Here is a 57507-nt window from a genome sequence, read left to right on the forward strand (position 1 = left end):
TTCGACTAAATTCTAGTGGTTTTTTCAAATCTCTCGATTCTATTACTCTTATTCTTTTGTTCCGATTTGCATCGGAACGGCTGTCAATTCAATATGTCTAGGAACGTGTTCTTATCTATTTTTCCCTTCGTTCGATTCACATTGTGTCTCTCCAGAAGCGGGTGCAAAAGTACAACTTTCTTTTTAACTGGCAAGAAAATTTTAAAGTTTTTTTTGAAATAATTTTTATCTCGTTTTCTTCTCTTTTCTCATCAATCTATCAAGGAACTTTGACCGTTTTGCGGGGTGCAAATGTAACTTCCGTTTTCTAATCTCACAAGCTTTTTTAATCTTTTTTTTCAAAATAAATTTTCTACTTTGATTAACTTTACTTGTCAGTATTTAAAAAAACATCTGCGCCATTGCGGGTGCAAAACTACATCCTTTATACCGTTATTCAAGCTTTTTTAAACTCTTTTTTTGTCCTTTTCTTAACTTAAACTTTAAATAGCTGAAAACGTGAATTTTGAAAGTAAATTATTTTACTCTCCTCTGCCCTCTCCAAAGGAAAGAGCGGCTTTTTCTCCTAAAATAGCGGTAGACTTTATACATAAGCAACCTTATCGCAACTTTCTCCACCTATTGAATACCTAATAAAGACTGGAGTTATTACTATTTTAAACGAATTGCGCATTATAAAACTACTCTCCCAGCCCCGATAGCAGTGAAAATCCTTTTCTCTCGTTTCTTTCACGAGAGAAAAGATTAAAACGAATAGCGGGAAACAGCTCCTAATGGAACCTTTTGCCCTTCCCCTATATATAATGAGTGCCGATTTTGTTTTTAAACTTATGAAGCAACAAACCTCACATATATATTGTATGTATTTTTGTAATGGTCTATATTTGCATTCTTAAAATAACAAACGATGATTAAGATTACTTTGCCCGACGGGTCAATTAAAGAGTTTGCTCCTGGGATTACTCCTATGGATGTTGCCAAGAGCATTAGTGAAGGATTTGCCAGAAATGTTATTTCGGCTTCTTTTGATGGTACAACTGTGGAAACCACAACTCCTTTGACGACGGACGGCAGTCTTATATTATATACCTGGAATGACGAAGGCGGAAAAAAAGCTTTTTGGCATTCGACTTCACATGTAATGGCACAGGTTCTTGAGGAAATGTTTCCTGGAATCAAACTAACACTTGGACCAGCAATATCCAATGGATTTTATTATGATGTGGACTTTGAAGATCAGAAAATCACTGATGCTGATTTTAAAAAAATTGAAGATCGTGTTCTTGAAATATCAAGAGGAAAGCATGAGTTTAAACTGCGCCCTGTTTCTAAAGCTGAAGCTCTAGAACTATATAAGGACAACGTTTACAAAACCGAATTGATTACCAATCTTGAGGACGGAACCATTACGTTTTGTGATCATGATACCTTTACTGATTTATGTCGTGGTGGTCATATTCCCAATACAGGAATAATAAAAGCCATGAAAATCATGAGCGTTGCCGGTGCTTACTGGCGTGGTGATGAAAAAAACAAACAATTGACTCGTGTTTACGGAACTTCTTTCCCAAAACAAAAGGATTTAACTGAATATTTAGAACTACTGGAAGAAGCGAAACGTCGTGACCACAGAAAACTAGGAAAAGAACTAGAATTGTTTGCTTTCTCACAAAAAGTAGGTGCGGGTTTACCATTATGGCTACCTAAAGGGGCTGCCTTAAGAGACAGACTAGAGCAGTTCTTGAAAAAAGCACAGAAAAAAGGTGGTTACGAGCAAGTAGTGACTCCGCATATTGGTCAAAAAGAATTGTATGTAACTTCAGGACATTATGCAAAATATGGTGCCGATAGTTTTCAACCTATAAGTACTCCAGCCGAAGGAGAAGAGTTTCTATTAAAACCAATGAACTGTCCTCATCACTGCGAAATATACAATGTACGTCCTTGGTCATACAAAGATTTACCAAAACGTTATGCTGAATTTGGTACTGTTTACAGATACGAACAAAGTGGTGAACTACATGGTTTAACTCGTGTAAGAGGGTTTACTCAGGATGATGCGCATATCTTTTGTACTCCTGAACAACTGGATGAAGAGTTTAAGAAAGTAATTGACTTGGTACTTTATGTATTTGGTTCGTTAGGATTCGAAAACTTTACTGCTCAGATTTCATTGAGAGACAAAGAAAACAGAGATAAGTATATAGGTACAGACGAAAACTGGGAAAAAGCAGAAAATGCTATTATCAATGCTGCTGCAGATAAAGGTTTGAATACTGTAGTTGAATATGGCGAAGCCGCTTTCTATGGCCCAAAATTGGATTTCATGGTAAAAGATGCCCTTGGAAGACAGTGGCAATTAGGTACGATTCAGGTGGATTACAACTTACCTGAACGTTTTGATTTGACATATAAAGGATCTGATAACGAATTACATAGACCTGTAATGATTCACAGAGCTCCTTTTGGCTCAATGGAACGATTTATTGCGATTTTATTAGAACATACCGCAGGAAATTTCCCTCTTTGGCTAATGCCTGAACAGGCTATAATATTGTCTTTGAGTGAGAAATATGAAATATATGCGAAAAAAGTTTTAAATCTCCTAGAAAATCACGAAATTCGCGCCCTCATAGACAATAGAAACGAGACAATCGGGAAGAAAATTAGAGATGCCGAAATGCAAAAAACCCCGTTTATGCTGATTGTAGGCGAGGAAGAAGAGAAAAATGGGACTATTTCTATACGTCGTCACGGACAAGAAGGAAAAGGAAATATCACCGTAACAATAGAAGAATTTGTAACTATTGTAAACGAAGAAATCAACAAAACATTAAAAGTATTTACAGTTTAACTTAAATTATAAAGTCATAGCAATAAGAAGCAACAGAGGTTACCAACCTCGCGTAGAAAAAAAAGATGCACACAGAATAAATAATCTTATTCGTGGTATACAAGAAGTAAGACTTGTAGGTGAAAATATTGAGCCTGGAGTTTTTAAACTTTCGGAAGCTCTAAGACTAGCTGACCAATTTGAATTGGATTTAGTAGAGATTTCACCTAATGCTGATCCACCGGTTTGTAAAATCATGGATTATAAGAAATTTGTTTACGAGCAAAAGAAACGAGATAAAATCCTTAAAGCGAAATCTACACAAGTAGTCGTTAAGGAAATTCGTTTTGGACCTCAAACAGATGAGCATGATTACGAATTTAAGAGAAAGAATGCTGAAAAGTTCTTGAAAGAAGGTGCTAAATTAAAAGCATTTGTTTTCTTTAAAGGACGTTCGATTATCTATAAAGATCAAGGTCAAATCTTATTATTAAGATTAGCTACAGATCTTGAAGAATTTGGTAAAGTGGAAGCGATGCCAGTTTTAGAAGGGAAGAGAATGATTATGTTCATTGCTCCTAAGAAAAAGAAATAAGTCTTAAAGTCAAAAGTCTTAAAGTCAAAAGTATTCAACTTTTGACTTTAAGACTTTAAAAACTTTCTGACTAAAAAAGATAAGTAAGTAAGAATAAATTAAAACACTAGGAAAAAATGCCTAAAATGAAAACCAAATCTAGCGCCAAGAAACGTTTTAAAGTTACTGGTTCTGGAAAGATTAAAAGAAAGCATGCTTTTAAAAGTCACATCTTGACTAAAAAGTCTAAAAAACGTAAATTAGCTTTGACTCACTCAGCGCTAGTTCACAAAACAGATATGAAAAGCATCAAACAACAATTAAGAATTATTTAATTAAGTCTTAAAGTTGTAAAGCCAAAAGTCTTAAAAACTTTCGACATTCCACTTTAAAATTTTCAACTAAATAATCTTTAGGTTAAAACAATTTAAAATAACCTTGGAGTATGGCCATTAAGTGCTTTTGATTAAATTCAAGCCGCCTGCTACAAAAAAACAGTAAAATTATGCCAAGATCGGTAAATTCAGTTGCTAAAAGAGCAAGAAGAAAAAAAATAATGAAGCAAGCCAAAGGTTTCTTTGGTAGACGTAAAAACGTTTGGACAGTTGCTAAGAATGCGGTAGAGAAAGCAATGTGCTACGCTTACCGTGATAGAAAAGTGAATAAAAGAAATTTCCGTGCTTTATGGATTCAACGTATCAACGCTGGAGCTAGATTGGAAGGAATGTCTTATTCACAATTCATGGGTAAAGTAAAAGCTAATGGAATCGAATTGAACCGTAAAGTTCTTGCCGATTTAGCTATGAACCACCCAGAAGCTTTCAAAGCAGTACTTAATAAAGTAAAATAAACGTTTTATCAACTAAATTTAGATTACTTACTTATATAGAAACCTCAATCGAAAGATTGGGGTTTTTTTGTTTTCTGTGAGGTGCATGCTATGCTGAATTGTCAATCCATAGTCTTTTGATTAAAAGCAATTCAGAATTCCTTTTTCACCCTCCGGCTAAAGCTAAAAGTAATTCAAGCTTTATGTAAATAAGGAGAAGATGCAAAGATTGGATTAATCTACATCTCCAAATGGCATACTTATTCCTTCAAATTGTATTTCTTAATCATATACTTAGTTATTGGTTTTAATGGTTTCTTGGATACAGGATGAAATCCGGGAGCGTAGAAAAGTTCTACAACCCCATCATGTTTAAAATACCAAACAACCGGTTTCTCGTTATTAAAGAAACTCAACTTCACATTAGAGTCTAATTTCTTTAACTTCATCCCATTTTCTTCAATAGGGATAACCATCCCTAATGCTCCATTTTTATCCAGACAATCTACAGCAACGTAATGATCCACTTTCCAAATCATACAATCCTTTTCCGGAAAAAACACCCCTTTTATTGTATATCCAATAAAAAAAGGGGATAATAATACGGCTAAAAAGAAGACTGTTTTTTTTCCAAATTCTTTGTTTACGCCTACTGTTTCCCCTTCCTTTTTTTTATCATCAGAATTACGCTCTACAAATTCCTTAACTTCAACTAATGCAGAAGCTTCTGAATTTTCTATCGCATCAATTTTTCCATTAAGCAAATATTTATTATAAGGTCTTGGATTAAAATCAATAAGAATGGCTGCCAATTCAATCCTTAATGTATTCTCCGAATCTTTTTCCCCTTTTAGAAAGGAAATTATAGGTCTAAATCTTGCAATATCATAATTTGCTATACACCTCCTTATACTTTGTTCTTCTTTTAAATTAAAAAATAATTTAAATATATTTTCATCTGATTTAGACAACGAATTATCTAAAATCATCAGGCACAGATTTCGCAATTGAGCAGGTGTAGGATTTAATAAAATACCCGAAACATCTACACTTTTCTTTACTTCATATTGGCTTTTAATAGCACTCTTATACTCTTCAAAAGTAATTTTATTCATAAGCATTTACTGGTAATAACAAGCATTAAACGGAATCAATCGGAATTACTGGAATTACCAGAATTCCTTCTAATTTAATCAACAAAGACCACATTCCTTTGCTGCAGAATTAGTTCATGTCTTGAATTGCAATAAGGACAAATGTACAAAACTAGTTCTAAAAAAAGTGTCGCTAAACAGTATAGCAAGTTTATTCGGGAAGTATAACCAAACTATTCTGTTTCAGCACACTTCACTTCCCAAAAAGCAAAACCGCAGTTCATTGATTTCACAATGATTGCTACAAGCATGATTCGATTTAAATATCGAACAGGCCAAACTATGTCTAATTTTTAAAATGAAAAAATGAAAAGAATAATTTTAGTATCGTGTTATATCATCGCAAGCGTTTTCATGGTTTCCTGTACCAACGATGAAATGGAAACAACCCCAAACAATAATGAACAACAAATAGTTGCAGAAGTCCAAGCTGATGATATCGGTGGGCAAAATGGGCAAACTCCCATTCCTCCTCCAAAACCATAATATAAATTGTTTGATTAGATCATTTTCATATTCTAATTAAATTCTGTATTTTCGGGAAATGCTACAAAAAAAGTTACATTTCCCGATTATTATTCTTTTACTGGCAATGTTTTTTGCTTTGTACTCCTGTAAAAAGAAACAACCAAATAATAGCAAAACTAAAGCCAATACCAATTATTCTGCCTATTTTACTCTTGCAGAAAAACATCTGGTAAATCAAGAAAATGATAGTGCCTTTTATTATTACAACAAATCAAAATTAGCTTGTAATTTAAAAACGGATAGTGAAAAGATAATTTATTCATTATTGAAAATGTCCATTATTCAACAAAATGAAGGCGATTATTCAAGTAGTGAAACTACGGCTACTGAAGCCATTTCTTTTTTTCAAAAAACCACAAATCCCTATTACAAGTGTGCTGTTTATAATATATTGGGGATAAATTATGAGAACCTATTGGACTTTGACAATGCTATTATTAATTACAACCTAGCTTATCAACAAGCTACAGATGAATTACAAAAAGCAATTCTTCAAAACAATGTCGCAGTTGTATATATGGACAAGCACGATTATCAGCGCGCCATACAAACCCTAATGCCTCTGACTCTAAAAAAAGAAATTCTTAATAACTCCGAAAACTATGCCCGAGTACTCGATAATTTAGGCTATTCCTATTATAAAATAGGTAATTCAAAAAGTCTTGACCATTTAAATCAATCTTTAAAAATAAGAAAACAGATAAAAGATGACTTTGGTATGATCTCGAGTTATATGCATCTTTCAGAATTTTATAAAAAAAACAAACCCAAGCTATCCAATGATTATGCCCATTTAGCCTATGAGAAAGCAACCAAAATAAACAGTGTTGATGATCGCTTAAAATCATTAGCATTATTAATAGAGAATATCTCGGGCAATGAATCGAAAGAATTCTCCATATTACACCTGCGCATCAATGACAGCATCAATAAGGTCAGACAAAAGGCCAAGAATCAATTTGCCAAAATCAAATACGATTCCAAGAAAGAGAGAGAAGAGAATCTAAATCTAAAAACACAAAAGGCCGAAAATGCACTTCTGTTAGAACAACAAAAAAACAGAAATTTATTATTATACTTAGCCGTTGGAATTATAATTATGATAAGTGTTTTTGTATATAATTATCTGGTAGCCAAAAACAAAAGAGAAAAAATAAAAACCTCTTACAATACTGAAACTCGAATTGCTAAGAAACTTCATGATGAATTAGCGAATGATGTCTATCATACTATGGCTTTTGCTGAAACACAAGATTTATCTACCAGCCAGAATAAAGAAATATTACTTACTAATCTGGATACTATTTATTCCCGAACACGAAATATATCCCGTGAAAACAGCACAATAGAAACAGGAACATTATTTGTGTCTCAATTAAAAGAAATGATGTCTGGATTCAATACTGATAATGTGAATGTTTTAACCAATGGTATAGATTTGGTTGATTGGTTGGCTATAGAGAGTACTAAAAAGATAATTGTCTATCGGATACTTCAAGAATTGCTTGTCAACATGAAAAAACATAGTCAATGCAGTTTAGTTGTACTGACTTTCAAACACAATGAAAAAAAATTACAGATAGATTATACCGATAACGGAGTTGGAGCAACAATAGAACAATTAAATTCAAAAAATGGGCTTCAAAATATTGAAAACCGTATGAGGACTATAAAAGGAATAATAACTTTTGATACTAAATCCGATAAAGGTTTTAAAGTACATTTTACTCTCCCAATATAATTTCTAATGTTTATTAAATTTAACTACCAAAATTAAAACAATTCAATCATCTAAAATACTGAGCTTAATTTAATTGGTCCTTAGAACCGTTCTTCTTCTAAATCCATACTATAAATTGCTTAGAAGATAGTCTGAATATTTTAATTAATTTCTGTATTTTCGATGAATGATTCTAAAAAAGTTACACCCCATAGTTTATTTTTTATCATTGTCATTCTTTTTAATCCTTCATTCCTGTGAAGAAAAGGCATTAAACAATCCCAATAAAAAAAACAATACTGCTGAAATTGACCGACTGATTGACCTAGGAGACAAATATTTTGAGAAATCAGAATATGATAGTTCCTATTATTATTTCAACAAAGCTAAAGCTACTTGTGATGAAAAAAAAGATGTATCGAAAATCATCTATTCATTATCAAATTTAGCAACCATACAACAAAATCAAGGAGATTATTGTGGTAGTGAAACTACAGCTATGGAGGCGATTCCATTTTTAGAAAAAACTAAAAATCCCAAATATAAATGGAATATTTACACTATAATTGGTATCAACTATTTATATGGATATGATTATGATAATGCACTTTATTACTACAAAAAAGCATTAAATTTAAAAACTGATGAACTTCGAAAATCAGATATAAAAAACAATATCGCCGTAACATATATGGAAATGGGAAATCATATGCGTGCTATTCAAATTCTCTATCCATTAACTTTCAAAAAAGAAGTTTTAAACAATGCCGAATCATTTTCTAGAATAATTGATAATCTAGGATATTCCTATTTTAAAGTAGGAAATTCAAAAGCTTTTAATTATTTAAATCAATCCTTAAAAATAAGAACGCAAAGAAAGGATGACTGGGGACTGATTTCAAGTTATTACCATCTTTCTGAGTTTCATAAAAAAAGTAATGTCAATTTAGGTAATAATTATGCCCAGCTAGCATATGAAAAAGCAACAAAGCTTAATAGCGTTGATTCAAAGTTGGAATCTCTAAAGTTATTAATAAAGAACAGTTCAGCAAATAAATCCAAAGAATACACTTTAAAATACCTCCATATTAATGATAGTATTACTAAAGTTAGACAAAAAGCTAAGAATCAATTTGCTAAAATCAAATATGATTTCAAGAAAGAGCAAGATGAAAATCATAAACTAAAAGCCCTAAAAATACTTCAATTAGAACATCAAAAAAAGAAAAATTTGATGTTATATTTAGTTGTGGGAATCATTACTGTAATAAGTATTTTTTTAACCAATATGCTATTAGCCAGAAACAAAAGGGAAAAGATTAAAGCTTCTTATAATACCGAAATTCGAATAGCTAAAAAACTTCACGATGAATTAGCAAACGATGTATATCATACCATGGCTTTTGCAGAAACTCAAGATTTATCCACAATACATAATAAGGAAATATTGATTTCTAATCTAGACACTATTTATTCAAGGACACGAAATATCTCCCGAGAAAACAATTCTATGGAAACTGGACCATTATTTATAACTGATTTGAAAGAAATGATGTCTGGTTTTAATACTCAAGAAGTAAATGTGATAACTAATGGAATGGATTCAATCAATTGGATAGTATTAGATGATAACAAAAAAATCATCATTTATCGTGTGATTCAAGAATTACTGGTTAACATGAAAAAACACAGTCAATGTAGTTTAGTTGTTCTAACTTTTAAAAAAACAGGAAATAAATTAGAAATAGATTATACTGATAACGGGCTTGGAGCAACATTAGAACAATTAAATTCAAAAAATGGGCTTCAAAATGTGGAAAACCGTATTCAGGCTATAAAAGGAATAATTACTTTTGAAACTAAATCAAATAAAGGATTTAAAGTACAATTTATTATTCCAATATAATACTCCATTCTATGTTCCACAAAGTTTTAATAGCCGAAGATTTAGATAGTATTAGCATAGCAGTTGTTCAAGCTCTGAAAGAAATTTCTATCTCAGAAATTCATCATGCTAAATACTGTGATGATGCTTTTTTAAAAATAAAAAAAGCACTTCATGACAATCAGCCCTATGACTTATTAATTAGTGATTTATCATTTAAACCAGATCATAGAGAGAATAAGCTGAACTCCGGTGAAGAATTAATTAAGGCAGTGAAAAAAGTTCAACCTAACATCAAAACTATAGTATTCTCAATAGAAGACAAATCTTTTAGAATAAAATCATTATTCAATAACTTGGGAATTAATGCCTATGTATCTAAAGGAAGAGATAGCATTCCTGAGCTAAAAAAGTCGATTCAACACATATACAACAATGAAGAAATAAAACCATCAGCTGAAATATCTCATGCTTTAAGAGATAAATCACTTTTTGAAATTGAATCCTATGACATTTCACTTTTGAAATCATTGTCCAAAGGCTTAACTCTTGAGGATATTTCATCCGAATTTAAAGACTCCGGAATTATTCCAAATGGCAGCAGCAGTCTTGAAAAACGAATCAACAGATTAAAAATATATTTCAAAGCCAGTAATAATGTACATCTTATTGCTATTACCAAAGATTTAGGTTTAGTTTAAACTAATTTTTTCCTCTCTAATAAAAAAAGGCATAAAAATCAATAAAAGCCATTTAGAAAACAAACAATTTTAAATCGTAGAAATTGAATCTATATTTTTTTTTTAATAATTTAACCCTTTTACGGTTTCCCGTAAAGAAATGATTTCTAAAGATATTAGGTTTGACTAATAAAACTTTAAATCATATAAAATGGCAGATTTCACTAAAGAAGACTTAGCATTTACTGGATATTCACAAACAATAGATGCTAATGATTATCCTAAAACTATCGAAGTTATTGATAGGATTTATGTTGATAAAACAGAAGAGTTTGAAGTAATTCATTTCTGTAATCAGTTTCTAAAGAAATATAAAGTTCCTAAAACCAAAGCAAGTTTTCAAAAAGCAGAAAGCTTTTTACAACATCCCTCTTTGGAAAACGAAATCTACAGATCTCAATTATTAGACTGGATTGCAAGCAATTGGATAAAAATATAATAGTTTTTCATTTCAATGCACTAATTCCTAATTTTAGAATATTTAATAAGCTACGAGAGCCTATATAGTATTCTGGTATTTAATTTTTTAATGGTTTACGGATTCCCGTAACGAATTCTCTTTTATCAAAGTTACTTTTGATGTTATAAAAAATTTAAGCCATTTTCAAAAAAAAACTTAGGTCATGAAGAAAAACGAAGCTATATCCATTCAGAACGTACTAGAAAAAAATAAAGAAGAAATAATACTTAATAAATGGGATAAAAAACTCAATGACTATAATAATTACGTCAAAGAATATCTCATACATTATAAAAAATCTCTTAAAGGCAATAGCATTTCATTATCAAAATATCCCTATTTGAAAGTAAAATCCGAAAGCTTAAGTAAAAAACTAAATAGAGGAATTGAGAAAGAGCTATTAACAAAAAAGCAACTTACAAAGGTTTTTAAAATTCGAGAAAAAATAGTGAATGCATGTTGTAATTAAATACTATTTAAAAATAAATGAAAAAAATTATAGTTATAGGACTCTTGATATTTATAGCATCATTCGCTTATACTTCAAAAAAACAACCAGAAAAAAAAAGAGATTCACAAAATAAATATGATGTGAATGAAAAGCAACTAATGATCAATAGAAATAATCATTCGTCATACAAATTTGATGAGCCAATAAATAACAACCTAAACATTTCTAATAAACAACCCCCAGTAAAACATTCATCCAGAAATCTAAAAGGAAAAATTATCAACACAAAAAATCATACTTTTGTTTTGGAATAAAAACACTTTTTATTTTTTGTTTCAAATGAGGAAAACCGTAAATTAATATCTTTTTAAGGATTTAGTTTTGCTCCAATAAAAAACCAAACCAATGAAGTCATTATTTATTTTAACATCTAGTCTATTATACGCCACACACATAACAATAATTCTTTTCGGTTCTCTATGCCTCATTTATTTAGTATATAAAATCTGGAAAAGGAGATAAAATAAAAGGTAGATTCATTAATTTGTAAATCAAAAGATAAAAATCACAAAGTTTAAATTCCAGAGTCATTTCGCTATTTTTGCTCTCAAATCAGTTTTAGACAGAAAGGTAATAAAGAGTAAAATCAAAGCAAAATGTACTCTACTCATAATTTGATATAAGTCCCAACAATTCTTGACAATTAATTTCCGTTGTCCTTTAACTAAAAAACTTTAAAATACAATCCCCTATAAATTGAAACCCCTCTTTTTTCTACAACTTTTTCTTATTTCAACCTTTTGTTTTTCACAAACTAAGCTCCTTTCTTGGAATATAGAAAATCTTGGGAAATCTAAAACAGACAAAACTATAAACTATATCGCTAATACACTTTGTGACTATGACATTATTGCTATTCAAGAAGTTGTAGCTGGTTATGGTGGTACTCTAGCAGTATCCAGATTAGCGGATGAACTCAATCGCAAGGGTGCTAAATGGGATTATGTAATTAGTGACCCAACAAGCAGCAGTGCTTACAAAACGGAACGCTATGCGTTTATTTGGAAAACCAGGAAATTAAAAAAAATTGGCAACGCTTGGCTCGAAAAAAAATACCATCTAGAGATTGATCGAGAACCTTATTTTTGTACGTTTCAATATGAAAACAAGCAATTTACTGTCGTTAATTTTCATGCTATTACTAAAAATAGGCAACCTGAAACCGAAATTAAATATTTTAAATTTCTACCAGATGAATATCCCAACTTGAATTTAATATTTGCTGGAGATTTTAATTGTCCACAATCTCACACGGTTTTTAATCCTTTGAAAAAAATGGGATATCAATCGATTTTGGTTAATCAGAAAACCTCTTTGAAACAAGAATGCAAAAATGGTAAATGTCTAGCATCCGAATTTGACAATATATACTATAAAACCTCAAAAATCAAAACTATAAATTCTGGAATTATTCCTTTTTATAAAAACTTTAATTCATTAAAAGAAGCCCGAATAATATCAGATCATATCCCTATTTGGTTTGAATTTTCTTTGAATTAAATTAGTCAAAAACTTCCAAATTATCTCCGTCAAAACTAGCAAAAACCATACTGGGATGCGAGTCCTGATGAAACATATTTCCTTTCTTATCGATAGCAATTGCCCCTGCAAAACCATCATAAGGTTTTAATTCGTTGAACGTTTTAGTAAAGGCTTCTTGCAATGTAAAACCATCAGTAACACGAGTCACAATTTTTGTAGCGGTGCCATTACTTACAATGTCCTCACCTACTCCTGTTAAACTCACACCGCAAAAAGCATTGGCATAATTCCCCGCTACAGTAGCCGAATCTGAAATGCGTCCGGGAATTTCAAATCCTTTTCCTCCTGTTGAAGTCGCTACAGCAATTTTTCCATTTGTATCTAAAGCGACACAACCCACAGTTCCGATTCCTAGAGATTTTAGCTTTGCTTCATATTCAGCTCGACGTTGTGGAATCTCAGTTGAAAAAGATTCAAAACCATTCTCTCTTGCAAAATTAGTCGCTCCACTTCCCCCTAAAACCCTATCGTCATACTGCATCAATATTTCAGCTACCTGAACTGGGTTTTTAACTTCTTCGATATTGATAACACCGCTCATTTTCTGGGTTTCACCATCCATAACTGCAGCGCTCATTCTGATTTTTCCGTCACTTTGAATTTGGGAACCTATTCCCGCATTAAATAATTCATCATCTTCCAAAAGTGAAACTGCATAAACAACTGTTTCCAATGCCGAATGTGTTTTTAAAAAATCATACGAATCTTTTACAATTCGCTCTAATGCATTTTGTTTAGCAACTTTTGTTTCGTGATTAGTGGATGATTCCGAAAAAAAACCTCCGTGTATGATTAGTTTCATAATGTATTGGGTGCAGATTCCAGATTTAGACAGTTCTCTAAATACTAAATTGCTATCTTATTTATACGTAGTGTGACGATTGAATGTGCATTTTGTGTGTTTCAAGATTATAAGTATCAAATTTACTCATAACATGCGTTACCAAATGTGAGATTGATATTGGTTGGCCTAATTCCACTTTCGTTAAATTAGTGTCTTTTATTTCACGACCATCAACCAAAATGACTAATCCGGAACCTATAGCTTCCATTTGGGTATTATTGGTAATTAACAAACCGGTATCCTCACCTAAACCTATTCCCAGTACTCTAGGATTACCTACAACAGCTTGAAAAAGTCTACCAATTCGCCCGCGTTGAACAAAATGGGTATCGATAATAACTCCATCGATTAAACCTAATCCGCTTGAAATTTTCACTTCACCTTTCAATAAAGCTTCAGAACTACTGCCTTGATAAATCATAGTATTAGATGCCGCTGCTGCTCCTGCTGAAGTTCCGGCATAAATGAATTCTTCATTATGGTATTTATCCAATAAAATATCATGAAATGGTGTTCCACCAAGAATGGAAGTCAATCGCAATTGATCGCCTCCGGTAAACATAACAATATCTGCTGCTTTTAATCGGGCCAAAACTTCTTCATCTGCAGCTTGTTCCCGTCTTTCAATAGTAAGTATATCTACATTTTTAGCATTCAAATATTCAAAAGCCTTAACATATTCAGGACCTATTTCGCGTGGAATGATTGAAGCGGTTGTAATGACTTCGATTCGTGAATTCTCTTTGTGTTTTGATTCGTTTAGTATCCTTTTTAAAATGCCAGTTTCAAAAAAGTTTAAATTGCTAGTTGCATTTTTATCCAAATCGGTTTCAGTAAAACTTCCTTTATCAACCGCACCTCCTATTATTATTAGTTTTCCTAGTATATTCATTTGGCAAAAATAACCAAAAAGATAAAAGGAGCTATTGAACTATGCTTTTTTTTTTAATTATCACAAACTCAATATTTATTGTTTATTTTTAAGAAAATAAATTTTGATACCTTTTTTTAAAAAGCTACTTTTAATTTAGTTCTATACATTAACCAAAACAAAAACACATTATCGTCTTCTTTAAAAAAGAAACAGACCATATTAATTTTAAAACAAACCACTACCTATTAATCCTATTCCAAAAATTAATACCCCATTTTATGAAAATAATCAAAGTACAAGCCCTACGCGGTCCTAATATATGGAGCATACAAAGAAAAAAATTAATTCAAATGCGATTGGATTTGGAAGAAATGGAACAGTTTCCAACTAATAAAATTGAAGGATTTAAAGAACGTATTGAAGCTATGTTTCCTACGATGATTGAACATCGTTGTTCTGAGGGCTGTCGCGGTGGATTTTTTTCCAGAGTAGAACGTGGTACCTGGATGGGCCATGTGATAGAACATATTGCTCTTGAAATTCAGTCTTTAGCAGGAATGGAAACTGGATTTGGAAGAACTCGAGAAACTAAAACTCCTGGAACTTATAATGTCGTCTTTAGTTATACCGAAGAAAATGTGGGTCTTTTTGCAGCAGAATCTTCTGTTGCCATTGCAGAAGCTTTAATTGCCGGAACAGATTACGATTTAAATGCCGACTTACAGAAAATGCGGGAAATACGTGAACGTGTACGACTTGGACCAAGTACCGGAAGTATTGTAGAAGAAGCAGTTTCCAGAAATATTCCCTGGATAAGATTAGGAACTAATTCTTTGGTTCAACTAGGATATGGAATCAATCAAATGCGTTTTCAGGCAACAATCACTTGCAAAACAAGCAGTATTGCGGTTGACATTGCCTGCAATAAAGAGCTTACGAAAAAAATGTTGGATATGGCATCAATTCCTGTTGCCAGCGGAAGTATTTGTGTAGACGAAGACGATTTGGCAGAGACCATAAAAAAAATTGGCTATCCTATCGTGTTAAAACCATTGGATGGAAATCACGGAAAAGGTGCTTCAATCAATGTTACTAATTGGGAAGATGCCGTTTCAGGCTTGGCTTTCGCCAAAGAATACAGCAAACGAATCATTGTAGAAAAATTTATTACCGGATTCGACTTTAGAATATTGGTAATTGATAATAAATTAGTTGCCGCTGCAAAACGAGTTCCTGCACATGTAATTGGAAACGGAAAAGATACTATTCAAGAATTAATTGAAACAACAAATCTGGATCCAAGAAGAGGATATGGCCATGAAAATGTACTAACTCAAATTGATGTCGATAGAGATACTGAAGATTTATTAGAAAAACTAGGCTACACATTAGAAACCATTCCTAAAATTGGTGAAATTGTATTCCTAAAATCTACTGCAAACTTAAGCACTGGTGGAACTTCTGTGGATGTTACTGATATGATGCACCCAGAAAATATCTTTCTTGCCGAAAGAATTTCAAGAGTAATTGGACTCGATGTGTGTGGAGTTGATATCATGGCCGAGAATTTAACACAACCGTTAAAAGAAAATGGTGGTGTAATTCTGGAAGTTAATGCAGCTCCAGGGTTTAGAATGCACCTTGCTCCTTCCGAAGGATTACCAAGAAATGTCGCCTCGCCAGTAATTGACATGTTGTATCCTCCGGGGAAATCGTGTCGCATTCCTATAATTGCTGTTACAGGAACCAATGGGAAAACGACCACTACCCGACTATTAGCTCATATTGTAAAAAATAATGGATTCAAAGTAGGATTCACTACATCAGATGGGATTTATATTCAAAATCATATGATGGAAAAAGGCGATACCACCGGACCACTCAGTGCAGAATATGTTTTGAGAGATCCTACGGTAGAATTTGCTGTTCTGGAAACTGCTCGTGGAGGAATCCTTCGTTCAGGTTTAGGTTTTAGCCTTTGTGATATTGGAATCATTACCAATATTCAGGAAGATCATTTGGGTTTAAGTGACATTCATACTTTAGACGATTTGGCCAGAGTAAAAGCTACGGTTGTCAAAAGCATCAAGAAAAATGGTTGGGCAGTTTTGAATGGAGATGACGATCATTGTGTAAAAATAGGTCAAGATTTGAATTGCAATGTCGCTTATTTTAGTTTAAGCGAAGACAGTGATTTTATCAAAAAACTTTGTGCCGAAGGAAAAACAGTTGCCGTATATGAAAACGGATACATTACCATCAAAAAAGGAGAATGGAAAATCCGTATCGAACGTGCCACTCATGTCCCATTAACATTAGGCGGGAAAGCAAAATTCATGATTGCTAATGTGCTTGCTGCCACTTTAGCAAGTTATTTATGGGGATTTAAAACCGAAGATATCAGCTTGTCATTACAAACTTTCATTCCAAGTGCCGCCCAAACACCAGGGCGTATGAACATTTTTGAGTTTAAAAAATTCAAAGTATTGATTGACTTTGCACACAATGCTTCCGGTTATAAAGGTGTCGAAGAATATTTACAAAGTGTTGAAGCTACTAAAAAAATTGGAATTATTGCCGGTGTTGGAGACCGTCGCGACGAAGATATCAAAGAATGTGCTTCGATTGCCGCCCGAATGTTTGACCATATTATCATTCGACAAGAAAAATACCTAAGAGGAAGAACCGAAGATGAAATTATTAATTTAATTCTCGAAGGAATCAAAAATTCTGAAAAAATGGTAACTTATGAGATTATCCCTAAAGAAACCGAAGCTATTAGACATGCCATAAATTGTGCCGAAGAAGGAAGTTTCATCACCGCATTAAGTGACGTTGTTACTAATGCCATCGATATTGTACAAGAATATTTAGACAAAGAAAACGAACATGGTACCGTTTAATTTTTTTCAATAAATGACAAAAGCTACTGTAACAAGTAGCTTTTTTTTTTGATAAATGATGACTGCATTTTATTACATTATAAATATTCAGGAGCTATTTCCTGCTTTCGCCTTTATCTTTGTTCGTTCCTCTCAAAGGATATCGGCTTTATCAGGGCTATAAACCATACCGTTTTAAACAACTATATTCTTAGAAAATTGACATTTCCGTTTTGGTAGTTAATAATTCCAAAGCATTCATCCCTAACTCTGAATTTCCTTTTTCATTAAGTCGAGGACTCCAAGTGGCAACTACAAAATTCTTAGGGTACAAAGCCGCAATTCCTCCTCCAATTCCGCTTTTACCCGGCAATCCCACTTTATAAGTAAACTCGCCTGACTCATCATAGAAACCACAAGTTTGCATCAAAGCATTGAGTCTCTTTACCTGACTTTTCGTTAAAATTGGTATTCCAGCTTTAGTTTTTCCTTCATTGGCAAGAAAGAAAAAGGAATGGGCTAATTCTTTACATGTCATTTCTATAGAACACTGATGAAAATAAAAATCCAGCACTTCGTCAACATCGTTATTTATATTTCCAAAAGATTTTAAAAAATTAGCTAAAGCAGCATTCCTGAAACGAGTATCTTTCTCAGATTGCGCTACTTTTAAATTATACTCAATTGCAGAACTCCCAGAAATCATTCTTATAAAATTCAGAAAATCTTGTTTTGGGTTTTCTAAATGAGTTACAAGCATATCAGCAATAACAATTGCTCCTGCATTGATAAAAGGATTCCGGGGAATTCCTTTTTCATATTCTAATTGTACTAAGGAATTAAAAGCACTTCCTGATGGCTCGACTCCTACTCGTTCCCATATTTTTTCATCCAAAAAAGAAAATGCTAATGCAACTGTCAGTGCTTTAGAAATACTTTGAATAGAAAATTTCTCCACACTATTACCTATTGCAAAGTCCTCGCCGGAAATTGTCGTTAAATGAATTCCAAATTTATCAGGATTTACCTTAGCTAATTCGGGAATGGAAGAAGTAACCTTCCCTAATGTTGGAAGTTTTTCAGATTCATTATATATTTCTTGTAAAATAATTTTGTAATTCATGTAAAGAATTTGATATATTTAAAATGATACGATTACGTTTTCAGTTTTTTCTTTCTAGCTGCAGGAAATAATACATTATTCAAAATCAAACGATATCCCGGCGAATTAGGATGCAAATCCAGAACCGTTGGTGGATCTCCTACTTGGTGCTGAAAATCCTCTGGGTCATGACCACCATAAAATGTGAACATTCCCTTCCCTTTTTGACCATGAATGTAACGTGCTTCACCATTGACCTCACAAGTACCCATCACCAAAATATTCGATTTAATTAAAGGAATATCAAATGCGGTGGTTTGTCCCATGAATCCTTTTACTAATTGAGTATGATTTTGACAAAGCATACTAGGAATTGGATCCCATTTTGCCGAAAATTCCATTAATGTAAAATAATCTTTCTCTTTAGGAACTCTCCGTTTTGAAGTCATATCAATATCTGAAAATTCATATTGTTCTGGTTTTCTTTCTAAAGTAAAATCTTTGAAAGCAAATGAATTGCTGTAATTCATTTTTGATTGGTAATTTCCTTCGCTCGGGTCCCCATCAAACATTGCTTCACAAATATCAACACCATCTCCGGCCAAAGCAATATCAAAACTATCCGTTGCAGAACACATGGCAAACATAAATCCTCCACCTACTACAAAATCCCTGATTTTCTTAGCAACTGCTCCTTTCTCTTGAGATACTTTCTGAAATCCTAATTTATTTGCCAGTGTCTCAGCATCTTTCTTTTGCTCGATATACCAAGGTGCATTTTTATAAGTGCCATAAAATTTGCCATATTGCCCAGTAAAATCCTCATGATGCAAGTGCAACCAATCATACAATAACAATTGTTCACTTAAAACTTCTTCATCATAAATTGGCGTAAAAGGAATTTCAGCATAAGTCAATACCATAGTCACCGCATCATCCCAAGGTTGTTTGCCTTTTGGAGTATAAACAGCAATTTTTGGTGCTTTTTCCAGTACAACTGATTCCATATTTTGGGAAGGACTGGATATTTCGTTTAAGATTGCCAATTCATCTCCATCTGAAATAACCTCAAAACTCACTCCTCTAATTTGGCATTCTTTGCGTATTTCTTCAGCATCAGGCAATAAAAAAGAACCTCCACGATAATTAAGCAACCAACTGGCTTTATAATTTTTATCTAAGCACCAATAGGTGATTCCGTATGCTTTGAGATGATTCTGTTGGCTCGTTTCATCCATTGGCAACAAAATAAAAGAAGCTTTTGCCGTAATTGTCAGCAAAAAAATAAGAATATATAGAAATGGCTTCGACATCGATTTTTAATTTTTATACCTCAAAGATAGAAAGTAAGCAATTCAAATACATGAAATTTAACTAATAAATCAATTCCTAAAATAAGTTTAGAGGTAAAACACGTAAAAATACGAATAGCCAAACAATTTCCTATTCCTAAACTCGCAAATATCCCATAATCAATGAAGATGAAAAATTTAATAATGAATTCAACTAAAAAAATAGACCTTTCAATATTAAGAATATTATAAAAAATGTTGCAATAGGATTTTTAATAATACTTATCATTACCTTCAATGTATTGTGTTATCATCGTATTTTTAATTAATATTCCTAAAAAGCTATAACATAGAATACCAATTATTGTAAAAATTATTACACAACTTTATCTGAAGAGATTCTTTCTGTTGCAAAATCAGGGAAAGATACTATAGCATTGCGAAGACAACTTTTTTATATCAGACAAGCTAAACTTGAACAAAGTTTAAACACGGATGAATTGAAAAAGACTTTTTGGATAAATATATACAATGCTTTTTACCTTATCACTTTAAAAGAAACAAAACTAAGAAAATAAATTTTTTATCTAAAAAAAATCAAAATTGCACGTGCAGTATTTTCATTAAATGATATTGAACATGGTATTTTAAGGAAGTACAAATTTAGAATTGGTTATGGATTTATTACTAATCCATTCTACTCTAATTGTATAAAAACCATAGCTGTATACAAAGTCGATTACAAAATCCATTTTGCAATAAGAAGCCTTGAATTAGAGAAAAAAACTATTGACTGTTTCGATTGTGACGAAATAGAAAAACAACTTACTGAAGTTACCAACGATTTTATTCGTTTGTAAACTGAATTTGACCACGAATCAAAAACAATTAGAGTTTCCGCTTTTTTATTGTCTTATTTAAGGGATTTTGGAGACAAAAAAATTGGAGAATTTATTGAAAAAATTTTTGAAAGAGATTTAAAGGAATATAAACTCCGATTTAAAACCTACAAAAGAACAGAAAAATTACTAAAGGTTTCTTGATGTAAACCTCCCAAAAAAATAACCACTCAATTTAAATAATATTAATTATTCAACAACATCAATTCATTCTTAACGGCATAAACCACTAACCTGCACTATTTCTGGATTCGGTTTTCAACAACAAATTATTTCTATACCCTTGTACTGTTCTTGGACTTATAAAAAGTAGTTCTGCAATTTTCAACGTATTTTTTTTAGCACAAATCAGTTTAAGCACTTCAATATCAGGTGGACTAGGAAAGTTGCTGTCAAAATTACTCTTGGTCTTTTTATTTGTCAATACATCGGCCTGAATGATTTTCATTACATAATCCGTATAATAAAATCCCTTTGAGGCAACTTCATTTATTGTTGTCAATAATTCTTGTGGTGTTGCATTTTTTATTAAATACGAAACAGCTCCTACATCAATCCTATTAGCAGCAAAAGATTTTGAATCATAACTGATTAATGCAATATTTTTTAGTTCCGGAAATTCTTTTCGAATAATCTCAGTTGCTTCAACTCCATTTATTATTGGCATTTTTTAAATTCATAATGATAATATCTGGATGACTATTTTTATTGTTTTGGAGGAAAGAAATTAGTTCATCTCCAATAGAAGCTTCACAAACAATCTCAATATTTGTTTCGCGCCCAAAAAAAAGAGATTCCTTTTCTAAAAAGAATCTCATCATCGACTACTATTAATTGCATAGTTTTACTCATTTCTTAAAAATTAAAAACTACTAAAATTCCTTTATTATAGATGATTCCAAGTTCATCTTACCGTTTAAAAAAGCAATTCTACTTTCTATATATCTCATTCCCAAACTTTTCTTATTTTCGTCGGATTTCATTTCAAAACTAATCCTGTCATCCGTATAAAAAACACCAATCCACTTCATCCTTTTTTTCAAAAATAATCGAGATAATAGATACTTTTCCATAACGCAACGAATTATTCATCAGCTCTTGTAAAATTCTAAATACCAGCAAATGTTTCTCATTGTCTATAATATTAAAGACAGTTTTGATTTCTTTATGGTTTTCAGAAGAGTATCTTGGAATCCGCTTCAATTTTGAAACATATCCATCTGTGAAATGTTGTTTTAAAACTAATTCTACACATTCTAACTTAAAAGCATAATCATATTTTACTTTTTTTCCATAAAAATGCCCCAAATAGTGTATACCTTTTTGGGGCATGTTCATGGATAATTTAGGCTTTTAATGTTTATATTCTAAAAAAATATTAGACTTGTTTAATTTTCTAAAACGGAACGTCGCTATCATCATCTAAATCATTCAAATTACTTCCAAAAGCTTCATTAGCCGATGGGAGGTTTTTAGTGATAAAAGGATTATCGTCTTGATTCATACTTGAAGGTAAATCATCATAACCACCACTAAAATCTTCAAGATTGTCAAATTTTCCTAGATGTCCAATAAACTTCAATCTAACGTTTTCTATACTACCATTACGGTGTTTTGCAATCATTATTTCCGCCTGACCAGTCGTTGGTGAAGCTTCATCATCATCCCACTCATCAATTTTGTAATATTCAGGACGGTATAAAAACGATACAATATCAGCATCTTGCTCAATCGCTCCCGACTCACGTAAATCCGATAATAAAGGTCTTTTACTTGATCCACGCGTTTCTACCGCACGCGACAATTGCGAAAGTGCAATAACCGGAACATTTAATTCCTTAGCCAATGCTTTTAAGTTTCGGGAAATTGTAGAAATCTCCTGCTCTCTATTTCCACCTCCTTTTCCGTTTCCTCCGGCTGTCATCAATTGCAAATAATCGACAATAATAATTCGGATACCATGCTGCGAAACCAAACGTCTTGCTTTAGCCCTTAAATCGAAAATAGACAACGAAGGTGTATCATCAATAAACAAAGGTGCTTTTTCTAAATTTTTAACTTTGGTACTCAGTTGTTCCCATTCGTGTTTTTCCAGTTTCCCGGTACGTAATTTTTCCGACGACAAACCTGTCTCAGAAGAAATCAAACGGGTAATCAACTGAACCGATGCCATCTCCAAAGAAAATAAAGCAACTGGCATCCCAAAATCAATTGCCATATTTCTAGCCATCGATAATACAAATGCGGTCTTACCCATTGCAGGCCTTGCCGCTATAATAATTAAATCACTAGGTTGCCAACCTGAGGTAATCTTATCTAATTTATCAAAACCTGTTGCAACACCACTAAGTCCTTCTTGACCGGCAATTTCCTCGATTCTTTTCTTGGCCTGTAACACTAAACTCTGTGCTGTTTCAGAACTACGTTTTATGTTCCCTTGTGTTACTTCGTATAATTTAGATTCGGCTCTATCCAATAAATCAAAAACATCTGTTGTTTCATCATAGGATTCTTCGATGATTTCTGAAGAGATTCGAATCAAACTACGCTGAATAAATTTTTGTAAAATGATTCTGGAGTGAAATTCTATGTGTGCCGAAGAGGAAATCTTTTGCGTAAGCTGAATTAAATAAAAATCACCACCTGCCAACTCTAATTTTGCATTTTTTTTAAGTTGGGCAGAAACGGTTAATAAGTCAATAGGCTGTGTTTCTGTAAACAGTTGAACGATAGCCTCAAAAATATGTTTGTGAGCATCTTTGTAAAAAGCATCAGGCTGTAAAATGTCAATCACATCATCTACCCCTTTTTTATCAATCATCATGGCACCCAGCACCGCCTCTTCTAAATCGAGAACCTGAGGAGGCAACTTCCCTTTTTCTAAGCTTATAATTGTTGTTTTATCCACCTTTACAGGGTTTATATTTCTGAAGTTTTCCATAGAGCGAAAGTAGCAAAAATTAAAAAATTATTGTCATTGAGTTGTTACAAATAATTGTTCATAAGTAACTATTTTTTGTTTATAACCCAAAAAAATCCGTCTCATCAGTAGACTGCCCCCAGATATTATCTAACTTCTTGGGGCAGTCTACTGACGAGACGGATTAAAGATAAATTTGTAAGATTTTACTCTTTATATTCGCCCATTTTACTGTATTTGTCCATTCTTTGGGCTATTAATTCTTCTGTTGATAAGTCTTTCAATTCATTAAAACCTTTCATGATATATTGCTCTACCGTTTTGAAAGTAGTCTCTTTATCATAGTGTGCTCCACCTAAAGGTTCCGGAATGATATCATCCACTAATTTTTGTTTTTTCATGTCTGCAGAAGTCAATTTTAATGCTTCGGCAGCTTGTTCTTTGTATTCCCAGCTTTTCCATAAAATAGAAGAACACGATTCTGGTGAAATAACAGAATACCAGGTGTTTTCCATCATGTAAACTTTGTCTCCAACTCCTATTCCTAATGCTCCTCCAGAGGCTCCTTCACCAACAATTACTGTGATAATAGGCACTTTTAAACGAATCATTTCAAATATGTTTCTGGCAATAGCTTCACCTTGTCCACGTTCCTCAGCTTCTAATCCTGGATAAGCTCCCGGAGTGTCTATAAGAGTGACCACTGGAATACCAAATTTTTCAGCCATTTTCATCAAGCGCAACGCTTTTCTATACCCTTCAGGGTTTGCCATCCCAAAATTACGAAACTGACGCATTTTAGTATTGATTCCTTTTTGTTGGCCGACAAACATGAATGATTGTCCATTAATTTGCCCTAAACCACCAATCATGGCTTTGTCATCCTTAAATGATCTATCTCCAAAAAGTTCAAGAAATGTACCTTTAGTAAGATTAGTAATATGCTCTAGCACATAAGGTCTATTAGGGTGACGAGATAGTTGGACACGTTGCCAAGCAGTCAAGTTTTTATAAATATGCCTTTTAGTCTCCTCTAACTTTTTGTTGATTTGTTTGCAAGTATTCGTTACATCAACATCCGATTCTTGACCAATAATAAGACATTTGTCTAACTGTTCTTCTAGTTCTTTTATTGGAAGCTCAAAATCTAAATATTCCATAGGATTTTTGCGTTTTTGTTTTTATTTGGAGCCGCAAATATAAAATTTTAAATCGTTCAAAAAGGTAAATTTTATATTTATGTGTAAAAGTTTGCTTCTCAAAACCTTGAGAAAGTTATTCTTGTTTGTCCTTTTTATAGTGTTTTATAACTCCGTTTAGGATTACGGTGATTACAATTATTAGTGCCCCGATGTAAAACTCAAAGCTCATTTTCTCTTTTCCGCCAAGGATAAGATAGGCCAAAACTATCCCGTAAACCGGCTCTAAATTTGTAGTCAGCATTACGGTATACGGTGTCAGTTTCCGCATCACTTTTACCGAAGCTGTAAAGGCATACGCAGTACAAATTGATGCTAAAACCAGAATTAAAACCCAATTATTAGCTGTCAGTATAAAGAAATCAGCCGTGAATTTTTGTTGGAACAAAAAGTAAATCGTAATGAAGAAAACACCTGCCAGAAATTCGTAAAAAGCAATTACGGAAGGTTCGTGTCTTTCAATCAATTTTCCGTTCATTAGCGTAAACAAAACACCTAATATGATCGATGCCAAGGCGTATAGCATCCCATCCAAATAATTAATTTCGACTTTCATAATCAATGCTAAACCAGCAATAATAATAAGACCAAAAAACACTTCGTACCACAATACCTTTCGACCATAAAAAACAGGCTCTAATATTGAAGCGAAAAAAGCTCCCAACGAAAAAACAGATAGTGTAATGGACACATTAGAAACATGGATGGCTTTGAAGAAAAAGATCCAATGCAAGGCAATCAGCAATCCCACAAAAATCAATTTCAAGAAGGATTGTAAAGGAATTTTAAACGATATCTTTTTGAATGCAATAAATAAAGCTAAAAACAGCCCTGCAAAAAACATGCGATACCAAACTAAAGCATCGGCGGTAATGGTGATTAAAGCACCTAAAATAGCCGTAAAACCCCATATAAAAACAATCAAATGAAGGTTTAAGTAACTTTTTAATTTATCGTTTTGCATTACGTAACAAATAAATGGCTAAAATTCCAAAAGCAATGTTAGGCAACCAAACGGCTAACATGGGTGGTATACTCGATTTTTCGGCTAATACGCCAAAGATTTTATCAAAAAACACAAAGGCAAAAGCTAGTGCAATTCCTATCGCTAGATTCGTTCCCATTCCGCCTCTTCGCTTCATCGAAGAAACCGCAACGGCAATAATAGTAAGAATAAATGCCGATACTGGAACGCTATATTTCTTATACAAAACCACCAAATAAACATTGATATTAGAGGATCCTCTTTCTCTTTCTTTTTCAATAAAGGCATTTAATTTCCCTAAACTCAAGGTTTCGGCTATGTAAACCACCGGTGTTAAATCTTCTAAATCAAAAGTAAAAACAGCGTCTTTTTGAGGTGCTTTTTCAATCTTATCATTGAGTTCACCCACCGTTCTTTTAGTATAATCATACATGGTGTAAGTGCTGTCCTTTGGATTCCATTTTATTCTGGTAGCGGTAATTTTATGAACTAATTTCTGGTTTTTAAATTTTTCAAGCGAAAAATTAAAAGCCGTTTTAGACTCTGTATTGAAGCTGTTTACATAGATAAACTCATCATCACTAATTTGTCTATAAACGTCAGTATTATCGCCACGCATCGCTTCTTTGCCGCCACCTTTCAAGTATGTATACCTAAAATTATTGAATCCTTCACTAGCTGCAGGAACCACAAAGAAACCCATCAGCAACACAAAAACAGAAACAATCGAAGCGCCAATTATATAAGGTCTTAAAAAGCGCGTGAATGAAATTCCCGAACTTAAAATAGCGATAATCTCCGTATCATTTGCCAGTTTTGACGTAAACCAAATCACCGATAAAAACAAAAATATTGGAAAAAGGGAATTCGCAAAATAAATAGTAAAGTTATAATAGTACAGTGCAATCTCTAAAAATGGGATTTTATTCTCCAGCATTTTATTGATCTTCTCTGATACGTCAACAACAATTCCTATGGGGATAAACAACAACAGCATCACCACAAATGTGGCTAAATATCTTTTTAGGATGTATTTGTCTATTATTGTAAGCATAAAGGTGTATTCGGTTAATCGTTTATTTGGTTATTCGCTAAAACAGTCAATCGCTTACTCGTTGATTCGATTAAACAAATAACCGAATCAACAAATCCACCAATTTACAATCTTTGGCTCATATTTTTCACCATCATTTCTTTCCAAGGTCTGAAATCGCCCGCTAAGATATGTTTTCTCGCTTCACGAACCAACCACATATAAAAACCAAGATTGTGTATCGTAGCAATTTGTTTTCCCAGGTATTCATTAGCAGCAAAAAGGTGACGTAAATATGCTTTCGTGTATTCTGTATCTACAAACGTGATTCCCATTTCGTCAATTGGAGAGAAATCAGCTTCCCACTTTTTATTTTTGATATTGATCGTACCATTTGCAGTAAACAACATTCCGTTTCTGGCGTTACGCGTAGGCATCACACAGTCAAACATGTCGATTCCAAGGGCAATGTTTTCCAAAATATTTATCGGAGTTCCCACGCCCATCAAGTAACGCGGTTTGTCTTCCGGTAAAATTTCACAAACCACTTCGGTCATCGCGTACATTTCTTCGGCAGGTTCCCCTACTGAAAGTCCACCAATAGCGTTTCCTACTTGATTTGAATTTGCAATATATTCCGCTGATTGTTGGCGTAAATCTTTATAACAACTCCCTTGAACAATTGGGAAAAAAGCTTGATCGTATCCGTATTTTAAAGGCTGCGTGTCTAAATGATTGATGCAACGGTCTAACCAACGATGCGTCATTTTCATGGATCGTTTTGCGTAGTTGTAATCACAAGGATACGGCGTACACTCATCAAAAGCCATGATAATATCAGCACCAATGGTACGTTGAATTTCCATCACATTCTCTGGCGTAAAAAAGTGGTACGAACCGTCAATATGCGATTTGAACTTCACTCCTTCTTCCTTGATTTTTCTGTTGGCCGAAAGTGAATACACTTGGTAGCCACCAGAATCCGTCAAAATATTACGGTCCCAGTTCATGAATTTATGCAAACCACCGGCTTTCTCCAGGATTTCCGTTTGTGGTCGCAAGTATAAGTGGTAGGTGTTTCCCAGTATAATATCTGGGTTAATGTCTTCTTTCAATTCCCGTTGATGTACTCCTTTAACCGAAGCTACTGTACCCACAGGCATAAAAATTGGAGTTTCAATCACCCCGTGATCAGTAGTAATACTTCCCGCTCTGGCTTTGGACTGCGGATCTTTTTTTAATAAATCAAACTTCATAGTAACGTATTTCACCCGATTGTTCGGCTGGCAAAGATAGGTTAATTTGAAATCTACATCAAAAAAATGTTTATCATCCCATAAAGTAAAAAAGTAACCTGAAAGCTCTCGGGATAACCAACTAAAATCATCCCATTTCTATTGAAATAAATATCTAACTAATAAAAGTACTTTTATAATTTGTAAGAAAAATTTAATATATTTGAAAATCAATAAAGCGAAACAAAACTTCGCCAATCTACCCATATTTGGGTGTATTAAAGATGGTTTGTTTCGCCTATATACAAGTTATGCGTCACTTTCGAGCGACAGAAAACCGAAAAATAAATTAAAAATGAAAAAAAGAATAATATTAATTGCAATTTTAATTGTCAGCCAATTAAATTACAGCCAAAAAACGGTAAAAATGGTTACTGAATATGGAGCAAAAAACAGAGAATTAGAAGAAGTGTTAAGTTTTGAAAATATTGGTTTAGAAACTTTGAATTTCGAAAGTTCCGAAATTAAAGGAAAATATTACGAAATAAACATAAAGGAATACAAAAACGGTAAACTTATAAAATCCAAAAGTTTATTTGAAGGTTCTGATTCGGAATATTTCAAAATTGATTCAACTTTTACTTCTTTTAAATTTTTCACGAAAATGGAAAACAACAAATTAAAAACATATTTAAAAGGGAAAAGATTTGGAAGTCGTCAAGAGTATTTTGATTTAGAAGAAGGGAATGGAAAATATGTTTTAAAAGATTTTCAAGGCTCAAAAAAGTTTTTAAACGTTCCTTTGAATGAAGAATTTCCGATTTTAGCAATTATAACTGCAACAAAACATAAAGATGGATCGGGTTCGTATTGTGAAGTTGCTCAATCTGAAATTTCACCAGAAAAATTTGGAGAGAAATTTAACATTCCACATTATTTTATAATATCAATGCAATTTAAATAAAAAAGCGAACACACAACAGATAAGGTTTCGTTGCGTGCGCAGCACGAACAATGAAACCTATGTTGAACGGAACCGGTCACTGGCAGGAACTATGGAGTTGTCGTAAAGTTTAGAGAGAGAATTTCAAGAGGCAAGTGAGCCTCTTTTTTTGTGCGGTAATATCAAGATGGTTTTTACGTGTTTTCCTTTGCCGAAGTTTCGGGATTAGGCACACATGCCCTTACCCACAAAATTAGCTTTTATAGGGAATAGTGTTTTGGCCACCGCCAAGATACCAAGCAGGTGGACCACGCTGGTCAAAAACCGCTATCCGATGTAGATTGCCCGTTTTACAACACGGACATTTAGGCAAAAAAGGCTTTTTCTCTGCTTTTTCCAAAACTTTTACCTTGAGTTTTTCCTGCAAAAGCTTTAGCTTTTGCCGTTTCCAGTTACTGCTCAAAAAACCATAATGTCGTATTTTTACAAAACGTTTGGGCAAAATATGCAACGCAAAAAGCCGAATAAATTCCTGATGCGTCAGTGTCATCTTCTTTTTTGCACCTGCTACTCGGTAATCTTTGTAATCAAAAGTCACATTTTGAGCATCAATACTTTTAATTCTGTTGTTGCTGATGGCTATTTTGTGGGTATATGTCCTAGATACTCCACCACCGACTTTGTATTTCCAAAAGGTTTCTTAACAAAAACAACCCACGGTTTTCTCTATAAATCCTGCCTGATTTGGTCATACCGTTTTCGTTACTTTTTCCTTGTTCAGGCTGTGCTACAATGGTAGTGATGTTGGCTTGTTTGCAGATTTCTATTTGTTTGCCATTGTGATATCCTTTGTCCACCAGTGCGGTATAGATTTCTATACCTAGATTTTCTTGCGCTTCTATGGCAATGGCTGACAAGGCACTGCGGTCATTCTTGTTGATCGTGTGAATAGCTACAACAAGATTGTGTTTGGCATCGACTGTAGCCTGAATATTGAACGAAATCTCAATCACTTGCCCCTGAACTAGCATGGCTCTGGCATCGCTATCGGTAGTACCTATTTGTGGCTCGCCACTAGCTTTTAGTTTTTCTTCTAGTTGCTCATAACGCAATTTGTTTCCTTTCAAGCGCTCTATCTTTTGTTGGATATTTTGGATTATAGCGGGGTTATCTTTGCCATCATTTTCTTCCAAGGTATCCAAGTATTCTTGGGTCTTAGCTTCAATATAAGCTGAGTGTTTGTCGATTTTCTTTTGGTTGAAATTGGCTTTCTTACTATTGTGCGCGCGACTTTTGGTACCATCGATAGCAATGGTTTCGCAACCTATCAAATCGGCATCTTTTAAAAAAAGAACAAATAGTTTGAATAGCTTTTTCAAGGCAAGAGGATTGTCTTTTCTAAAATCTGTGATGCTGTGGTAATTGGGACGAATGTCTTCTAAAAGCCATTGCATTTCGATGTTTCTAATACATTCCTTTTCTAGATCTCGAGCACTTCTAACTCCATTGAGATACCCGTATAAATAGATCCTTAGAAACACTTTACTGTTAAAACTCGGACGACCTTCGGCTTTAAGCGTTTTTACAGCAAAATCGAGTTTAGAGAGGCCAATATATTCGACAAAGGCATCTATAAATCGCACCTGGTTATCGGAAGTTATAGCGTCTTCTAAACTAGAAATACGCAGTTGTTGACGGGAAATTCCTGTGATGTGTTGCATGCTTAAAAATACGAAAAATCTTCTTTTTATAACAGTTTTTTGTTATATTTGAGAATAAATACAACGGAGGTTTTTTCACAGACTGACGTTAGCAGATAGTTTCTCCGAAAAAACGAAAATGAAATTTAATAAATGAAATTCTACATAATATATCTTTTTTGTTTCTTCAGTTTTTTGGGAATTGCTCAAAGTAGTTTTCAAAATGATAGCGTTCCATACAACCAAATAAATTTATTAAATTCAGAATACAAAGATTTTGTTTCTTTAAAAAATAAGATATATGCTATTTCACAAAATAATGATTTAATAGAATTTGATATAAAAAAAGTTGGTTTCAAATTAATTAAAAATAATATTACTGCAATAGCAAAAAAATCAAATGATGAATTAGTATTTGGAAGTAAAGATGGAAAAATATTTACACTAAACAAAAAACAAAAGGTTAAACAGATTGAGAAAATTGATGCAGAAATATTTTCAATATTAATAAATTCAAAAGATGAATATGTAATTTATTCTAACAAATCTATTTATTACAATAGAAAAGATTATATACCAAAAAAAGAAACCAACTTTTATGGAAAAGTAAGAGCAAAATATACTGGAAAACAATTAATAGAGCCTGATTACATTTATCTAGATAGAATGAATTTTATATGGTTTGCTTATGATGAGGGTGAATGGGGCGGAAATGTATGCTATTTTGATTTGAATAAAAAAGAATTTATCTATGATGATTGGTTGAGACTTGATGATGAAGTTAAATATAAAGATAGAAATGAATATTTCATAAAATTAAAGGAAAAATTCCAGGAAAAAATTAAAGTAACAGAAAAAGATACTATCTACAAATACCCATATAACTTAAGTATTTCAAGTGTTACTAAAGGAGTAGCTTATGATAAAATGAATAATTTATACATATCATCAAGTGGTGGTTATAATTTATACTATCAAAACACTAAAGGATTTAATTATTTTGTTGATGGAACGTTAGTTAAGATTTCAGAGAAAGAAAAAGATTATTTTAAATCTTGTTTTGATGAAAAATTTCTAATAAAAGAAAAATATAAAGAAGCATTTGGCGAAAGTCAATTCAGTGAATTAAAAAACAAAAAAGATTTAAGGGAATTAAGAGAAAGTATTCTTACTGAAAATGAAATTGATGTTTTAGGTCCAATTGCCTTTAATAGATTTGACAATAAAATCTATATGTATAGTTCAAAAGGATTTTTTATGTTAAATAATTTAGATTGCAATTTTACAAAAGAATTTATTTTTAAACCAAATGTGATTTGTAAAGTTCAATATGAAACTGATCATTGTATTCATCGAAATATGGTTAAATTTGAATTTATAAATGAAAAAGAAATAATCTTTTTAACCAAAAATAATGGTATTGGATATTATAACGGAGAAAGTATTAAGTACTTTAGATAACCCAAATAATAAAACCATCTGTTAACAGCTAGAGATTGGTTGCGTGCGCAGCACGAACAATGAAACTCCTGTTGAACGGAACCGTTCACTGGAGGGAACTATGGAGTTATCGTAAAGTTTTAAAGGAGAATATCAAGAGGATTTAGTATCCTCTTTTTTTGTATTTTTCTGCAATATTTAATAACCTTTTTTTTTAAAATGACACTAACCTTTTTTGCAACACAAGCAGCATTTAGAGCATGGTTAGAAAAGCACCACAAAAAGGAAACGGAACTTATCATTGGTTTCTATAAAGTGAGTAGCTGCAAACCTTCCATGACTTGGTCGCAATCCGTGGATCAAGCACTTTGCTTTGGTTGGATTGACGGTGTACGAAGATCAATTGATGCTGAAAGTTACAGCATTCGTTTTACGCCACGAAGAAGCAGCAGTATTTGGAGTGCCATCAACATCCAGAAAGTTGAGGAACTCACAAAAGCCGGACTAATGACTCTTGAAGGACAAAAAGCATTTGATTTACGCACAGAAAGCAAATCCAGAATTTATTCTCACGAAAAAGAACCTGCTATTCTTGATCCAAATTATGAAAGTCAATTTAGAATGAATCCCATAGCATGGGACTTTTTTAATACACAAGCACCTTCCTATAAAAAGGTAATGATACATTGGATAATGAATGCAAAACAGGAAAAAACCAAAATATCACGACTTGAAAAAACAATACAAATCAGTGAACAACAAAAACGAATGCTATAAAAGTGAAATACTTACTAATTAAATAACCAAAATGTTTCAATTCAATCGCAACTATTTTATCCTTACAATTTTAATTTTTATCATAGAAACTGCCATTGCTTTGTATCTTCATGACAACTTTGTTAGACCCTATTTTGGAGACTTTTTAGTAGTTATTCTACTCTATTGTTTCCTGAAATCGTTTCTAAACATATCGGTTTGGCTTGGTGCAGGTTTTGTGTTGCTCTTTTCATTTGCTATCGAAACCGCACAGTATTTTAATATGGTTGAAAAACTAGGATTACAGCATTACAAAATTGCTAAAATTGTTCTTGGAAATTCTTTCGCCTGGATGGATTTGCTTGCCTACGTGCTTGGAATTTTGGCCGTAATTAGCATTGAAAAATTCACTTTAAAACAAGAGAATAAAAAACAATAAGAGCTTCGGGCTATCGCTAAAATAAGCTATTCCATACAGCAAATTCTTGCAAAAATATCTTACGTTTGTAATAACACAATACTAAAAACTTTAAATTATGATTCAAAAAATGTTCTCCCCAACTTCTTGGTCCGCTAATGCAACAGATTGGGCTTCGCTTATTTTACGATTAACACTAGGTTTGTTGATGTTGAGTCATGGCATTCCTAAACTAATGAAGTTATTGAATGGTACAATGGAATTTGGTGACCCAATAGGCATTGGGGTTCCGGCATCATTGACTTTAACAGTTTTTGCCGAGGTTTTATGCTCCCTATTAATCGTAATAGGATTATGGACCAGATTGGCATTGATTCCGCTTATTATTACAATGGCGGTTGCTGTGTTTATTGTTCATATCAATGATGATCTGGGAACTATGGAATCTGCATTAATGTATTTACTGTGCTATGTTGCGCTATTTTTATTAGGTAGCGGCACGTATTCAATGGATGCAGTTCTGAAAAGAAAAGCCCTTTAAAAAATCATTTTATATAAGTTTAATCATATACGCTTACTTGAAAATTGCTAACATCCTATTCTTTTACTCTTTCTAAAATGAACTGACCTTCACAGGATTTTACTAAAACCTTAAAAAAACATAATGGAAACAATTATGGTAAAGAAAATTTTACTTACAATCCTTTTCAGTTTATTATTTGCTACTGGATATTCCCAAAAAATGAACGTTGCAAAACTAGATAGCTTATTTCAAATTCTTGAAGCAAAAGATAAGTTTATGGGAAGTATAGCTGTTTCACAAAATGGAACACTTATTTACTCAAAATCCATAGGAAAAGAAGATGTTGAAACGAATAAAAAAGCTACCAATTTATCCAAATATCGCATTGGCTCCATTTCAAAAATGTACACATCAATATTAATATTCAAAGCGATTGAAGAGAAAAAATTATCCCTAAATCAAACGATAGCTATCTACTTCCCTACAATCGAAAATGCAACCAAAATAACGATTGGAAATCTTTTAAATCACAGAAGCGGCATTCATAATTTTACCAATGATCCTGAATACTTTAAGTACAATACCGAACCGAAATCCGAAGAGCAAATGATTGAAATCATTACTAAAGGGAAAAGTGATTTTGAACCAAACAGCAAAGCAAATTACAGCAATTCAAATTATGTTTTATTGAGTTATATTCTTCAAAAAACATACAAAAAAACATTTGCAGACATTCTTAAAGATAAAATTACAAAACCATTAGGCTTAAAAAACACTTACGTAGGAGATAAAATAAGCGTTCAAAACAATGAATCTAATTCTTATAGATTTTCAGAAAAATGGATAAAAGAAACCGAAACGGATATGTCAATCCCAATGGGCGCTGGTTCAATTGTTTCTAATCCAACTGATTTGACCATTTTTATTGATCATTTATTCGCGAATAAAATAATAAACGAAAGCAGCTTAAAACAAATGATCACTTTACAAGACAACTACGGCATGGGGATTTTCCAAATTCCGTTTTATGATAAAAAAGGATTTGGTCATACTGGAGGAATTGATGAATTTAGATCCGTATTGTATTATTTTACAGAGGACAAGATTGCCGTTGCATTAACATCAAACGGAAAAACATACGACAATAATGACATAATTATTGCAGCTTTAAGCAGTTACTTCAACAAGCCGTTTGTAATTCCTACTTTTAAAAATTTTGAACTCAAAACCGAAGACTTAGATCCCTATTTAGGAGAATATTCAGATGCTGGGTTTCCTATGAAGATTACGATTACAAAAGATAATTTAAAACTTTTTGCACAAGCAACAGGACAATCAGCTTTTCCGCTTGAAGCTACTGAAAAAGATAAATTTGAATTTTTAGCCGCTGGAATAAAACTAGAATTTAAGCCCAATGAAAAACAAATGATTTTAAAGCAAGGTGGTGGAGCATTCAAATTGACAAAAAAATAAGAAATTAAAAATGGAAAATTTAAGACCCAACGGACAAAGAGCAAAAATTGCTATTATGCTACTATGGATTGTGCTTACCGTCGAAATAATTTCACTCCTTTCTGATTATTTACAATATGACTTATTGCAAACAGTGGCAAATGGCGGACAAATCACAACTGAATCAGCCACAGATAATGATTTGAGACAAAAAATTATAGCCATGATTTATTTGGCCGTATATGTAATTTCTGGAATTACTTTTATACAATGGTTTAGGAGGGCTTATTACAATCTTCATTTAAAGGCAGAAACTTTATCCTTCACCGAAGGATGGGCTGCCGGTTGCTGGTTTGTACCAATTATATCGCTTTATAGACCCAACCAAATCATGAAAGAGTTGTATCAGGAAACACAACGTTTACTTTCAAAAAACGATAAAAATTATGAGCCAAATCTAACAACACATTTCATTGGATGGTGGTGGGCATTATGGATTATTTCTTCATTTTTAGGCCAATTCATTTTTAGATATTCCATGAAGGCGGAGACACTTGAAGAGCTTACTACGACTACAATTGCCAGTATTGTTGCTTCAATAATTGGTATTCCTCTAGCCATAATTACTGTAAAAGTAATTAAGGATTATTCTGAAGTTGAACACTTACTTTATGAATTGAAGGATGAGGAAGAAGAAGTGAAAATCATACCTGATACTGACTTACAACCATTAGAAAATTAGTTCTCACATAAAATCCCAAATAACAACGCGAATGATTCCCGAAAACCTAATTGAGACTAAAGAGCTTGTATTTGACAAATGTGGTTTTGACCTCCAAAATCTTGAAATAGAAAAAGAAAGTGCCGAATATTGCGCCTGTAAATTTGACCTTGACACCATTAAAATACTCTTTCGTGTTGCAAAAATTACCCCTACAAAGATTGGGCAATTTGTCACTTTTTGGAAGAGAAGCGAAAATGGACCTATCGAGCCTTATGCGGTTTCAGACGAAATTGATTTTTTTGTTATAAATACTAAAAGTAACGATAAATTTGGCCAATTTATATTTCCAAAGTCCGTTCTTAGTCAACAAGGAATTATCAGTACCAACTTAAAAGAAGGAAAACGAGGAATTCGGGTGTATCCGCCTTGGGACTTGACAGAAAGCAAACAAGCGCAAAAAACCCAAAAATGGCAACTGGAATATTTCTTAGAAATTCCGTTGAATAAATCCGTAAATTTAGATAGAGCAAAACAGCTTTATACTATCATAGATTAATAATCTTTAAAGAACAACAAAATGGAAGTAGCAAAAATAATTAAAGAAAAACTGGGAACCATAGTCGATGTACGTTCCTATGATGAGTTTATGGGCGGTCATGTAGCTGGTTCCATAAACATTCCTTTGAATGAGATACCACATAGAATGCAGGAAATACAAGAACTTAAAGCCCCATTAATTCTTTGTTGTGCATCGGGAAATAGAAGTGGACAGGCACAAGTGTTTCTTACGGCACACGGAATTGAATCTTACAATGGCGGTTCATGGCTGGATGTGAATTATCATCAGTCACAAACCACTTAAAAAGACAATCCAACAGCTATTCAAAACTAAAATCAGAACATTAATTTCTTTAAAAAATCATACATTTCGTATTTACAATTAGTTAATTAACAATTGATTACATTTTAATATGTTTAATTTTACCCTACTTGAAAATTAAATAATGAGTTTGTTTGAGAGAATATCATATTTAATATTTTTCATAAAAAATTAATCTTAAAAAACTAGTGTTATGAGAACTGAAATGGGTAAAAGCGAAAATAGTAAAGGAGCTGTACAAGCAAATGCAGCACATGGATTGAGAGATTTATTTGAAGTTGGATTGAAAGATATTTATTGGGCAGAGAAAGTGTTAACTAAAACATTGCCAAAAATGATGAAAAACGCATCATCACCAGAATTAGTTAACTCTTTAAAAAACCAATTGAATGAGACACAAGAACACGTTTCACGTTTGGAAAAAATATTTGAAGCAACTGGTGTTGAAGCGACTGCCAAAAAATGCGAAGCAATGGGAGGCATATTGAAAGAAACAAATAGCTTGATCAGACAAACTGATATTGGCGTTGTTCGGGATGCAGGAATTATCGCAGCAGATCAAAAAGTAAAACATTATGAAATTGCAACTTATGGAACCCTGCATGCTTTTGCTAAAACTTCAAGAGAAGACAAAGCAGCAATCTATTAACAATGAGTCTTGATGAGGAGAAAAAAACAGATGCTGTACTAACCAGAATCGCTTTAGCTGCAATCACTAATCAAGCGCACAGAGCTAATGCAATTACGAACACTTAACTACAATTATAATTGGAGAATTTACACTTATTCTGTATTTATCCATTCACAAAAAAGCCCGCCAAATGCGGGCTTTTTTGTGAATTATACAAACTTATGTCGGTAATCTTATTCAACTAAAATACTAGTGGAATCTTACATTAAATATTCCTAAAAACTTTTGCGGTAACCCTAAATAAAAATTACATTTGCAGCAGTTTAACTTTTACACACAAAATGAAGCCTAACACACAACAATTAAACGATTTAACAATCCAAGTCAGAAGAGATATTCTTCGAATGGTACACGCTGTCAATTCAGGTCACCCAGGTGGTTCTCTAGGTTGTACTGAATTTCTGGTAACCTTATACCAAAACATAATGGAACGCAAAGAAGGTTTTGATATGGACGGTATTGGAGAAGATCTTTTCTTCCTTTCAAACGGACATATTTCTCCTGTTTTTTACAGCGTTCTTGCGAGAAGCGGTTATTTCCCGGTATCAGAATTAGCAACTTTCCGTTTGATCAATTCAAGATTACAAGGTCACCCAACTACTCATGATGGTTTACCCGGAGTAAGAATTGCGTCAGGTTCTCTTGGACAAGGATTATCCGTAGGAATTGGTGCTGCTCAAGCTAAAAAATTAAATGGTGACAACCATATTATTTACACGCTTCACGGAGATGGTGAATTACAAGAAGGTCAAAACTGGGAAGCAATTATGTATGCTTCAGCAAAAAAAGTGGACAATCTTATCGCTACAATTGATTTAAACGGAAAACAAATTGACGGAACAACTGACGAAGTTTTGGCAATGGGAAGTATCCGTGCTAAATTTGAAGCTTTTGATTGGGATGTTTTAGAAATTGAAAAAGGGAATGACATTGAAGCTATTATTGCCGGGATGAATGATGCAAAATCAAGAACTGGAAAAGGAAAACCAGTTTGTGTGTTGCTACATACTGAAATGGGTAATGGTGTAGATTTTATGATGTACAGTCATGCTTGGCATGGTAAAGCACCAAATGATACGCAACTTGAAATTGCTTTAGGTCAAAACTATACTGAAGCCGAAAGCGACTACTAGTAAGTATTCAGTTGTTATCTCGAGCGCAGTCAAGAGACAGTAATTAGTGTTCAGTAGAATACTGTTAAAAATCTAAATTGAAAAATGAAAAAATATACAAATACAGGAAGTAAAGATACTCGTTCGGGTTTTGGGGCGGGAATGACTGAATTAGGTCAAAAGAATGAAAATGTGGTTGCACTTTGTGCGGATTTAATTGGTTCTTTAAAATTTGACGATTTCAAGAAAAATCACCCGGAGCGTTTTTTCCAAATTGGAATAGCTGAAGCAAACATGATTGGAATTGCAGCAGGTTTAACTATTGGAGGAAAAATTCCTTTTACAGGAACTTTCGCTAACTTTTCTACAGGAAGAGTGTATGACCAAATTCGTCAATCAGTTGCTTATTCTGAGAAAAACGTAAAAATTTGCGCTTCACACGCTGGATTAACATTAGGTGAAGATGGTGCAACACACCAAATTCTGGAAGATATTGGATTAATGAAAATGTTACCAGGAATGACTGTAATCAATACCTGTGATTACAATCAAACTAAAGCGGCAACTCTAGCATTAGCTGATCATCATGGTCCAGCTTACTTGCGTTTTGGTCGTCCGGTTGTGCCTAATTTCATGCCTGCTGATGAGCCTTTCGTAATAGGAAAAGCGATTGTTTTAAGCGAAGGTTCTGACGTAACAATTATTGCTACCGGACATTTAGTTTGGGAAGCGCTAATCGCTGCTGAAGCTTTGGAAGCGAAAGGTATTTCTGCTGAAGTAATCAATATTCACACTATCAAACCATTGGATGAAGAAGCGATTTTGAAATCATTGGCAAAAACAAAATGTATCGTTACTGCTGAAGAACACAATATCCTTGGTGGTCTTGGCGAAAGCGTTTCCAGAGTATTAGCATTAAACAGTCCGGCTCCACAAGAGTTTGTAGCGGTTAATGACAGTTTTGGAGAATCTGGAACACCAGAACAATTAATGGAAAAATACAAATTGAACAATCAAGCGATAGTTGAAGCCGTAGAAAGAGTAATGAAAAGAAAATAATCTTTTCCTTTTACACCAAAAAAAAATCCAGTTCAATTGAACTGGATTTTTTTTGATTTGTATTTTTTAATTACACTTTACTAAATGTCTTTTTACTCTAGCGGGATTAGTAGTATTTCCATCACAACTCGGTATATCAGCAAAAGGAATTAAAACTCCATTAGCACCTGTAATTTCTGTTTTTGTACTAACACCATCTGCATCATCATCAGTGTCTAAAAAGTTAGGTATACCATCTCCATCTGTATCATCAGGATTAACAACACCTGTTGCCAAAACTCGCATGTAATTATCACCGTTGATATCTTCTTGAAAATTCATAATTCCATCTCCATCAGAATCAAGTCTGCTTATTGCGAATAATTTAAAACTAAAAACTAAAGGCGCATAAGCTGGAATACTGGCGCTTCCTGAGTTATAATAACCTAACCCTGAAGGAAGAAACATCACTCCTGCTCCAAAATCATTATGAGTTACCGTTCCATCTGCATTTGATTTAGGCGTTCCTCCAGTTTTAAACTCCGGAAAAGTTTCACCCCATCCTGTTATAGTACTAAATAAACTTAAGAATTGTTGTGGATTCCTAACTTCCTCAAATTGAGTTGCTGTAAAAGTTTCTACTTCAGCAACTTTTTGACGAGATAAATAATCGCCTTTATATGCAGACAAAACCCCATCTACATTTGACGGTCGCTCTCCTACTCCCTCTCTTAACACTAAATAATACAACTTATACGTTATATCATGAAGTTTCACCTCTTTGATCAAAAGTTTAGGAAAAGTGGTGCTATTCAAATACGAATAAATAGACGGTGCAGTTCCACCCGTAGGAATTTTTGTAAAAGTAACATCTTGATCATCTGCAAAATTAGGATGATTAAGAACAGTTATAGAATAGGTTTTTAAATATTCTTCAATATCAGTTAAATCAGTAGCTAATTGTTCTGCATAATCTCTAGGTGGTTCAATTTCAGCAGCATCATCCTTTGAACATGAAAATAAAGAGACCGTTGTAATTAATAGAATAAAATAATACTTAAATTTGTTCATTATAGCTAAATTTTTAAGTGCGCAAGATACAATATTGATTGATTTTTGTAAACTATTTAACTCCGATTTTAGAAAATTTATGAGAATAGATAAATATTTATGGTGCGTGCGGTATTACAAAACTAGAAATATGGTTACTGAAGCCTGTAAAAAGAATCATGTGACTGTAAATGGTCTTGTTGCCAAGCCATCAAAAGAGGTTTTTCCTACTGACAAAATTACGTTCCGGAAAGACCAAATTACCCAAATCATCACCGTTCTGGATGTACCGGAGAACCGTGTTGGAGCTAAATTAGTCGATATTTACAGACGAAATGATACTCCGGCAGAAGCCTACCAACATTTAGAACTACTGAAATTATCCAAAGAACATTACCGTAAAAATGGCACAGGAAGACCTACCAAAAAAGATAGAAGAGATATCGATGAATTTGGGAATGAAATAATCACCGATGAAAATGATGATTAAAACTACAGTTTTACTTTTTTAAGTTACCAAAATGATTCTTTCAATTTTAAACAGCATACCGTTAAATAAAAAACTAAAATAATGAGCAAAAATATCATCTTAACAAATCAAGAAATCGAGCATAAAATAAAAAGAATTGCTTACCAAATCTATGAAACATTTGTAGATGAAGAAGAAATTGTAATTGCAGGAATTGCTACTAACGGTTTTACATTTGCAAAAAAAATAGCTGTAATCTTAGAATCCATTTCTCCTCTTAAAGTTTCACTTTGTGAAGTACAAATCAATAAGCAAAATCCCGAATTACCAATTCACACTTCCTTATCAAAAGAACAATATGCAAATAAAGGATTAGTTCTTGTTGATGATGTACTAAATTCAGGCACTACATTAATCTATGCAGTAAGGCATTTTATAGACGTTCCTTTGAAAAAATTTAAAACTGCAGTACTTGTGGACCGAAATCACAAAAAATACCCTGTAAAAGCTGATTTTAAAGGCATATCACTTTCAACATCTTTATTAGAACACGTTCAAGTGGTTTTTGACGAAAACGATGACAATTATGCTTATTTAAGCTAGAATTGCAACAATATCGTGTACCGTCTCATCGATTGTCTTATCATCAACAATCACCTTGTATTGCGCTTGATTGTAATAAAAGCTTCTATCAAAAAGATGTTTTGCAATAAACTCTTTCATCTCAGCGTCACTTTTATCTGCAATAAGAGGACGCTTACTTTTATTATGACTCAATCTATTGAATAAAGTATCTATTGACGCTTTGAGATAAACAGACACTACATTATCGCTTTTTAGCAACTCATGATTATTGGCATAACATGGAGTTCCTCCACCTAACCCGATGATTAATTGTTCTGGCGAATACAATAATTCTATAAAAACTTCGTGCTCTAACTTTCTAAAATAAATTTCTCCATACATTTCAAAAATGGTATTTATGGACAAATTTACTTTCTCTTCAATCTTTTTATCCAAATCCACAAAAGGGATTTCGATATTTTTTGACAACTTATTTGCAATTGTGGACTTACCACAGCCCATATAACCTAATAATATAATTTTTTTCATCTGAATAAAACCTTACAAATTAAGGTGTTGAGTAATTTTGTTAAAAAAAGACAAATTTATAATAAAATTGCTTGCAAAACTCCAAATAAAGTCCTTATATTTGCACCCGCATTCAAGGAAAGAATATGACTCGATAGCTCAGTTGGTAGAGCACATCACTTTTAATGATGGGGTCCTGGGTTCGAGCCCCAGTCGGGTCACAATTTTAGTGATCAACACATAATTTTCTTGAAAGCATTGACTCGATAGCTCAGTTGGTAGAGCACATCACTTTTAATGATGGGGTCCTGGGTTCGAGCCCCAGTCGGGTCACAAAAAGGTTGAGTAATTTATTACTTGACCTTTTCTTTTTTTAGGCCACGTGGAGAAACGGTAGACTTGCCAGCTTGAGGGGCTGGTGCTCGCAAGGGCGTGTGGGTTCAAATCCCACCGTGGTCACAATTAAATAAAAATGCTTCAAAAATAATCAAGTTTACTTGGAATTATTTTTGAAGCATTTTTGTTTTTAAAGCGGAGCTTTGTTGGGAAAGGTAAAGTAAATCACCTTTAGTTCCTTTTGTTTTTTATCCTAACTCTTATTCATTGTTCATACATCTAAAATCATAATTAAACAAGAACGATTCAGTGGCAATAAAAAAGATGTTTTGCAAACAATAACACATTTACATTTAATCGAAACTTATACATCGTAAAAAAAGCGCCTTGACATGCTATCAAGGCGCTTTTTATTGTTTTAGAAAACGTTTATTTCATTAACTGCTGCAAAGGCTTCAATTGCTCTAAATCAATATTAGATTGCTGTAAAACGCTCATCATAGTCATAACACTAGTAGGATTCATATCCTTGCCTAAAATTCGAACAACAGCAAAACCATTTTCTTTTTTATTGGCAAAGAACACAAACTCTTCAATGTGCTCATCAGTTCCTACGAAGCTCACCGAAGCACCTTCTTTACCAGAACCAAACTTCATAAGCTGTTGGTACTTTTTGTCTTTTAAAATCAAATTAACCTTAGCACGTTCAATTTCAAATTCCGCTTTATTCTTATCGTTTAATTTGAAAGCCAAAACATTCATCTTGTCAAAAGACTTTAAAGCATCACTCTGTGCAATTGACAATTTTGTTTTATCAACGTTCAGAATATTAGGTGACACATCAAGAGCTATAAAATTTTTGTTTTCGGTATTTTCTACAAAATACTTTTGCAAGGTCGGTTCCGAGTTACAGCTCACGAGAAAAAAACTCAATAGCAACGCTAATCCAAAAACTGTTTTCATCTTATTTTTTTCCTTTAGTTGCTTTCTTCAAATCTTCCCCACCAGGAATTTTCATCTTATTAGTAAGAACTGAAATTTCATTCAAATCGAAATTACCTTTCAAAGACATTAAAACCGTATCATCATTTTTTGCACCCTCAATGAACATAAACAACTCTCTTATTTGAGCATCACTAGCTCCTGATTTTACAAGAATTTTAATGCTTCTGCCATCTTCATTCACACGCATCAGTTCTTCTAATCCTGCCGTTTTTATGTATTTTTCAGCTACAACTTTCATTTCACCTTCTATTCTGGCGCTTTTAGTGGTAAATACTTTCAAATCATCTAGTTTCTTTATTAAACTCAAATATTGTTGTGTTTCTTTATCTGAAGCATCCATTTTTACTTTGCTCATCAAATCAAACATTTTTTTATTGACAATGATTGATGTTACGCCTTCTTGCCCGTCGAATTTATCAAAAATCGCTTGTGCAAAAAATGTGCTTGAAACTAATGTAAATACTACTGTTAGTATAAACTTTTTACTCTTATTAAAATTACTGTTCATTTTGTTATTATTGATTGTTGATTTCATTTTTTTAAATTGTTGTGGTTTAAAATTATTTTTTTGTTTTTTACTGTTTACTCAAGGCAATTAAGAACCACCAGACTGTTTTTTAGTACTAATGAATATTTTGTCTTTTGTGGTTTGGTATTCTTGAATATATAGTACACTTTCTATGCCAACATTTACATTATCTGATAATAATGATAATGCTTTTTGAGTTGCTTTAAAAGCTTCTTCAGGATCATCATACGTTCCTAAATCTTGGCTTTTATTTACAACATCTGCACTATAATAAGCATAGGTTCCTATTCCTAGCAAAACAACAACCGAAGCCGCAATTGATATCCACGCAACATTACGTTTTTTATCCCGAGACCCGGGGAGTAGTGGAATTTCTGGCGTAAACTGACGCTGTTTTGCAAGAGAGAAATACCCAAATATAGGTTTGTATTGTTCTAAATGCTGCGCAACATTCGATGAAAAAAAATAATTACGTAATTCATTTTCTTCTGCAATACTGGTTTCTCCCTGAAAGTATTTTTCTAATAAATCTTCTATTTTAACTAATTCCATAATTGTGTGTTTCTGTCATATAATCCCGTATCGTTCTTCTTGCCCTTGAAAGTGCTACCCGAATCGCGCTCTCATTCATGTCGAGTATTTTTGCGATTTCTTCAAATTCATATTGTTCAACATCCCGCATTTGAATAATTAATCTTTGTTGAACGGGTAATTTATTCATTACTTTCTCCACCCAGTTCAAACTGTCCAGGTCTTCCATTTTCTTATCGAGACTTGGTTCTCTATCTACATAATTTGTATGAACGATTTTGAGGTTTCCTGTTCTTTTTGATTTTAGCTGATCCAAACAATAATTTTTAGTCATTGTCATTGCAAATGCTTCTAAACTGCTGTACGCTGCTAAATTTCCATTTTTACTCCATAATTTCACCAAAACTTCTTGAGTTGCATCTTCGGCTTCTTCGGTACTTACGAGCAATCGTTTGGCCAGCCTAAAAACTTTGTCTTTAAAAGGAGTGACAAGCAACACAAACTCATTTTGGTTCATAAAAAATTAGGTTTTTAAACTGGTTATATAATCTAGACGACTCATTTTTATTTTTGTAACAAAAAATATAAAATAAAACTAAAGTTACTATTTTTACGTTAATTATATTAAAACCTACATATGAAAACAAGTTTCAAATTTACGCTTTTATTATTTATAGCAGTTTTCACTTTTCAAAGCTGTCAAGATAATGATGATGTTGCCCCACCAGCCAGTTTAGACATACAAGATTTTATTTGGAAAGGGATGAACCAATATTACTTATGGCAAGCAGATGTTCCAAATCTAGCCGATGATAAATTTGCAGACCAAACTGCATTAAATACGTTTCTGAGAGGATACACCGTTCCCGAGGATTTGTTTGATGCACTTAGAGTTGACAAAACCATAGATCGTTTCAGTTGGATTGTCGATGACTATTTAGAACTCGAAGGAACGCTCCAAGGAACTACTAAAAATAATGGAGTTGAATTTGGTTTAAGCAGAAAACCTGGAAGTACTACTGAAATATTTGGTTATGTACGTTATATCATTGCAAATTCAAATGCATCGAATAAAAACATAAAACGTGGTGATTATTTTACTGCCGTAAATGGAATTCAGCTTACTTTGACTAACTATGAGTCGCTATTATTTGGTTCCAACGAAAATTACACATTAAATCTAGCAGATTATAACGGAACTACTATTGTAGCCAACGGAAAATCAGTAGAGTTGACAAAAACCGTTTTATCCGAAAATCCAATTTTAATCAACAAAGTAATCACTTCCGGCTCACATAAAATAGGGTATTTGATGTACAATGGTTTTTATGCTAATTATGATACGCAATTGAATGAGGCGTTTGCTTCTCTAAAATCACAAGGGGTTACGGATCTAGTTTTGGATTTACGCTATAACGGAGGTGGGTCTGTGCAAACTGCTACGCGATTAGCGAGTATGATTACTGGACAGTTTACAGGAAAAGTTTTTGCTAAACAACAATGGAATGCTAAAATTAACGCGTATTTCGAAACTAACAATCCCGGAGCTTTACTAAATAATTTTACTGACAAAATTGGAAGTACTGCAATAAATAGTTTAAACTTAACTAAAGTTTATATCTTGACTACTCAAAGCACAGCATCAGCAAGTGAATTAGTAATCAACGGATTAGAACCTCATATCAATGTAATACAAATTGGTGATGTAACTGTAGGAAAAAATGTTGGGTCTGTTACACTATACGACTCCCCTACTTTTGGCTCCGAAAACAGAAATCCAAATCACAAGTACGCCATGCAGCCGATTGTGTTAAAAATTGTGAATTCAACCGGTTTTGGAGATTATTTCAATGGATTACAACCTGATTATTTATTAAAAGAAACAATTAGCACTTATGGCGTTCTTGGAAACTCAGAAATCAAAAAGATAAATGATAAAGAAGAATTAATATCTAATGAACCCCTATTAGACATGGCTTTTGCTAAAATAACCGGAAGAACTACACCTACAAATAGAACAAGCCAATCTGCCTCAGGTAAAGATTTTGAATTTTTTAAAGATTCTAAATCAATGCGAAGATTTCAAAATCAAATGTACATTGAGAAAGCTCCAGAAGGACTTTTGAAAGCATTGGAATAATATAAATTTCAAAAATTAAACTAAAAGGAGGTTTTCATCACTGAAAGCCTCTTTTTTTATTAGTACAAATCAACAAGCGTAATTTTTTTTTACCAACAAAAAACCCGTTCCAAATTAAGGAACGGGAATTAAGAGTAAAACTGAAATAATTTTTCTTTGTTTTTAGAACAAGAAATTCAAACCTAATTTAAAATTTCTACCTCTTGTACTGTATCCTCTACTTTCGACAAAGTCTTTATCCAAAATATTATCAACTGTACTAAAAATATTCAATCTGTTTTTGATCAATTCATAACGAACATTAGCATTTACTAATTGGTAATCTTTCAGAATTTCTGATTTCAATACAGGGTCATACGTTGGCGCTGGATAGATTGTATATTCTAAATATCTGTCAGACACAAATTGGTATGCCACATTAAAAGCAAGTCGAGACGTTGCTTGCAGATCTATAGCAGCGTTGACTTTATGTTTAGGATTCAAGATACGAGATTGTCTTTCTAACTCTGTATAAGTATAATTGGCATTGAATTTTACTTTATCATTAAAGGCATACGAAACCATTGTTTCAAGTCCTTTGGCTTTGTTTTTCCCATTTACATTAAAGTATTTGTAAGTCATCAAATCAAATCCTATAGCATCTTCTTCTTCTCTTTGAAAAACAACTGCATTTAAAACTACTTTTTTATTTGCTAAACTTACTTCAAAACCAACTTCGGCTGTAGCATCTTTCTCTGGAGACAAACCTAAGTCACCATATGGAGAATACAACTGATACAAACTTGGAGTTACAAATGCTGTACTATAAGAAGCTAATATTTTTAATGATTCTGAAAAGCTGTATGATGGATTCACGTTATACACTAAATTATTTCCGTATTTACTATGAATGGTATAACGTGCTCCTGCATTTAGGTTTAATCCAAACCCAGAATTATAAACTGCCGTTACATAAGGATCAATCATATTGAATTTAGCCACCTCCGTTGTAATTGCATCATACTGGCTTGTGTTTGACATTTCGTGAAACTGAAATTGTGCTCCAGTAACAACAAATACGTGAGATGAAATTTCATATTTATTAAAAGCATCAACATTAACGCTTCTTGACTTTGCCTGGAATAAAGATCCATAACTAAAGATGTCGCGATTGATTACATTGGCACCAGAGTTAATTACAAATTCTCCTTTATTGTATTTGTATTTTGGAGAAAAACCAATTCTAAATTGCTCCGAAAGACTAAAATTCTTAATATCATCTGAAAATGAACCTGCATCAAAACCGTTTTTCATTCGATCGTAATTTGCAAAGAAATCCAATGATAATTTTTTAGTTGGTGTAAAGCCAATTTTCACCACCGAATTTAGTCTTGAAAAATCATCGTTCTCAAACTTAGTATTTGAATTCAATGGTTTTGCCTCAGAAATACCTGTAGTTTCAGTACTATTTAAAGAAGCAAAATAATTTACTTTTTCAAAACCACCGTTTACAGCAATTCCTTGACTGTAATCTTGTATGCTATAATTTGTATTTTTGGCAGCTGTTTGTGTACCAATATTCACGTATGCATTTCCAGCAATAGCTTTTTTACCTGCTTTTTTAAGTGTAATATTAATAACACCAGTTGCTGCTCCAGAACCGTATAAAGTACTTGAAGCGCCTTTCATAATCTCAATACTTTCAATTTGCTCCACAGGAAGCAATCTCAAATCATACGATAAGCTAATCCCCGAAGCATCCGTAACCGGAACCCCGTCAATCAAAATTAAAACCTGATGATTTCTTCCTCCACGAATGTAAAGTCCCAAATCCTTACCATTACGACTCTGATTCCCGTTGATTTCAACACCTGCTACCGTACTTAAAATAGAAGCTACTGATTGTCCTGCTTTTTTCTTTAAATCTGCAGCAGTGATTTTTACGATAACTTTTCCTGATTTTTCTTTTGGCAAAGCAAATTTTGAATCGGAAACAACAACTTCATCAAGTTGTTTTGGTTCTTGTTCTTGTGCATACGTGTTCATTGCAAATAACAATGCAATCGCACTAAAGCGAATGAATTTTTTGTTCATTTTAAAAATGTAAAATTTAATAAATGGGGAGAAAAGCATAGAATGACCCATACCCAAACCTTTTTTCCCGAAAGTTTGATACTCGATGTAATAGGCAGGTCTCCTGGCTTACGTCTTGTTGTTTACCTTCTCATCTCGTCTTTAAGGACGAGACAATGGTTTTGTAGATAACAACAAGCTTGATAGCTTACAGTTGCGGGTACAGCTCAGGATTTTTGATTTAAGATTTAGGATTCTTGATTTAGGATTTAAATCCTGAAATCTGAAATCTAAAACTTGAAATCTATCACCTGATTCCCTTTTAATGTGGTTTGAAAATAACAAACCTCAACCTCAATACGGCGGCAAAGATAAAATTATATTAAGTTAATAACCTAAATAATTGCGAATTTTATAATTCAATTTTAATTACAGCTCCAAAATCTACTTTATTCTGAAAAGCATCTTTTAGTGGTAAATCCGAAATTTTACATAAAAAACTTCGTATCACTCCTGCATGTGCCACAATAATTACTGGTTTTGAATTCGTTGTTTGAACTTCAGTATGCATAAAATCAATTACTCGATTGTGCAAATCCGTAAATGATTCTCCGTTAGGCACGCGAACATTTACAAAATCAGTCATCCAAGGTGTAAAATCATCTGGTGGAATTACATCCCAATTTTTCATTTCCCAATCGCCAAAATTCATTTCCATCAAGCGAGAATCCTTGTTAATAGAAGTAATTTCTGAGTTGTCTTTGATATAATTTGCTAAAAGCATACAGCGAAGCAAAGGACTAGAATATAATATTGCATCTTGAGGCAATTGATTCAAAACAGACTGAAAAACAGCCTCATAAGGCTCCATGATTTTCACATCGGATTGTCCATAACAAATTCCTTTTTCGCAAACCGTTTCTGTGTGACGTACTAAATAAACTTCCATAATGCAATAACTGATATGTAAAAAACCACTTCGCAAACCTGTTGTGTTGCGCCCAAACAATCTCCGGTATACCCGTCAATCCATTTCTGAAAATAACGCGCCAAAAAGAATCGAGTCAGAAAAACAGGGATTAAAACCAACAGCATTTGCCACTGAAAATAAGACAAAATAACTAATGGAAGCAATCCAAAAAAGAACGCTCCCACCACTTCTCTCCAAGAATAACTTTGTGCGATAGGTTTGCTTTTGCTGGAAGCGTCCTCACGAGAATATTCATGGGTAAAAACAATCGAAATTGCCGCTAACCGACTGATGGAATGCCCAGAAACAAGCAGCAATAGAATTATAAATTGTGGATTATAAATTATAAATTTAGGATTATCCAAGACATCAATTAATTGAGTCAGCCCTTGAAATTTAAGGAATAACAACAGCATCACACCTATTGCTCCATACGCACCAATAGCACTGTCTTTCATAATTATCAGAATTTTTTCTTTGGTCCAACCGCCACCAAAACCATCGCAAACATCAGCAAAACCATCTTCATGAAAAGCTCCGGTAACTAAAACGGAAGCAATCATAGAGAAGATTACCGCAATTTCAGGTGCTACTAGATAATTAAAAACACAATATACTCCAAAAGCCACACTGCCGACAATCCAACCAATCAATGGAAAATAACGGGACGCTTTATTCAAATAATCCGGATTATGATCAATGGTTGCAGGACATGGAATCCTGGTGTAAAACATTAATGCTGTAAAAAATATGTGTAGTTCTTTTTTCATTTTTGGAATTATTTTTTGATTTATTTTCCTGTAGAGACGCACTGCAGTGCGTCTCTACGTGCGTCTCTACCGACTGCTAACCCCCGCTGATTCAAAACTCGCCATATCATTCAAGAATGCTACAGCCGACTCAATTATAGGAAAAGCAATGGCACAACCCGTGCCTTCACCCAACCGTAAATCGAGTTGCAACAGGGAACGAACTCCTAGGTAATCTAATATTTTTTGGTGCCCTTGCTCCGCAGATGAATGACAAAAAATAGCATTTTTAGTAATGGATGGATTCTTTTTAAAGGCAATTAAAAAAGCAACACTACAGATAAATCCATCCACTAGAATCAACATATTGGCTTCTTTTGCCTGAAGCATTCCACCTACCATTTGCATGATTTCAAATCCTCCGAAATAAGCTAATTTGCTCTCTAAATCATCTAAACCATCATAATTGGCAATGCATTTTTTAAGGATATTAATTTTTTGAATCAACTGTTCATCATTTACTCCTGTGCCTTTCCCCACGCAATCTTCAATTGGCAATTCTAAAATAATACTCATTAAAACCGAAGCAGTGGCCGTGTTACCAATGCCCATTTCACCAAAACCAATACAATTACTGCCCGTTTTTGCAATAGAGGCAACAATTTCACTTCCTTTCATAAAACACAATTCAACTTCTGTTTTACTCATTGCGGCTCCATGCAAAAAAGAGTGTGTTCCCTTCCCTATTTTAGCCGAAATCAAATCAGTATTCATAGGAAAATCATAATTCACACCTGCATCCACAATAGCTAATTGAATCTTATTTTGTTTACAAAACACATTGATAGCTGCACCACCTATCAAAAAATTAGTCACCATCTGTCTGGTTACATCTTGCGGATAGGCACTTACTCCATGATTTGCAATTCCGTGATCAGCTGCAAAAACAACCAGATTCGGTTTTATAATTTTAGGTTCTAAAGTTTTAAACACCATCCCAATTTGTTTGGCAAGCACTTCTAAAATTCCTAATGAACCTGTTGGTTTGGTTTTTTGGTCGATTTTATGTTGTAACGCATTTGCAAAAGCAGCAGCATCTATTTCCTTTTTAGTATCAAAAAATACTTTCTCAACCTTACTTTCATTCAAAACAGTGATTTCCTCAACTAATGGAATTTCTTGTTTTTGTTTCCAATTCAGTTGTTGCAACATGGGTTGATTATCATAGTCAGTAGCTGGTTTTCCAATACAAAAATACCCCAATGGCTCCATGTTTTCAGGCAAACCCAATAATTGTTTGAACTGATAGTAGTTTAAGATAGAAACCCAACCCATAGAATAGCCTTGCTCCGTTAAGGATAACCAAATATTTTGCGTCGCACAAACGGAACTGAACTTTACCGCTTCATTACTCCCGACAGTTCCAATCGTAAAATTATTCAAAACGGAACGATCATAGCAAATCACTAATCCCAGCGGAGCTTCTTCTATAGCTTCTAACTTAAGGTCTTTGTATGCTTGTTTTTGTTGTTCATTATCTGTTTGCGAGATTGCTTTTTTATCATAATCTAAAAACAAATCTTTAATGGCTTTCTTCATTTCAGCCGACTTAATCAGATAATATTTTGTAGCATCAGTCAAACCCACTGAAGGCGCCCAATGTCCTGCTTGCAGTGCTTTTTCAAGAACAGCATCCGGTACTTGATCCTCCGTAAAATGACGGGTGTCGCGACGGGATTTTAAAATTTCATCTAAATAAGTCATCTTAAAATGATTTTGTTTTTATACTTCTTCCCAAACGATGAAACAATAATTTTCATAGGTAATTCTAGTGAATTCAGGCAATTCAATCGCTCCAGAAAACAACGGACAATTAATTACCAAAGTATGAAATTCGCCATTTTCACCACAAGGATCTATTCCTTTTTCATGTAATTCTTGAGCTAATTCTTTCGTCAAAATTTTACCCAGATAACGTTCTCCCATAATTGTATTGCAAGAAACAATCATCGTTACAATTCCGTTTTCAAGCATTTGATTTACCAAAACGATTCGGTCTTGTTGCCACAAAGGTAAAATTGCTTTTAGCGATGCTGCGGCACATACTTTGTCTTCCCAATCTTTGTGCGGTTGCAAATCAATGTCACCAAAAACGGCTGCTTCCAAATCATATTCAGCTTTTAGCATTTTCAAAACTGCTATAAACTTGGTTTCATAATCGCCCCAAGTTGCGGGAATACCTTGCAGAGGCAATCCCATTTTTTGAGCTTGTTGATTCAATATAGACAATGGCAAGCCATGAGAACGAGACACTTTCCCGTTTTCATTCATCATATTGAGTAACACTTTTGGAACAAATCCTTGCTGAATTGCTTGCATCATTGCATAACAACTGTCTTTTCCGCCACTCCAAGAAGTTACAAAATTCATATGTAGTTATTTATTGATTTTTAATTGAATATGTAATACGCTATGAGGCAATATTTCTTTGAATTTAATATTGTAAAATCATAGCTATTTCATTTTTTTTCTTTTATCGTTACAGGAATTCCAGAAACCATAAACACAACGGTATCGGCAGTTGCAGCTATATATTGATTCATCCAGCCTTGAAGTTCAGTGAATTTTCTACCAATGTGAGTATCGGCATGAATACCCATTCCTATTTCATTTGTCACAATAATAATAGTTGTATTTTCTTGATTGGCAATAGCGTCAAATTCAGCTTTAGCTTGTTCTAAACACAAGGAAACATCGTTTTTAGTATCTACAAAAAAGTTCGTTAACCAAAGTGTAACACAATCGACAATCGCTACTTTTCCTGAAAAATCAATTTCACTCAAGTGTTTTTCTTTTTCGATATTAATCCATTGTTCGTCCCGATCTTTTTGATGGCGATCGATTCTCTTTTGGAAATCATCATCCCATTTTCGGGCTGTAGCCACATACATTGGTTTATCCGATAATTCTTTTGCTAAATTTTCGGCATAACTACTTTTACCGGAGCGTTCACCGCCAGTTATTAAATATATCATTTTTATATTTTTTTAAATCCATACGGACAATGTCGACATCCATTGCCACAACAATTACCTCTTTTTAGATGAAACCAAGCTTTAAAGACATAGTTCCCATTTTCTAAATAATAGTCAATTCCTTCTATAAGATTCGTCGTTTTGGGTAAATCTTTGGCTTTATTATCCGTTGTAGTTTCAGGAGACAGAGTTGCAACATATTCGTCAATTTTAGTGGAGCAAGCCGTTGTAAAACAACTGGAACACAAGCAATCCACCACTTCTGACGGAGTAAAAATGGGTGGAAAATTGTTGCACCAGCATTTATTTCCTTCAGGTGTGTCCCCACAATTAAAAGGTGTTCCGCAAGTAGAACAGTTTTTGACTTTAATGCTATTCATTTTGTAAAGATAGTATTTGTTCAATTTTTTACTACTAAAAATAAACAAGAAATTTTATAAATTTGGTATACCTTTGTCGCTATCGAAAAATTAAACCATGAAATTCACCTTTAAATTAATCCTTTTTGTTCTCTCTTTTTCAACTTTAGTTGGATGTAAAAAAAGCGAAAACCTTACCATAAAAGAAAGTACAAATTCAAAAAATGCAATCGAATATGCCTCTAGCCTTTCAATAAATAAATACGAAGGATATTCAGTAGTGACAGTTTCAAATCCTTGGCCTGAAGCCAATAAGAACTTCACATATATATTAAAAGAAAAAAACGGCAACATTCCAGATAGCCTACAAAAATACACCATAATTTCAGTTCCTTTAAAATCAATTGTCGTTACCTCAACAACTATTATCCCTTTTTTAGAAATGTTGAGAGTTGAAAAATCATTGGTTGGTTTTCCTCACACCGATTACATTTCTTCTGAAAAAACCAGGAAACTAATTGATGCCGGCACTGTTAAAAACATAGGACAAAACGAAAAATTAAATATGGAGCAACTCATTGAGTTGGAGCCTAACTTAATCGTAACCTTTGGCATTGACAACAACAATCCGATGATTGATAATTTACAAAAAAGCGGTCTTAATGTACTCATACAAGCGGACTGGATGGAACAAACTCCACTTGGCAAAGCAGAATGGATTAAGCTTTACGGCGCTTTATTTGGAAAAGAAAAAGAGGCCAAAACACTTTTTGATGGTATTGTCAAAAATTACAATGACGCTATAGAATTAGTTGCCAACAAAAAACCAACAGCGACCGTTTTATATGGAGCTATGTATCAAGACCAATGGTATGTAGCAAGAGGAAATAGCTGGGTAGCGCAGTTTATGAAAGATGCCAAAGCGAATTACTTGTGGTCAAATATTTCAGGAACAGGAAGTCTTAGCATGCCTTTTGAAAAAATATTAGAGAAAGCAAAAACAGCAAAATATTGGATTGCAACAGGTTCATTCAAAAACAGTGCTGAATTCGAAAACAGTAATCCACATTACAGTCAGTTTGACGCTTCAAAATCTAAAAATGTGTATACTTTTGAAAGTAAATTAGGGGCTACAGGAGGAACCATTTATTATGAATTAGCAGCAAGCCGACCGGATTTAGTCTTGAAAGATTACATTAAAATCTTCCATCCTGAACTGCTTCCAAATTATACTTTTACTTTTGCCCAAAAACTAAACTAAATTGGCGAATCAAAAACGAAATACAATTCTATTTTTCTTGCTTACTTTAGGGCTTGTTCTTTTGTTTTTTGTAAACATTAGTTTTGGTTCTATCACAATTCCTTTTAAAGATATTTATACAAGTTTAACGGGTGGTCAAGCGAGTAAATCTACTTGGGAATATATCATCATCAATTACCGTTTACCCAAAGCTATTACAGCAATTCTTGTTGGAATGGGATTATCCATAAGTGGTTTGCTGATGCAAACTTTATTTCGAAATCCATTAGCAGGACCTTATGTTTTAGGACTGAGTTCCGGTGCCAGTTTAGGTGTTGCTTTTGTACTATTAGGAGCGAGCTTACTTCCCCCATTTTTAAGTACACTTTTATTATCTTCTTATGGAGTGGTCTTAGCCTCAACTATAGGAAGTTCTGTTGTGTTACTAGCGGTTTTGATGGTTTCTCAAAAGCTACGTGATACCATGGCAATCCTAATTGTTGGGTTAATGTTTGGAAGTTTTACTAGCGCCATAGTAGGCGTTCTTACCTATTTTAGTTCGGCTGAACAATTACAAAAATTCACGTTTTGGTCTATGGGAAACTTAGGCAATTTGTCTTGGTCTTCTATATTAATTCTGACAATTTGTGTGGCGATTGGCTTATTATTAAGTCTATTTAGTATCAAGCCACTTAATGCACTATTATTGGGTGAAAATTACGCTCGCAGTTTAGGTTTGAATTTCAAGAAAACACGATTAATTATCATTTTTGCAACAAGCATTTTAGCAGGAAGTATTACGGCGTATGCAGGTCCAATTGCCTTTATAGGACTAGCAGTTCCGCACATAGCTAAATTAGTGTTTCAAACCAGTAATCATTCGGTTTTGTATTGGAGTACGTTACTTTTAGGCGCCTCAATTATGCTTATTTGTGATGTAATTTCAGAATTGCCCGGATTAGAAATCACTTTACCTATCAATGCTGTGACTTCGATAATTGGTGCTCCTGTGGTTATCTGGTTATTGGTTAGAAAACGAAAAATGATTGCCTAATGGAAAACAAAATTATCTTACAAGCGTCACAAATCAGCATCGGTTATTCTCATAAAAAAGAGAAAATCGTTGTGGCTTCGGATATTTCTATTGCTTTAAAAAAAGGAAAACTGATTGCTTTAATTGGTGCCAATGGCATTGGAAAATCGACACTTTTAAAAACAATAACAGGAATCCAGAAACCACTTTCAGGTGCCGTTTTCTTGAATGAAAAGAAAATCACTGATTACAAACCTTTGGATTTAGCCCAAAACCTAAGTATCGTTTTAACTGAAAAATTACCTCCAAGCAATTTAACCGTTTTTGAACTCATTGCTTTAGGAAGACAGCCTTATACCAACTGGATGGGAACTTTATCTGACATTGATATTATTAAAGTGAAAGAAGCTATGGTGCTGACTCAAATCAGTCATTTAGCTACAAAAAAACATTATGAAATCAGTGACGGGCAATTGCAAAAAGTATTAATTGCACGAGCTTTGGCACAGGATACTCCATTAATAATTTTGGATGAGCCTACAACCCATTTGGATTTATTACATAAGGTGGCTTTATTTAAACTTTTGAAAAAACTTACTCATGAAACCGGAAAATGCATTTTATTTTCTACTCATGATATTGATATGGCTATACAATTGAGTGACGAAATGATTATTATGACACCGGAAACAGTGCTTCAAGACGAGCCTTGTAATTTTATTGCAAAAGGAAGTTTTAACACCTTATTCAAAGACGAACATATTGTTTTTGATGCTGAAAAAGGAAAATTCATGATTGTTTAGTTCCAACATTTTATTCCGTCCAAAATCGTACTAACCATTCCCTTTCAATAAATTTATACTCACTGTTGCAAGATTTGAGTCTGGGAATTTCCTAAAGAAATTAGCATCCGGATACAATCCCGCTTCAGCAGCGATTTTGTGCAAAACGGGAATTTCAACGATGTATTGATCAGAGAAACCATGCGTGGCATCATAAGCCGTAGCGGCCGTTTTACCTAAATTAGCAGCAGTCAAATTTGGAGCAATCGTATGCAATTCAATCATTAACAATCCAAATTTCCGAACGTACGGCGACCATTTGTTCAAATGTTCCAATAGATTATCTTCGACAAGACCATTGCTGATTCGCTCTCCCCTATGCGCAAATGCTCCAGTTGAATGACTTACTCTGCCTTT

At 33.4% G+C, this 57507-nt stretch carries 59 protein-coding genes, 3 tRNA genes, 2 pseudogenes and 1 riboswitch (1 of these 65 only partly in view); of the genes and pseudogenes, 36 read left to right on the forward strand and 28 right to left on the reverse strand.

Features of this window, described 5'->3' with window-relative positions; genetic code table 11:
- Positions 1-907 precede the first annotated feature (907 nt).
- From thrS to rplT, 4 genes are all read left to right on the forward strand, one after another.
- A complete protein-coding gene (gene thrS, locus ACNQF6_RS14505) occupies positions 908-2854 on the forward strand; it encodes a threonine--tRNA ligase (protein WP_417966629.1) in 1947 nt (648 codons plus the stop codon).
- A gap of 16 nt (positions 2855-2870) precedes the next feature.
- Entirely contained in the window at positions 2871-3428 is a 558-nt protein-coding gene (gene infC, locus ACNQF6_RS14510; protein ID WP_417966810.1) for a translation initiation factor IF-3, read from the forward strand.
- Between the two features lie 116 nt (positions 3429-3544).
- Positions 3545-3742, forward strand: a complete 198-nt coding sequence (gene rpmI, locus ACNQF6_RS14515; RefSeq protein WP_022827375.1) for a 50S ribosomal protein L35 — start codon at positions 3545-3547, stop codon at positions 3740-3742.
- Positions 3743-3912: 170 nt separating this feature from the next.
- Complete coding sequence (gene rplT / locus ACNQF6_RS14520; protein ID WP_035633036.1) at positions 3913-4257, forward strand: 50S ribosomal protein L20; 345 nt, start codon at positions 3913-3915, stop codon at positions 4255-4257.
- Between the two features lie 239 nt (positions 4258-4496).
- On the opposite strand, the gene ACNQF6_RS14525 is transcribed toward rplT, so the two are convergent.
- Positions 4497-5351: a hypothetical protein gene (locus ACNQF6_RS14525; protein WP_417966630.1), complete on the reverse strand. Its 855-nt coding sequence runs from the start codon at positions 5349-5351 to the stop codon at positions 4497-4499.
- Positions 5352-5696: 345 nt separating this feature from the next.
- Here ACNQF6_RS14525 and ACNQF6_RS14530 point away from each other — a divergent pair, with 345 nt between their 5' ends.
- From ACNQF6_RS14530 to ACNQF6_RS14565, 8 genes are all read left to right on the forward strand, one after another.
- On the forward strand, positions 5697-5876 hold the full coding sequence (locus ACNQF6_RS14530; RefSeq protein WP_417966631.1) for a hypothetical protein: 180 nt from the start codon (positions 5697-5699) through the stop codon (positions 5874-5876).
- A gap of 58 nt (positions 5877-5934) precedes the next feature.
- Entirely contained in the window at positions 5935-7659 is a 1725-nt protein-coding gene (locus ACNQF6_RS14535; RefSeq protein WP_417966632.1) for a tetratricopeptide repeat-containing sensor histidine kinase, read from the forward strand.
- 166 nt (positions 7660-7825) lie between these two features.
- Positions 7826-9544 carry a tetratricopeptide repeat-containing sensor histidine kinase gene (locus tag ACNQF6_RS14540; RefSeq protein ID WP_417966634.1) on the forward strand — a complete coding sequence of 573 codons (1719 nt, stop codon included), beginning with the start codon at positions 7826-7828 and terminating at the stop codon, positions 9542-9544.
- An 11-nt stretch (positions 9545-9555) separates the two neighbouring features.
- Positions 9556-10224, forward strand: coding sequence for a DNA-binding transcriptional response regulator (locus tag ACNQF6_RS14545; protein ID WP_417966635.1), 669 nt, complete (start codon positions 9556-9558; stop codon positions 10222-10224).
- Positions 10225-10414: 190 nt separating this feature from the next.
- Positions 10415-10702: a hypothetical protein gene (locus ACNQF6_RS14550; protein ID WP_315211723.1), complete on the forward strand. Its 288-nt coding sequence runs from the start codon at positions 10415-10417 to the stop codon at positions 10700-10702.
- Between the two features lie 184 nt (positions 10703-10886).
- On the forward strand, positions 10887-11192 hold the full coding sequence (locus tag ACNQF6_RS14555) for a hypothetical protein (RefSeq protein WP_417966636.1): 306 nt from the start codon (positions 10887-10889) through the stop codon (positions 11190-11192).
- Between the two features lie 17 nt (positions 11193-11209).
- Positions 11210-11488 (forward strand): hypothetical protein, encoded by a 279-nt coding sequence (locus tag ACNQF6_RS14560; protein WP_417966637.1) that lies wholly within the window; start codon positions 11210-11212, stop codon positions 11486-11488.
- A gap of 442 nt (positions 11489-11930) precedes the next feature.
- On the forward strand, positions 11931-12734 hold the full coding sequence (locus ACNQF6_RS14565) for an endonuclease/exonuclease/phosphatase family protein (protein ID WP_417966639.1): 804 nt from the start codon (positions 11931-11933) through the stop codon (positions 12732-12734).
- A 1-nt stretch (position 12735) separates the two neighbouring features.
- Here the strand turns inward: ACNQF6_RS14565 and ACNQF6_RS14570 are convergent, their stop codons facing one another.
- Positions 12736-13578: an isoaspartyl peptidase/L-asparaginase gene (locus ACNQF6_RS14570; protein ID WP_417966640.1), complete on the reverse strand. Its 843-nt coding sequence runs from the start codon at positions 13576-13578 to the stop codon at positions 12736-12738.
- A 61-nt stretch (positions 13579-13639) separates the two neighbouring features.
- A complete protein-coding gene (locus ACNQF6_RS14575) occupies positions 13640-14512 on the reverse strand; it encodes a cyanophycinase (RefSeq protein ID WP_315211712.1) in 873 nt (290 codons plus the stop codon).
- A 260-nt stretch (positions 14513-14772) separates the two neighbouring features.
- Between ACNQF6_RS14575 and cphA the strand changes: the two genes are divergently transcribed.
- The gene (gene cphA, locus ACNQF6_RS14580; protein WP_417966641.1) at positions 14773-17397 is read left to right on the forward strand and encodes a cyanophycin synthetase; all 2625 of its coding nucleotides are present in this window, start codon (positions 14773-14775) and stop codon (positions 17395-17397) included.
- Between the two features lie 190 nt (positions 17398-17587).
- On the opposite strand, the gene ACNQF6_RS14585 is transcribed toward cphA, so the two are convergent.
- Together ACNQF6_RS14585 and ACNQF6_RS14590 are read right to left on the reverse strand one after the other, a co-directional pair.
- On the reverse strand, positions 17588-18499 hold the full coding sequence (locus tag ACNQF6_RS14585; protein ID WP_417966642.1) for a glutaminase: 912 nt from the start codon (positions 18497-18499) through the stop codon (positions 17588-17590).
- 32 nt (positions 18500-18531) lie between these two features.
- Positions 18532-19791, reverse strand: coding sequence for an asparagine synthetase B (locus tag ACNQF6_RS14590; RefSeq protein WP_417966643.1), 1260 nt, complete (start codon positions 19789-19791; stop codon positions 18532-18534).
- Positions 19792-20372: 581 nt separating this feature from the next.
- Between ACNQF6_RS14590 and ACNQF6_RS14595 the strand changes: the two genes are divergently transcribed.
- Positions 20373-20630: a DUF547 domain-containing protein gene (locus ACNQF6_RS14595; RefSeq protein ID WP_417966812.1), complete on the forward strand. Its 258-nt coding sequence runs from the start codon at positions 20373-20375 to the stop codon at positions 20628-20630.
- Positions 20631-20898: 268 nt separating this feature from the next.
- Here ACNQF6_RS14595 and ACNQF6_RS14600 read toward each other — a convergent pair whose 3' ends face one another.
- The 7 genes from ACNQF6_RS14600 to tgt form a co-directional block, all read right to left on the reverse strand.
- Positions 20899-21336 carry a LuxR C-terminal-related transcriptional regulator gene (locus tag ACNQF6_RS14600; protein WP_417966645.1) on the reverse strand — a complete coding sequence of 146 codons (438 nt, stop codon included), beginning with the start codon at positions 21334-21336 and terminating at the stop codon, positions 20899-20901.
- A 332-nt stretch (positions 21337-21668) separates the two neighbouring features.
- Positions 21669-22001 carry a hypothetical protein gene (locus ACNQF6_RS14605; RefSeq protein WP_417966646.1) on the reverse strand — a complete coding sequence of 111 codons (333 nt, stop codon included), beginning with the start codon at positions 21999-22001 and terminating at the stop codon, positions 21669-21671.
- Between the two features lie 64 nt (positions 22002-22065).
- Positions 22066-23610 (reverse strand): replicative DNA helicase, encoded by a 1545-nt coding sequence (dnaB, locus tag ACNQF6_RS14610; protein ID WP_114752849.1) that lies wholly within the window; start codon positions 23608-23610, stop codon positions 22066-22068.
- A gap of 185 nt (positions 23611-23795) precedes the next feature.
- Positions 23796-24749: an acetyl-CoA carboxylase carboxyltransferase subunit alpha gene (locus ACNQF6_RS14615; RefSeq protein WP_315211696.1), complete on the reverse strand. Its 954-nt coding sequence runs from the start codon at positions 24747-24749 to the stop codon at positions 23796-23798.
- Positions 24750-24864: 115 nt separating this feature from the next.
- Entirely contained in the window at positions 24865-25752 is an 888-nt protein-coding gene (locus ACNQF6_RS14620; protein WP_417966648.1) for a DMT family transporter, read from the reverse strand.
- On the reverse strand, positions 25739-26827 hold the full coding sequence (locus tag ACNQF6_RS14625) for an LptF/LptG family permease (protein ID WP_417966650.1): 1089 nt from the start codon (positions 26825-26827) through the stop codon (positions 25739-25741). The genes ACNQF6_RS14620 and ACNQF6_RS14625 overlap by 14 nt, the downstream gene beginning before the upstream one ends.
- A 104-nt stretch (positions 26828-26931) precedes the next feature.
- A complete protein-coding gene (gene tgt / locus ACNQF6_RS14630) occupies positions 26932-28062 on the reverse strand; it encodes a tRNA guanosine(34) transglycosylase Tgt (RefSeq protein WP_417966651.1) in 1131 nt (376 codons plus the stop codon).
- 334 nt (positions 28063-28396) lie between these two features.
- On the opposite strand from tgt, the gene ACNQF6_RS14635 reads away from it, so the two are divergent.
- A complete protein-coding gene (locus tag ACNQF6_RS14635; RefSeq protein ID WP_417966653.1) occupies positions 28397-29005 on the forward strand; it encodes a hypothetical protein in 609 nt (202 codons plus the stop codon).
- A 232-nt stretch (positions 29006-29237) separates the two neighbouring features.
- On the opposite strand, the pseudogene ACNQF6_RS14640 reads toward ACNQF6_RS14635, so the two are convergent.
- A pseudogene (locus tag ACNQF6_RS14640) lies at positions 29238-29743 on the reverse strand (IS91 family transposase); the annotation flags it as partial.
- Positions 29744-30390: 647 nt separating this feature from the next.
- Positions 30391-30705, reverse strand: a pseudogene (locus tag ACNQF6_RS14645) (transposase); the annotation flags it as partial.
- Positions 30706-30837: 132 nt separating this feature from the next.
- Here ACNQF6_RS14645 and ACNQF6_RS14650 point away from each other — a divergent pair.
- The 11 genes from ACNQF6_RS14650 to ACNQF6_RS14700 all read left to right on the forward strand — a co-directional run bounded on the left by ACNQF6_RS14650 (position 30838) and on the right by ACNQF6_RS14700 (position 39739).
- Positions 30838-32145, forward strand: coding sequence for a hypothetical protein (locus ACNQF6_RS14650; protein WP_417966655.1), 1308 nt, complete (start codon positions 30838-30840; stop codon positions 32143-32145).
- 198 nt (positions 32146-32343) lie between these two features.
- Complete coding sequence (locus ACNQF6_RS14655; RefSeq protein WP_417966657.1) at positions 32344-32901, forward strand: YdeI/OmpD-associated family protein; 558 nt, start codon at positions 32344-32346, stop codon at positions 32899-32901.
- Positions 32902-32932: 31 nt separating this feature from the next.
- Positions 32933-33319, forward strand: coding sequence for a ribosomal maturation YjgA family protein (locus ACNQF6_RS14660; protein WP_417966659.1), 387 nt, complete (start codon positions 32933-32935; stop codon positions 33317-33319).
- Between the two features lie 97 nt (positions 33320-33416).
- Complete coding sequence (locus ACNQF6_RS14665) at positions 33417-33839, forward strand: DoxX family protein (protein ID WP_417966660.1); 423 nt, start codon at positions 33417-33419, stop codon at positions 33837-33839.
- 123 nt (positions 33840-33962) lie between these two features.
- The gene (locus ACNQF6_RS14670) at positions 33963-35294 is read left to right on the forward strand and encodes a serine hydrolase domain-containing protein (RefSeq protein WP_417966661.1); all 1332 of its coding nucleotides are present in this window, start codon (positions 33963-33965) and stop codon (positions 35292-35294) included.
- 10 nt (positions 35295-35304) lie between these two features.
- Positions 35305-36015: a DUF4328 domain-containing protein gene (locus tag ACNQF6_RS14675; RefSeq protein WP_417966663.1), complete on the forward strand. Its 711-nt coding sequence runs from the start codon at positions 35305-35307 to the stop codon at positions 36013-36015.
- A 31-nt stretch (positions 36016-36046) separates the two neighbouring features.
- A complete protein-coding gene (locus tag ACNQF6_RS14680) occupies positions 36047-36553 on the forward strand; it encodes a MepB family protein (RefSeq protein ID WP_417966665.1) in 507 nt (168 codons plus the stop codon).
- A gap of 21 nt (positions 36554-36574) precedes the next feature.
- Positions 36575-36859, forward strand: a complete 285-nt coding sequence (locus ACNQF6_RS14685) for a rhodanese-like domain-containing protein (RefSeq protein WP_099716039.1) — start codon at positions 36575-36577, stop codon at positions 36857-36859.
- A 211-nt stretch (positions 36860-37070) separates the two neighbouring features.
- A complete protein-coding gene (locus ACNQF6_RS14690; protein ID WP_417966668.1) occupies positions 37071-37526 on the forward strand; it encodes a DUF892 family protein in 456 nt (151 codons plus the stop codon).
- A 323-nt stretch (positions 37527-37849) separates the two neighbouring features.
- Positions 37850-38701 carry a transketolase gene (locus tag ACNQF6_RS14695; RefSeq protein WP_282733502.1) on the forward strand — a complete coding sequence of 284 codons (852 nt, stop codon included), beginning with the start codon at positions 37850-37852 and terminating at the stop codon, positions 38699-38701.
- A gap of 84 nt (positions 38702-38785) precedes the next feature.
- Complete coding sequence (locus ACNQF6_RS14700) at positions 38786-39739, forward strand: transketolase family protein (RefSeq protein WP_282711353.1); 954 nt, start codon at positions 38786-38788, stop codon at positions 39737-39739.
- A gap of 66 nt (positions 39740-39805) precedes the next feature.
- On the opposite strand, the gene ACNQF6_RS14705 is transcribed toward ACNQF6_RS14700, so the two are convergent.
- A complete protein-coding gene (locus tag ACNQF6_RS14705; RefSeq protein ID WP_417966670.1) occupies positions 39806-40789 on the reverse strand; it encodes an FKBP-type peptidyl-prolyl cis-trans isomerase in 984 nt (327 codons plus the stop codon).
- Between the two features lie 79 nt (positions 40790-40868).
- On the opposite strand from ACNQF6_RS14705, the gene ACNQF6_RS14710 reads away from it, so the two are divergent.
- Entirely contained in the window at positions 40869-41258 is a 390-nt protein-coding gene (locus ACNQF6_RS14710) for an RNA-binding S4 domain-containing protein (RefSeq protein WP_282730409.1), read from the forward strand.
- An 81-nt stretch (positions 41259-41339) separates the two neighbouring features.
- On the forward strand, positions 41340-41840 hold the full coding sequence (locus tag ACNQF6_RS14715) for a phosphoribosyltransferase family protein (RefSeq protein ID WP_282730410.1): 501 nt from the start codon (positions 41340-41342) through the stop codon (positions 41838-41840).
- On the opposite strand, the gene ACNQF6_RS14720 is transcribed toward ACNQF6_RS14715, so the two are convergent.
- Positions 41832-42350 carry a shikimate kinase gene (locus tag ACNQF6_RS14720; RefSeq protein ID WP_417966673.1) on the reverse strand — a complete coding sequence of 173 codons (519 nt, stop codon included), beginning with the start codon at positions 42348-42350 and terminating at the stop codon, positions 41832-41834. The two genes, ACNQF6_RS14715 and ACNQF6_RS14720, sit on opposite strands and share 9 nt — an antisense overlap.
- 127 nt (positions 42351-42477) lie before the next feature.
- Here ACNQF6_RS14720 and ACNQF6_RS14725 point away from each other — a divergent pair.
- From ACNQF6_RS14725 to ACNQF6_RS14735, 3 genes are all read left to right on the forward strand, one after another.
- Positions 42478-42550: transfer RNA gene (locus tag ACNQF6_RS14725), tRNA-Lys, on the forward strand.
- 39 nt (positions 42551-42589) lie between these two features.
- A tRNA-Lys gene (locus ACNQF6_RS14730) sits at positions 42590-42662 on the forward strand.
- A gap of 43 nt (positions 42663-42705) precedes the next feature.
- A tRNA-Leu gene (locus ACNQF6_RS14735) sits at positions 42706-42788 on the forward strand.
- 306 nt (positions 42789-43094) lie between these two features.
- Here ACNQF6_RS14735 and ACNQF6_RS14740 read toward each other — a convergent pair.
- From ACNQF6_RS14740 to ACNQF6_RS14755, 4 genes are read right to left on the reverse strand one after another with little or no spacing between them, the layout of a single operon-like run.
- On the reverse strand, positions 43095-43628 hold the full coding sequence (locus ACNQF6_RS14740) for a DUF4252 domain-containing protein (protein WP_417966675.1): 534 nt from the start codon (positions 43626-43628) through the stop codon (positions 43095-43097).
- A gap of 1 nt (position 43629) precedes the next feature.
- Positions 43630-44205: a DUF4252 domain-containing protein gene (locus ACNQF6_RS14745; RefSeq protein WP_417966677.1), complete on the reverse strand. Its 576-nt coding sequence runs from the start codon at positions 44203-44205 to the stop codon at positions 43630-43632.
- A gap of 60 nt (positions 44206-44265) precedes the next feature.
- On the reverse strand, positions 44266-44751 hold the full coding sequence (locus ACNQF6_RS14750; protein WP_417966678.1) for a hypothetical protein: 486 nt from the start codon (positions 44749-44751) through the stop codon (positions 44266-44268).
- Positions 44738-45247 (reverse strand): RNA polymerase sigma factor, encoded by a 510-nt coding sequence (locus ACNQF6_RS14755; protein WP_417966680.1) that lies wholly within the window; start codon positions 45245-45247, stop codon positions 44738-44740. Before ACNQF6_RS14755 ends, ACNQF6_RS14750 begins: the two co-directional genes overlap by 14 nt.
- Positions 45248-45367: 120 nt before the next feature.
- Here ACNQF6_RS14755 and ACNQF6_RS14760 point away from each other — a divergent pair, with 120 nt between their 5' ends.
- Complete coding sequence (locus ACNQF6_RS14760; RefSeq protein ID WP_417966682.1) at positions 45368-46870, forward strand: S41 family peptidase; 1503 nt, start codon at positions 45368-45370, stop codon at positions 46868-46870.
- A 162-nt stretch (positions 46871-47032) separates the two neighbouring features.
- Here ACNQF6_RS14760 and ACNQF6_RS14765 read toward each other — a convergent pair whose 3' ends face one another.
- The 7 genes from ACNQF6_RS14765 to ACNQF6_RS14795 all read right to left on the reverse strand — a co-directional run bounded on the left by ACNQF6_RS14765 (position 47033) and on the right by ACNQF6_RS14795 (position 53936).
- Entirely contained in the window at positions 47033-48943 is a 1911-nt protein-coding gene (locus tag ACNQF6_RS14765) for a TonB-dependent receptor plug domain-containing protein (RefSeq protein WP_282711369.1), read from the reverse strand.
- 75 nt (positions 48944-49018) lie between these two features.
- Positions 49019-49288: riboswitch (cobalamin riboswitch) on the reverse strand.
- Positions 49289-49334: 46 nt separating this feature from the next.
- Positions 49335-49871 carry an alpha-ribazole phosphatase gene (gene cobC, locus ACNQF6_RS14770; RefSeq protein WP_417966685.1) on the reverse strand — a complete coding sequence of 179 codons (537 nt, stop codon included), beginning with the start codon at positions 49869-49871 and terminating at the stop codon, positions 49335-49337.
- A complete protein-coding gene (locus ACNQF6_RS14775; protein WP_282711372.1) occupies positions 49856-50662 on the reverse strand; it encodes an adenosylcobinamide-GDP ribazoletransferase in 807 nt (268 codons plus the stop codon). The genes cobC and ACNQF6_RS14775 overlap by 16 nt, the downstream gene beginning before the upstream one ends.
- Positions 50663-50728: 66 nt before the next feature.
- On the reverse strand, positions 50729-52405 hold the full coding sequence (cobT, locus tag ACNQF6_RS14780) for a nicotinate-nucleotide--dimethylbenzimidazole phosphoribosyltransferase (RefSeq protein ID WP_417966687.1): 1677 nt from the start codon (positions 52403-52405) through the stop codon (positions 50729-50731).
- A gap of 18 nt (positions 52406-52423) precedes the next feature.
- On the reverse strand, positions 52424-53071 hold the full coding sequence (locus ACNQF6_RS14785) for a Dph6-related ATP pyrophosphatase (RefSeq protein WP_282711376.1): 648 nt from the start codon (positions 53069-53071) through the stop codon (positions 52424-52426).
- An 89-nt stretch (positions 53072-53160) separates the two neighbouring features.
- Complete coding sequence (gene cobU / locus ACNQF6_RS14790) at positions 53161-53676, reverse strand: bifunctional adenosylcobinamide kinase/adenosylcobinamide-phosphate guanylyltransferase (protein WP_417966689.1); 516 nt, start codon at positions 53674-53676, stop codon at positions 53161-53163.
- Positions 53677-53678: 2 nt separating this feature from the next.
- Positions 53679-53936, reverse strand: a complete 258-nt coding sequence (locus tag ACNQF6_RS14795) for a DUF5522 domain-containing protein (RefSeq protein WP_417966814.1) — start codon at positions 53934-53936, stop codon at positions 53679-53681.
- Between ACNQF6_RS14795 and ACNQF6_RS14800 the strand changes: the two genes are divergently transcribed.
- From ACNQF6_RS14800 to ACNQF6_RS14815, 4 genes are all read left to right on the forward strand, one after another.
- A complete protein-coding gene (locus tag ACNQF6_RS14800) occupies positions 53830-54063 on the forward strand; it encodes a hypothetical protein (RefSeq protein WP_417966818.1) in 234 nt (77 codons plus the stop codon). The two genes, ACNQF6_RS14795 and ACNQF6_RS14800, sit on opposite strands and share 107 nt — an antisense overlap.
- Positions 54064-54153: 90 nt before the next feature.
- Positions 54154-55296, forward strand: a complete 1143-nt coding sequence (locus ACNQF6_RS14805) for an ABC transporter substrate-binding protein (protein ID WP_417966691.1) — start codon at positions 54154-54156, stop codon at positions 55294-55296.
- A gap of 1 nt (position 55297) precedes the next feature.
- Positions 55298-56329 (forward strand): iron chelate uptake ABC transporter family permease subunit, encoded by a 1032-nt coding sequence (locus ACNQF6_RS14810; protein ID WP_417966693.1) that lies wholly within the window; start codon positions 55298-55300, stop codon positions 56327-56329.
- Positions 56329-57111 carry an ABC transporter ATP-binding protein gene (locus tag ACNQF6_RS14815; protein WP_417966695.1) on the forward strand — a complete coding sequence of 261 codons (783 nt, stop codon included), beginning with the start codon at positions 56329-56331 and terminating at the stop codon, positions 57109-57111. Before ACNQF6_RS14810 ends, ACNQF6_RS14815 begins: the two co-directional genes overlap by 1 nt.
- Positions 57112-57141: 30 nt before the next feature.
- On the opposite strand, the gene ACNQF6_RS14820 is transcribed toward ACNQF6_RS14815, so the two are convergent.
- A protein-coding gene (locus ACNQF6_RS14820) for a class I SAM-dependent methyltransferase (protein ID WP_417966697.1) crosses the window boundary here: on the reverse strand, positions 57142-57507 show its 3' portion. Its footprint extends 1245 nt past the window's final position; only the last 366 of its 1611 coding nucleotides appear in the window; the start codon falls outside the window, past its right edge; its stop codon occupies positions 57142-57144.

Origin of the sequence: Flavobacterium pasteuri, from assembly GCF_048286615.1 — a bacterium.
GTDB lineage: Bacteria > Bacteroidota > Bacteroidia > Flavobacteriales > Flavobacteriaceae > Flavobacterium.

What these genes read in the sequence shown, in the direction of transcription:
- thrS (WP_417966629.1), top strand. Translation starts at nt 908, where the DNA reads ATGATTAAGATTACTTTGCCCGACGGGTCAATTAAAGAGTTTGCTCCT.
- rpmI (WP_022827375.1), top strand. Translation starts at nt 3,545, where the DNA reads ATGCCTAAAATGAAAACCAAATCTAGCGCCAAGAAACGTTTTAAAGTT.
- rplT (WP_035633036.1), top strand. Translation starts at nt 3,913, where the DNA reads ATGCCAAGATCGGTAAATTCAGTTGCTAAAAGAGCAAGAAGAAAAAAA.
- ACNQF6_RS14525 (WP_417966630.1), bottom strand. Translation starts at nt 5,351, where the DNA reads ATGAATAAAATTACTTTTGAAGAGTATAAGAGTGCTATTAAAAGCCAA.
- ACNQF6_RS14530 (WP_417966631.1), top strand. Translation starts at nt 5,697, where the DNA reads ATGAAAAGAATAATTTTAGTATCGTGTTATATCATCGCAAGCGTTTTC.
- ACNQF6_RS14535 (WP_417966632.1), top strand. Translation starts at nt 5,935, where the DNA reads ATGCTACAAAAAAAGTTACATTTCCCGATTATTATTCTTTTACTGGCA.
- ACNQF6_RS14540 (WP_417966634.1), top strand. Translation starts at nt 7,826, where the DNA reads ATGATTCTAAAAAAGTTACACCCCATAGTTTATTTTTTATCATTGTCA.
- ACNQF6_RS14545 (WP_417966635.1), top strand. Translation starts at nt 9,556, where the DNA reads ATGTTCCACAAAGTTTTAATAGCCGAAGATTTAGATAGTATTAGCATA.
- ACNQF6_RS14550 (WP_315211723.1), top strand. Translation starts at nt 10,415, where the DNA reads ATGGCAGATTTCACTAAAGAAGACTTAGCATTTACTGGATATTCACAA.
- ACNQF6_RS14555 (WP_417966636.1), top strand. Translation starts at nt 10,887, where the DNA reads ATGAAGAAAAACGAAGCTATATCCATTCAGAACGTACTAGAAAAAAAT.
- ACNQF6_RS14560 (WP_417966637.1), top strand. Translation starts at nt 11,210, where the DNA reads ATGAAAAAAATTATAGTTATAGGACTCTTGATATTTATAGCATCATTC.
- ACNQF6_RS14570 (WP_417966640.1), bottom strand. Translation starts at nt 13,578, where the DNA reads ATGAAACTAATCATACACGGAGGTTTTTTTTCGGAATCATCCACTAAT.
- ACNQF6_RS14575 (WP_315211712.1), bottom strand. Translation starts at nt 14,512, where the DNA reads ATGAATATACTAGGAAAACTAATAATAATAGGAGGTGCGGTTGATAAA.
- cphA (WP_417966641.1), top strand. Translation starts at nt 14,773, where the DNA reads ATGAAAATAATCAAAGTACAAGCCCTACGCGGTCCTAATATATGGAGC.
- ACNQF6_RS14585 (WP_417966642.1), bottom strand. Translation starts at nt 18,499, where the DNA reads ATGAATTACAAAATTATTTTACAAGAAATATATAATGAATCTGAAAAA.
- ACNQF6_RS14590 (WP_417966643.1), bottom strand. Translation starts at nt 19,791, where the DNA reads ATGTCGAAGCCATTTCTATATATTCTTATTTTTTTGCTGACAATTACG.
- ACNQF6_RS14600 (WP_417966645.1), bottom strand. Translation starts at nt 21,336, where the DNA reads ATGCCAATAATAAATGGAGTTGAAGCAACTGAGATTATTCGAAAAGAA.
- ACNQF6_RS14605 (WP_417966646.1), bottom strand. Translation starts at nt 22,001, where the DNA reads ATGCCCCAAAAAGGTATACACTATTTGGGGCATTTTTATGGAAAAAAA.
- dnaB (WP_114752849.1), bottom strand. Translation starts at nt 23,610, where the DNA reads ATGGAAAACTTCAGAAATATAAACCCTGTAAAGGTGGATAAAACAACA.
- ACNQF6_RS14615 (WP_315211696.1), bottom strand. Translation starts at nt 24,749, where the DNA reads ATGGAATATTTAGATTTTGAGCTTCCAATAAAAGAACTAGAAGAACAG.
- ACNQF6_RS14620 (WP_417966648.1), bottom strand. Translation starts at nt 25,752, where the DNA reads ATGCAAAACGATAAATTAAAAAGTTACTTAAACCTTCATTTGATTGTT.
- ACNQF6_RS14625 (WP_417966650.1), bottom strand. Translation starts at nt 26,827, where the DNA reads ATGCTTACAATAATAGACAAATACATCCTAAAAAGATATTTAGCCACA.
- tgt (WP_417966651.1), bottom strand. Translation starts at nt 28,062, where the DNA reads ATGAAGTTTGATTTATTAAAAAAAGATCCGCAGTCCAAAGCCAGAGCG.
- ACNQF6_RS14635 (WP_417966653.1), top strand. Translation starts at nt 28,397, where the DNA reads ATGAAAAAAAGAATAATATTAATTGCAATTTTAATTGTCAGCCAATTA.
- ACNQF6_RS14650 (WP_417966655.1), top strand. Translation starts at nt 30,838, where the DNA reads ATGAAATTCTACATAATATATCTTTTTTGTTTCTTCAGTTTTTTGGGA.
- ACNQF6_RS14655 (WP_417966657.1), top strand. Translation starts at nt 32,344, where the DNA reads ATGACACTAACCTTTTTTGCAACACAAGCAGCATTTAGAGCATGGTTA.
- ACNQF6_RS14660 (WP_417966659.1), top strand. Translation starts at nt 32,933, where the DNA reads ATGTTTCAATTCAATCGCAACTATTTTATCCTTACAATTTTAATTTTT.
- ACNQF6_RS14665 (WP_417966660.1), top strand. Translation starts at nt 33,417, where the DNA reads ATGATTCAAAAAATGTTCTCCCCAACTTCTTGGTCCGCTAATGCAACA.
- ACNQF6_RS14670 (WP_417966661.1), top strand. Translation starts at nt 33,963, where the DNA reads ATGGAAACAATTATGGTAAAGAAAATTTTACTTACAATCCTTTTCAGT.
- ACNQF6_RS14675 (WP_417966663.1), top strand. Translation starts at nt 35,305, where the DNA reads ATGGAAAATTTAAGACCCAACGGACAAAGAGCAAAAATTGCTATTATG.
- ACNQF6_RS14680 (WP_417966665.1), top strand. Translation starts at nt 36,047, where the DNA reads ATGATTCCCGAAAACCTAATTGAGACTAAAGAGCTTGTATTTGACAAA.
- ACNQF6_RS14685 (WP_099716039.1), top strand. Translation starts at nt 36,575, where the DNA reads ATGGAAGTAGCAAAAATAATTAAAGAAAAACTGGGAACCATAGTCGAT.
- ACNQF6_RS14690 (WP_417966668.1), top strand. Translation starts at nt 37,071, where the DNA reads ATGAGAACTGAAATGGGTAAAAGCGAAAATAGTAAAGGAGCTGTACAA.
- ACNQF6_RS14695 (WP_282733502.1), top strand. Translation starts at nt 37,850, where the DNA reads ATGAAGCCTAACACACAACAATTAAACGATTTAACAATCCAAGTCAGA.
- ACNQF6_RS14700 (WP_282711353.1), top strand. Translation starts at nt 38,786, where the DNA reads ATGAAAAAATATACAAATACAGGAAGTAAAGATACTCGTTCGGGTTTT.
- ACNQF6_RS14705 (WP_417966670.1), bottom strand. Translation starts at nt 40,789, where the DNA reads ATGAACAAATTTAAGTATTATTTTATTCTATTAATTACAACGGTCTCT.
- ACNQF6_RS14710 (WP_282730409.1), top strand. Translation starts at nt 40,869, where the DNA reads ATGAGAATAGATAAATATTTATGGTGCGTGCGGTATTACAAAACTAGA.
- ACNQF6_RS14715 (WP_282730410.1), top strand. Translation starts at nt 41,340, where the DNA reads ATGAGCAAAAATATCATCTTAACAAATCAAGAAATCGAGCATAAAATA.
- ACNQF6_RS14720 (WP_417966673.1), bottom strand. Translation starts at nt 42,350, where the DNA reads ATGAAAAAAATTATATTATTAGGTTATATGGGCTGTGGTAAGTCCACA.
- ACNQF6_RS14740 (WP_417966675.1), bottom strand. Translation starts at nt 43,628, where the DNA reads ATGAAAACAGTTTTTGGATTAGCGTTGCTATTGAGTTTTTTTCTCGTG.
- ACNQF6_RS14745 (WP_417966677.1), bottom strand. Translation starts at nt 44,205, where the DNA reads ATGAAATCAACAATCAATAATAACAAAATGAACAGTAATTTTAATAAG.
- ACNQF6_RS14750 (WP_417966678.1), bottom strand. Translation starts at nt 44,751, where the DNA reads ATGGAATTAGTTAAAATAGAAGATTTATTAGAAAAATACTTTCAGGGA.
- ACNQF6_RS14755 (WP_417966680.1), bottom strand. Translation starts at nt 45,247, where the DNA reads ATGAACCAAAATGAGTTTGTGTTGCTTGTCACTCCTTTTAAAGACAAA.
- ACNQF6_RS14760 (WP_417966682.1), top strand. Translation starts at nt 45,368, where the DNA reads ATGAAAACAAGTTTCAAATTTACGCTTTTATTATTTATAGCAGTTTTC.
- ACNQF6_RS14765 (WP_282711369.1), bottom strand. Translation starts at nt 48,943, where the DNA reads ATGAACAAAAAATTCATTCGCTTTAGTGCGATTGCATTGTTATTTGCA.
- cobC (WP_417966685.1), bottom strand. Translation starts at nt 49,871, where the DNA reads ATGGAAGTTTATTTAGTACGTCACACAGAAACGGTTTGCGAAAAAGGA.
- ACNQF6_RS14775 (WP_282711372.1), bottom strand. Translation starts at nt 50,662, where the DNA reads ATGAAAAAAGAACTACACATATTTTTTACAGCATTAATGTTTTACACC.
- cobT (WP_417966687.1), bottom strand. Translation starts at nt 52,405, where the DNA reads ATGACTTATTTAGATGAAATTTTAAAATCCCGTCGCGACACCCGTCAT.
- ACNQF6_RS14785 (WP_282711376.1), bottom strand. Translation starts at nt 53,071, where the DNA reads ATGAATTTTGTAACTTCTTGGAGTGGCGGAAAAGACAGTTGTTATGCA.
- cobU (WP_417966689.1), bottom strand. Translation starts at nt 53,676, where the DNA reads ATGATATATTTAATAACTGGCGGTGAACGCTCCGGTAAAAGTAGTTAT.
- ACNQF6_RS14805 (WP_417966691.1), top strand. Translation starts at nt 54,154, where the DNA reads ATGAAATTCACCTTTAAATTAATCCTTTTTGTTCTCTCTTTTTCAACT.
- ACNQF6_RS14815 (WP_417966695.1), top strand. Translation starts at nt 56,329, where the DNA reads ATGGAAAACAAAATTATCTTACAAGCGTCACAAATCAGCATCGGTTAT.